Origin of the sequence: Haemophilus parainfluenzae (assembly GCF_014931395.1) — a bacterium.
Classification (GTDB): domain Bacteria; phylum Pseudomonadota; class Gammaproteobacteria; order Enterobacterales; family Pasteurellaceae; genus Haemophilus_D.
The window spans coordinates 475,172-532,842 of record NZ_CP063120.1 but is presented as its reverse complement, the minus strand read 5'-3'; the positions used below and the strand labels follow the sequence as shown (position 1 = coordinate 532,842).

Sequence of the window (57,671 nt, the reverse complement as noted above, 5' to 3'; positions counted from 1 at the left end):
CGTGGATTTAAACAAACTATTGTTCAAGAGCTTGCTGATTATGCTGGAGTGCCTGTTTTTAATGGGTTAACAGATGAATTCCACCCAACACAAATGCTAGCTGACGTGCTTACTATGATTGAAAATTGCGATAAACCATTAAGCGAAATTAGCTACGTATATATTGGTGATGCTCGCAACAATATGGGTAACTCTTTATTATTGATTGGTGCAAAATTAGGTATGGATGTCCGTATTTGTGGTCCTAAAGCATTATTACCAGATGCTGAATTAGTAGAATTATGTGAAGGCTTTGCTAAACAAAGTGGAGCAAGAATCACAGTTACTGACGATATTGATAAAGCAGTGAACGGTGTTGATTTTGTACATACCGACGTTTGGGTTTCAATGGGTGAACCACTAGAAACATGGGGTGATCGTATCCAATTATTATTGCCTTACCAAGTGACCCCAGAGTTAATGAAACGCACTGGTAACCCTAAAGTGAAATTTATGCACTGCTTACCAGCGTTCCATAACAGTGAAACCAAAGTGGGTCGTCAAATTGCTGAAAAATATCCTGCTTTAGCAAATGGTATTGAAGTGACTGAAGACGTATTTGAATCGCCAATGAATATTGCTTTTGAGCAAGCTGAAAACCGTATGCATACAATTAAAGCGGTAATGGTAGCAAGCTTAGCTTAGGAGGAGTTATGAGAATTGTTATTGCACTAGGTGGTAATGCCTTGTTACGTCGAGGTGAGCCATTAACCGCAGAGAATCAACGACAAAATGTACGCATTGCTTGTGAGCAAATTGCTAAAATTTATCCAAATAATGAATTAGTTATTGCTCATGGTAATGGTCCTCAAGTTGGTTTACTTGCTTTACAGGGTGCTGCTTACAAGGATGTGCCGACTTATCCATTAGATGTTTTAGGTGCAGAATCTGTAGGAATGATTGGCTATATGATTCAACAAGAATTAGGTAACCTAGTTCCTTTTGAAGTTCCATTTGCCACATTACTTTCCCAAGTTGAAGTCGATATCAATGACCCAGCTTTTAAAAACCCGACTAAACCAATTGGTCCTGTTTATTCTAAAGAAGAAGCTGAGCGTTTAGCAAAAGAGAAAAATTGGTCTATTGCACAAGATGGAGATAAATACCGTCGAGTTGTACCAAGTCCGTTACCTAAACGTATATTTGAAATTCGACCAGTAAAATGGTTGTTAGAAAAAGGCAGTATCGTGATTTGTGCTGGTGGTGGCGGTATTCCGACTTATTATGATGAACAGCATAATTTACAAGGGGTTGAGGCTGTAATTGATAAAGATCTATGTTCTGCATTACTTGCAGAAAATTTAGAAGCAGATCTCTTTGTTATTGCTACCGATGTTTCTGCAACCTTTATTGATTGGGGCAAACCAACGCAAAAAGCTATTGCGGTAGCTTCTCCGGAAGAAATGGAAAAACTTAACTTTGCTGCTGGTTCAATGGGACCAAAAGTTCAAGCTGCTGTTAATTTTGCACGTAACACCGGAAAAGATGCAGTTATTGGTTCTCTTTCTGATATTGTAGATATTGTAAAAGGAAAAGCAGGTACTCGCATTACTAAGAATGCAGACCACATTACCTATTATGATTAATAATATAAAAGAGACGTATCAGTACTAATGAAATTGGCATCGTATTATGTGATGCTATACGGTGCCAATTTATCACACTATGATTAACAAGGAGTTAATTATGGAAGCAGCGAATAAAAAGAAAAGTTTTAGTTTTCCATCAGCATTTACTATTCTTTTCTTCATTTTAATTATTGCTGTAGGGCTTACTTGGGTTATTCCTTCCGGCTCCTACTCTAAATTAACCTATAATATGCAGGATAAGGTTTTTGTTGTTAAGTCTTATGGTGAACAAGATAAAACATATCCCGCAACAGAAAAAACACTGGATGACTTTAACATTAAAATTAAACTCACTAATTTTACTGAAGGTGTAATCAAAAAACCTATCGCCATTCCTGGTTCTTACCAGCGTATCGAGCAACATCATAAAGGTATTCAAGATATTCCAGTCAGTATGGTTGAGGGAACAATTGAAGCTGTCGATGTAATGGTCTTTATCTTCGTCCTTGGAGGTATGATTGGTGTAATAAATCGTACAGGATCGTTTAATGCGGGATTAATGGCTTTAGCAAGAAAAACAAAGGGAAATGAGTTTTTAATAGTATTTAGTGTATCTATTTTGATGCTTCTTGGTGGCACAACTTGTGGTATTGAAGAAGAGGCTGTTGCTTTTTATCCGATTCTGGTACCAGTGTTCTTAGCGTTAGGATATGATGCTATTATTTGTGTAGGGGCTATATTCTTAGCATCATCTATGGGCACGGCTTTCTCAACAATTAACCCATTTTCAGTTGTTATTGCTTCTAATGCAGCAGGAATACAATTTACCGAAGGAATTGGTTTCCGTACTATTGGTTTAGTTCTCGGTGGTCTTTGTGTAATCGCATATCTATATTGGTATGGTAAAAAAGTGAAGGCAGATCCAAGTTTCTCTTATACTTATGAAGATAGAGATGAGTTTCGTCAACGTTATATGAAAAACTTTGATCCAAATGCTGTTATTGAATTCACTTTAAGAAGAAAACTTATACTCATCCTATTCTGTTTAGCATTCCCAATGATGATTTGGGGGGTTATGGCAGGTGGTTGGTGGTTCCCTCAAATGGCGGCATCATTTCTCTCTTTCACCATTGTTATCATGTTAATCAGTGGTCTAAAAGAGAAAGAAATCGTAGAGTCTTTCACAGAGGGTGCATCTGAACTTGTAGGTGTTTCATTAATCATTGGTCTTGCTCGTGGTGTAAACCTTGTACTAGAACAAGGCATGATCTCTGACACAATCCTAGATTATATGTCTAATCTCGTAAGTGGAATGCCTGGTAGCTTATTTATCCTTGGTCAATTAGTCGTCTTCATTTTCCTTGGACTTATTGTTCCGTCATCATCAGGACTTGCAGTGCTATCAATGCCAATTATGGCGCCGTTAGCGGATGCTGTAGGTATTCCTCGTGATATCGTGGTTTCAGCCTATAACTGGGGACAATATGCAATGCTATTCCTAGCACCAACAGGATTAGTACTTGTGACACTTCAAATGTTACACATTCCGTTTAACAAGTGGGTAAAATTTGTTCTACCAATGATTGGATGCTTACTCCTAATTGGTTCGATTTTACTTCTTGTCCAAGTTTCACTTTATGGTTCTTAATAATGAGAAAAAAACCGCAGGCAATGCCTGCGGTTTTGTTGTATTATTCCTATCAAAATTCCCATAAAAGGACCTTTATATGAAGAAATGCTTTGATAATATTGATACTCGCATTTTAAAAGCATTACAACGAAATGGACGTTTACAAAATAATGAGTTAGCAAAAGAGATTGGTTTATCCAATTCAGCATGTTTACGGCGAGTGAATCAGTTAGAGCATGATGGCGTAATCGATGGCTATGTTGCTCTGTTAAATCCTAAAAAAGTAAATTGCCACCTGATTTCCTACCTATTAGGTACATTCAATGAGGAAAATCCAGAGCTTAAAGAGCGGTTTATTTTTGAAGTGAAATTAATCCCACAAATTATTGAATGTCATTTTATGGCTGGCAGTTACGACTTCTTACTTAAGCTCTGTGTCTCAGATATTGAAGAACTTAATCATATAAAAAACACTTATCTTACAAATGCAATCGGCATTAAAACATTAAAATCAGAAATCATATTAAAAACAGTAAAATCGACAACGGAGTTGCCTTTATAAAAAAACTCGTATTATTTATACGAGTTTTTATAACAATTAACAAACTTCAGCCTGTTTTAATATAACTTTTTGTAAAACTTTAATTCCTGCCTCTATATCTTTCCAATCAGTAAATTCAAGAGGGTTATGACTAATTCCCAAATGAGATGGAACAAAAATCATACCTGTCGGACAAAGTGTTGCCATATGCATTGCATCATGTCCAGCACCACTTGGCATTATTTCGTAAGAATAACCAAGGGAATGTGCAGTTTCAGCTATTTGGTTTACCATATTTTCAGGTAATACTATTGGATTATCTTTTGAAATAAGTTGTAACTCAATTAATAATCCTCTTTTTTCTGAAACTTTACTAATTTCCTCTTGTAATAATTCAAATACAGAATCTCTAGCTTGTACATGTGTACCTCGAATATCTACTAATAATTCGCAATATCCTGGCACAACATTCATTACTCCTGGTTTAGCTGTAATATTACCTACTGTAGCTACTGTAGAATGTCCAGCTTGAATAGCAGCTTGCTCAATAGCAAGTGATAACTCAGCTCCTCCTAACAATGCATCATGACGATAATGCATTGCTGTTGCTCCTGAATGATCCGCTTGTCCTTTAATTTTAACAATTGCACGAATCGGGGCAGCAATACCTGTCACAACACCTATTGTTTTTCCCTCATTCTCTAAACGAGGGCCTTGTTCTATATGAAGTTCAAAAAAACATTTAAATTCCTTTGCATCACGTTTTGCTTGATTAACCAAATTAAAATTCATTCCTACTTCAGCCATAGCTTCTGATAAACTCTTTTCTTGTTTATCACGTAACGAACTTAATTTTTCTTGATTTACTATGCCGCACATAACTTTACTACCCAATGTAGCAAAATTAAATCTACTCGATTCTTCACAAGTAAAAATTATCAATTCTAAAGGATAACGAGTCTGAATATTCTGTTCACATAATTGCAAAAGAATTTCCAACCCAGCAACAGATCCCAAAGGACCATCAAATTTACCAGCATTTACAACAGTATCAATATGTGATCCGAATGCAACTGCAGGTAAAAAATCTTCTTTACCTGCCTTACGAATAAAAAGATTTCCAATTGAATCTCGACGAATAGATAAATCATATTCTTTACATAATTCAATAATCATATTATGGGCCTTTTCATCCTCCTCTGTAAAAGCTAAGCGAGTCAGCTCGTTTGGTGCTGATGAAATAAAAGCCAGTTTTTCAATTAAATTTTGAACACGATTAAGATTAATTGACATGGTTTTCTCCTGATACGGTTTATTTTTTGATATCCGTCAAACAATAATAATTTTTCTTTGAAAACTAACCTTTTCTAAGTGTAATATCGGTATTGCTAAATGCCTCTAAAAAGGAGTAGGAAATGAAAAACATGTTACTGCTCAGTAGCTCAAAATACAAGAATACAGGTTATCTTGAACACACCATACCTTGGTTACAAAATTTCCTGACTGATTATCGTGGTAAAACAATTGCTTTTGTGCCTTATGCTGGAGTACGCCGTACTTTTGATGAATATGAAAAAACTGTGCAAAATGCACTTTCTGATTTAAGGATGAATATTGTTTCCGTTCATCATGGTAAACAGCATCGAGATATTATTGAACAAGCAGATGTCATTGCTATTGGCGGCGGGAATACATTTTGTTTATTAAAACAGCTTTATGAACATAATTTGATTGATATCATTCGTGAAAAAGTAAATAGCGGTACGCCTTATTTGGGTTGGAGTGCTGGGGCCAATGTAGCGGGCGCATCTATTATGACAACTAATGATATGCCGATTACTTATCCTCCTTCATTTCAAGCATTACAGCTTTTTCCTCATCAAATTAATCCGCACTTTATTTCAGGTAAAATGCAAGGCCACAATGGTGAAAGCAGAGAAGAACGTTTGGCAGAATTTTTACTCGTTAATCCAACCGCACTTGTATATGCATTGCCTGAAGGTTCTGCGCTTCATATACAAAATGAAATGGCAACTGTGTTGGGTGAAAATCCTATTTTGTGCTTCAGTGAAAATATGGAATGTGGCACATTTGACATCAATACAACTTTTTCTTATTAACTTAAAAGGAACATATAATGGAATTATTTAAATCCATCGTTGCAGTGGTTGGCATTATTGCCACAATTTATTTTCTGATTAAAAAAGCCGAAACCCGAACCGTTTTGATTGGTGTGGGTTTAATAATGTCCATTCTGACGCTTAATCCAATGGGCGCATTAGATGCTTTTGCCAAAAGTATGACATCTGGCGGATTAATTATGGCTATCTGTTCTAGTATGGGTTTTGCTTATGTAATGAAATACACTCAATGTGATACTCATCTAGTACATTTACTTACCAAACCATTAAGCGGATTAAAATTCTTCTTAATTCCGATTGCAACAGTCATCACCTTTTTCATCAATATTGCTATTCCTTCTGCTGCTGGTTGTGCAGCTGCGGTTGGTGCAACATTAATTCCTGTTTTAAAAAGTGCGGGTGTTCGACCAGCTACTGCTGGTGCAGCTATTTTAGCAGGGACTTTTGGATCAATGATGAGCCCGGGTTCTTCTCACTCAGCAATGATTAGTGAAATGTCAGGCTTAACTATCACTCAAGTAAACCTTTCACATGCGCCATATAGTATGATTGCGGGAGCAATAGGTGCTGTTGTTTTGACAATTCTTGCGCTTGTTTTTAAAGATTATGGTGAACAACATAGTAAAGCTTATTTTGCAGAACAAAAAGAAAGTGAAATTAAAGTTGTTGAAGGCGTCAATGTACTTTATGCCCTTGCACCATTAATACCATTAGTTATTTTAGTAATTGGTGGAACGTCATTACAACAAGTGCCGGGTCTTGAATGGACTAAGATGGGCGTTCCTCAAGCGATGCTTATTGGCGCAATTTACGGCATTATAGTAACTCGCATTTCCCCAGTAAAAATCACTGAAGAATTTTTCAATGGTATGGGAAATTCTTATGCAAACGTACTTGGTATCATCATTGCAGCTAGTGTATTTGTAGCAGGATTAAAATCTACGGGCGCAGTTGATGCTGCAATTTCTTTCTTAAAAGAATCCAACGAATTTGTGCGTTGGGGTGCAACAATTGGACCATTCTTAATGGGCTTAATTACAGGCTCTGGCGATGCAGCAGCGATTGCCTTTAATACTGCCGTCACGCCACATGCTGTAGAACTCGGCTACACTCACGTAAATCTTGGTATGGCAGCAGCTATTGCTGGTGCAATTGGTCGTACAGCTTCACCAATTGCAGGTGTAACCATTGTTTGTGCAGGCCTTGCGATGGTAAGCCCAGTAGAAATGGTAAAACGTACCGCACCAGGCATGATACTTGCTGTTTTATTCTTAGCATTATTTATGTTGTAGAAATAGTAAAAAATTGGTCGCACTTTATTTAAGTGCGGTCTGTTTTTATAGACTTTTAAAGGAGAAAAAATGAACTTAGATTTAAATCAACTTGTTAAATGGCGGCGTGAATTTCATCGTTTTCCAGAAATTGGTTGGAGTGAATTTTGGACAACTTCTCGCATTGCGGATTACTTGGAAGGCTTAGGTTGTTTTGAAATTTTTCTTGGCAAACAAATTATAAATCCAGACTTTGTTCGTGGACGAAAAAAAGCCTTAGTAGATAAAGGTTTAGCTAATGCAAAAGCCTATGGAGCCAATGAAAAATGGCTCGAAAAAATGGAAGGGTACACTGGTTGTGTGGCATTATTTGATTCAGGTAAACCAGGAAAAACCATCGCGTTGCGTTTTGATATCGACTGTGTAAATGTAACGGAAACTCGCTCATCCGAGCATATTCCAAATAAAGAAGGTTTTGCCTCAATTAACGATGGTTTTATGCATGCTTGTGGACATGATTCACATATTACAATAGGTTTAGGTGTTGCATTATGGATCGCTCAGAACAAAGATAAACTCACTGGAAAAGTAAAAATTGTATTCCAACCAGCAGAAGAAGGTGTTCGAGGTGCAGCAGCTATTGCACAAAGTGGCATAATTGATGATGCAGATTATTTTGCTTCTTCACACATTAGTTTTTGTGCGAATACAGGCACAGTTATTGCTAATCCAAGAAATTTTCTTTCCACTACAAAAATTGATATTCGCTATAAAGGTAAACCTGCACATGCAGGTGCTGCCCCTCATTTAGGTCGTAATGCTTTATTAGCTGCAGCGCATACAGTCACTCAACTTCATGGTATTGCACGCCATGGTGAAGGCATGACAAGAATTAATGTAGGGGTGCTAAAAGCGGGTGAAGGACGAAATGTCATTCCATCCTCTGCTGAATTACAATTAGAAGTGCGGGGAGAAAATAAAGCAATTAATGAATACATGACTGAACAAGTCATGCAAATAGCCAAAGGTATCTCCATAAGTTTTGATGTAGCGTATGAAACTGAAATTGTAGGTGAAGCAGTGGATATGAATAACGATGTTGAACTTATAAAACTCATCGAAGAAATATCCCTTGAACAACCACAAATAAATAACGTAAATTCAGATTATGCTTTCAATGCAAGTGAAGATGCGACAATTTTAGGTAGACGTGTACAAGAACATGGGGGCAAAGCTATTTACTTCATTCTTGGTGCAGATCGCACAGCAGGTCATCATGAAGCTGAATTCGATTTTGATGAAAATCAATTACTTACTGGGGTTAATATTTATACTTCTTTAGTACAAAGATTATTATCTTAATAGAAAAGCCTACATCTTTATGTAGGCCTTTCGAGTAGTAATAAGCTTAAAGTACAAAAGAGCGGTTGAAAATTTAATTGTTTTTAACCGTTCTTTTTATTTAGGACAATACTCTCAACAATACAGGTTGAAATTCCGTTTGTTGGCCAAGTTTTCGGGTGTAACGTTTAACCATGACAAAGGAAAGTGCGGTCAACATAAAGATTAAAATCGCACGGATAAGTTCATTTTCACTGATATAGTTGGAAAGTAATGTTGCAATCAATAGAGTGAAAAGTGGCACAATATACATTAATAGTGCGGAGAAAAGCATAGATTTCTCTTCTAGACCGATCTCCACCATTTGACCCGTGCGCAGTGGCGTGATGGTTTCTAGCGTGAAGATATGCTCGCCCCGTTTTCCATTGAGTTCAGAAAGGGAGGCTGTTCCACAGGCTTCTCTAGCCGAGCAAGCCCCACAAGCACTTTGTGACTGACATTTCACTTTAGCAAGACCAGTTTCCGCATCATAGCTCATCACAATGGCACTTTCTTTTAACATTGTGCTTCCCCCATATAGATATCAAAGCGGTGGTTTTTGGTTTCACGACTGACATGGGGGGCTTTTTGCGCTAAAAACTCCGCATAATCAGGACGTTTTACCACCACACGTTTAAGGGCTAATTGTAGCGCAGGTGTCAAGAGCTCATCAGCATCCAAGTCGGCACCAACCAAATGTTGGAATACACGCATTTCTTTTTTGACTAGAGCGGATTTTTGCTTGTGTGGATACATTGGGTCTAAATACACCACATCGGCACTCTCGGTTTGTGGATCAAGTTCGGCAATATGATGAACATCTAGTAAACGCATATTTTGTTGCATCATTTCGCCTATTTCTGCATCCTGATAGGCTCGATTGAGGCCATCCTGCAATAGTAAATATACTACCGGATGACGCTCCACTAAACGCACTTGGCAACCGATAGAAGCTAAAACAAACGCATCTCGACCAAGTCCTGCTGTGGCATCAATCACGCTCGGCAATTCTGCACCCTTAATGCCTACAGCTTTGGCAATAGCTTCGCCACGTCCACCGCCAAATTTACGACGATGCGCCATGGCTCCAGCTACGAAATCCACAAACACATCGCCCAATTTGGGCTCGTCTAGCTTACGCAAGGCGAGATGAGTTTCAGTTTGCACCAATGCGAGCGGACTTTCAGTGCAATGCTCGATACCAAGAGGGGCGCAAAGTGCGGTCAATTCTGATAATTTTCCCTCTTCGGCAAGCAGTTGAATTTTTATTTTCTCACCAGCCATACACCGCTTTCCATATGATCTGTGTAAGGGAATTGATCAAACAGCGCCGCTTTTTCAATGCGGTGGGTTTGGCTTAGGGTTTGCAAATTCTCACAAAGGGTATGTGGATTGCAGGAGATGTATAAAATACGATCGTAATTCTGTACCAGTTTCACTGTATCTGGATCAAGTCCCGCGCGTGGTGGATCAACAAAAATCGTATTGCATTGATAGGCTTTTAAATCAATGCCTTTTAAGCGATTAAACTCACGTAGGCCATTCATTGCTTGGGTAAATTCTTCTGCGGACATACGAATAATTTGCAGATTATCGATCGCATTTTCCGCAATATTAAATTGTGCGGCAGCCACGGATGGCTTGGCGATTTCAGTAGCAAGTACTTTGCGGAAGTTTTGTGCAAGGGCAATAGAGAAATTGCCGTTACCACAATACAGCTCTAATAAATCACCTTGAGAACCTTGAGTGCAATCAATCGCCCATTCCAACATCTTGCAATTCACCGCTGCATTAGGTTGAGTGAAACTATTTTCTACTTGGCGATAAACATAATTACGCCCTTTTACCGGTAATACTTCATCAACAAAATCTTGCTCTAAACAGATTTTTTGTTTATTCGCACGACCAATCAGCTGCACATCAAAACCAAGTTGTTGTAATTCACTTTTTAGGTTTGCTGCAGCGCTTTGCCATTCTTCCGTGAGTTGCTTGTGGTAAAGCAGGCTCACAATGATCTTATTGCTGAGTGTGCTCAAATAATCAATTTGAAACAGTTTTTTATAAAGCACTTCCTGCGTTTTTAACAACGGTAATAAGGCTTTCATCATGCGATTGATCAGTTTGCTGGCAATTGGAAACTCATCAACTCGATAGCGCTGCAAGGTGCTTTGATCAAACATGATGTGATAAAAATCGCCTTTATCATGCCAAATACGAAATTCTGCACGCATCCGATAATGGCTGGTTGGCGAATCAAACACGGCTATTTCTGGGGCGTTAAAAGGCTGCAAAAGTGCGGTCAGTTTTTCAGTCTTTTTTTGCAGGAGTTCGGTATATTGGGAAATGGGTAGTTGCATTGATGTTTACGTTTGAATGATAAATATCCCCAGCCCTTGGCAAACATGGGGATTGAGTAAAAAAGCAAAAGGCAAGCTTCTGCCTGCCTTTTAAAATGTATTATTCGCCAGAATAATCTTCGCCGCCAGAAGCCGCTTCGCTCACATCACCTGATAAGGTGTAAACACGTTTTGTTGTGTTAATGCGAGTACGATATTTATTCCAGGTTTTTTCGAAGAAAGTTTCCGGTGCACGTTCACCACGGCAAAATGCAACAAATTCTTTTTCTTCTTTTGTCGCTGGCTTGCGCTCGCCTGAATCTAATGCTTTAAACGCTTGACCATATTGCTCTAATACTTGGGATTCTTTGATTGTATAATCACCGTGACGGGAAAATCCGCGTGGGTAGTTTTTGTCGTCAAAAAAACGACGAGTAACACTGAAACTAGCAGCCATAATCATCTCTCTTCTTTATATTTAAAAACGGCAGGCATTAAACCAATTTTTTTTTATTTTTGCAATAAACCTTTCACGGTTTCTACATAATCTTTGACGAAATCATCGTAATTTAAGCCTTCAGGGTTCACACGATATTTGCCATTTACATAGAAATCAGGTACGCCATGTACTTTAAACTGCTCAGCCGCATTCACTTGTTTATTCACTAAACCGTTTACAGCAAAGCTGTTGATGTTGTTATCAAATTGTTCAGCAGTCACACCGTTATCAATGAAGATTTTACGAATATCGTCCATTGAGCTTAATTTATCTTGCTGTGCCGCTTCGAATAAAGGCGCTTTCACTTTGCTTTCTGCACCAAGTGCCATCGCTAATGCCCATGCACGAGTGAGGTTTTCAGATTGACGACCTAAGAAGTTAACATGATATTGTTTAAATTCAGTGCCTTTTGGTAAGCTTTCTGCAACTTGTTTTGGAATGTGGTATTCCATTTCAAAGGCATAGCAATGCGGGCAGTAGAAAGAGAAAAATTCAATCACTTCAGGCTGTGCAGAAGCGGTTTGACCCACTTGAACGTATTGTTTACCTTCTTCTAAATTAGCTGCGAATGCGTTAAATGAAAATAAAGCACCGAGTAAAAATAAAAATTTTTTCATTTGTTTTCCTTATTTAATAATTCCGCGCGCTTTTAACAATGCGGTTTTAAAATCTTCTTCATAATCTTTTTTGATGCCAGGAATTGGCTCAAACTTATCTGTGCCATGCATTTTTAAATGATAAATAATCACTTCATCAGATAATTCTGCCACGGGCTTATCGAAACCTGCTTCATCAGCAATTTTTTGCAAAATTTGTAGCAAGCTAAGATCTGGGTCTTTAGACCAGTAAGGTTGTAAAAGTTCCAAAACTTCATTTAAACGCTTACATTTCATTGCTATTTCCTTTTAAATGGAGAAAAATAAGGCTAGATCATACTTCAAATAAGGCAATAAGAAAATATGGAATACACAATAAGTGCGGTTATTTTGGCTGGCGGAAAAGCACGGAGAATGAATGGGGCGGATAAAGGCTTACAGCTTTTACAAAATAAACCGTTAATTAGTCATGTGATTGAGCGCTTACAACCCCAAGTAGTTGATATATCGATTAATGCTAATCGTCACCATACGGAGTATGCTCAATGGGGGGTTCCCGTATTTTCAGATGAATTGCCTGATTTTCAGGGACCGTTGAGCGGTATGCTGACAGCGCTCGAACAAGCTAAAACAGATTTTGTACTTTTTGTGCCCTGCGATAGCCCGTATTTTCCACAAAACTTATTAGAAAAACTAAAAAGTGCGGTTAAAAATGACCGCACTTTAATAGCTTATGCAAAAGATAAAGAGCGTGAACACCCGACATTTTGTTTGATGTCCGTTCAGCTTAAAGAGAAGTTACGTGCTTATTTAAACGAGGGCGAACGTCGCTTATTACAATTTATGAACAAAAATGGCGCGGTTGCTGTCCAATTTGACGAACAAGAAGGACGATTTGTAAATTTTAATACCTTAGAAGATTTACAATAAATTATTTGTTTAACCTTGAATTTTGTAAAAAATTCTCCATTATTGCAGTGTTTACTTTCTATTTTATTGAGGAACTTTATTATGATGCGAATCCTTTTATTTTTAGCCACTAACTTTGCTGTAATGCTTGTGTTAGGGATTATTTTAAATGTGACCGGTATTGCGGGTAATAGTACAGGTGGCATTTTAATTATGGCGATGCTTTTTGGTTTTGCCGGATCATTGATTTCGTTATTTTTATCAAAAACCATGGCATTGCGCTCTGTGGGCGCGGAAGTGATTACCGAACCTCGTAATCAAGCTGAACGTTGGTTGGTAGAAACGGTACGCCGTCAAGCGCAACAAGCAGGCATCCCAATGCCAGATGTGGCGATCTACCATTCTAATGATGCGAATGCTTTTGCTACAGGGGCAACAAAAAACAATTCTTTAGTAGCGATTAGTACAGGCTTATTAAACTCCATGACGGAAGAAGAAGCTGAAGCGGTATTAGCTCACGAAGTCTCCCACATTGCGAATGGCGATATGGTGACCATGACTTTATTACAAGGCGTATTGAATACCTTTGTGATTTTCTTATCTCGTGTAATTGCTAATGTGGTGGCAAGTTCTCGTAATGGCGATGAAGAAAGCCGCAGCTCAGGCATTTACTTCTTGGTTTCAATGGTGTTAGAAATTGTATTTGGTATTTTAGCAAGCATTATCGCGATGTGGTTCTCACGTTATCGTGAATATCGTGCAGATGCTGGCTCCGCACAGCTTGTAGGTAAAGAAAAAATGATTGCGGCACTGCAACGTCTACAACAAATTCATGAGCCTCAAGAGATGGAAGGTTCACTTAATGCCTTTATGATTAACGGCAAACGTAGCGAACTCTTTATGAGCCATCCTCCACTTGAAAAACGTATCGAAGCATTACGTAGTTTATAAAAGATAAAAAATAAAGGGCTAAATGTAATATTTAGCCCTTTTTATTTGTAGATTATTTAATATCCGCTAAGACTTTAGTGAGTAATTCCCAGTAAGTTTGTACTGTTGAAATTTGGACTTTTTCATCAGGCGAATGCGCATTGCGAATAGTTGGCCCTACAGAAATCATATCAATATTTGGATAATGTTCTTTCAATAAGCCACATTCAAGCCCTGCATGAATCACTTTAATAACAGGCTCTTTGCCAAGCACTTCTGTATAATGGTTTTTCATTAATGTCAAAATTGCGGTGTCATTTACTGGTTTCCAACCTGGGTAAGAACCTGAAAATTCAACTGTTGCCCCCGTGAGTTTAGCGAGTGAGGTTAAGGTGTCTTCTACATATTCTTTACCGCTTTCAATCAATGAGCGAATAAGAATCGTGCCTTCGATTTTATCTTCAAGGGTTTTTAACACACCAATACTTAATGAGCTTTCCACGACATTTTTAATCACATCGCTATTGCGGATGACACCGTTTGGTAATACGTTCAGCAAATTAATCACTTTTTGAGTGCATTCAAGCGTGAAAGTTTGTTGTGGATTTTCAACTTGCTCAACGGTTAAAGTTAAGTTTGGTTCAGCAATAGCAAGCTCTTCTTTCAATAAAATTTCAAAATTTTTGACCGCACTTTTTACGCTTTCTACATCATGATTGAAACAGATTGTCGCAGCCGCCTCACGTGGAATCGCATTACGAATTGAGCCACCACGAATTTCTGCAAGAGCAAAGTGCGGTTGATTTTGTGAGAGTTTTGCTAATAAGCGCGATAAAACTTTAATTGCATTTGCGCGTGTGGTGTGAATATCGCAGCCTGAATGACCACCACGTAAACCTTTTAAATTAATTTGCAAACTATGGGTAAATGGATTGTTTTCACGGTGAACAGGTAACTCAACATTAGCATTTACCCCACCAGCACAACCAATATAGATTTCACCGATTTCTTCGGTGTCGGTATTAATTAAGATTTCCGATTTTAACCAGTTACGACGAAGGTGTACGGCACCATCCATGCCGGTTTCTTCAGTCATGGTGAGTAACACTTCAAGTGGTGGGTGTGCAATATCGGTACTTTCTAATACCGCTAAGGTCGAGGCTAAACCAATACCGTTATCCGCGCCAAGTGTCGTACCTTGCGCTTTTACCCAATCACCGTCGATATAAGGGCGAATAGGGTCTTGGGTAAAATTATGCGGATTGCCTTCATTGGCTTGTGGCACCATATCTAAATGTGCCTGTAAGACAACAGGTTGGCTGTTTTCCATTCCTGCTGTGGCAGGTTTACGAATTAATACATTACCGGCTTCATCACGCTCAGCAAAAAATTGTTTTTCTTTCGCCCAGTTAACAATAAAGGTCGCGAGTGCATCTTCGTGATGAGAAGGATGTGGAATCGCACAAATTTGATCAAACCATTTCCAAAGTAATTGCGGTTGTAATGTGGTAATTTCTGACATAATGAACTCCTTTTTTCATTAAAATTTTTGCGGAAATCATAGCATAAAACGCCAATTCAGGTTAAAATTCCGCAATTTTTTTATTTAGCGACAAAGTTTAAGGTATTTGTTATGAGCGAAAAATATGTTGTGACTTGGGATATGTTCCAAATGCATGCCCGCAAATTAGCGGAACGTTTACTTCCTGCTACTCAGTGGAAAGGTATCATCGCAGTAAGCCGTGGTGGTTTGTTCCCAGCAGCGGTACTTGCTCGCGAATTAAATATTCGTTTAGTAGAAACCGTGTGTATTGCGAGTTATGATCACGATGAACAAGGTGCATTAAAAGTATTACACCGTGCAAGTGGTGATGGTGAAGGAATGATCGTGGTAGACGATTTGGTAGATACCGGCAACACTGCTCGTGCAATTCGTGAAATGTATCCAAAAGCAAAATTCGTCACAGTATTCGCAAAACCTGCAGGTGCTGAGTTAGTGGATGATTATGTGATTGATATTCCACAAAATACTTGGATTGAACAACCTTGGGATTTAGGTTTAACGTTTGTGCCACCATTGGCAAGAAAATAATAAAACCTAAATATAAAATTTCGTTACGCCGGTGCTTTTATAGTTCCGGCGTAATAATTATGACCAATTTATTTTGATTATGAATAATATGGACGCACAAAAAGCGCTAGAGCGATCTTACGTTTCCTCACTTGAAAATAAAGAATATGATGAAGCAGTCAAGCTGGCTGAAACGCTTTGCTTACTTGATCCTAATAATCCCGAATACTCTCATAAAATTGCTTATGTTTATTTGCAACAATTAAAATGGGAAGAGGCAATTGAGGCAGAATTAAAAACATTAAAAGTGGATGCGCAATATATTCCGGCTTTAGATTTATTGGCACATGCTTATGGTGCAGTAGATGATTGGGAGCGCTCAGGTTTTTATGGCAATTTAGCGCTTGAGCTTAAGGATAAAAAAATTCCAGCTCCAACACAGGAAATGGTTCCTGTGCCTGCGCCTAAAAATGGTAAACGAATTATCGCATTTTCTTTATTTGGAAATAATTCTAAATATGTTGAGCCGGCGATATTAAATACACAAGTATCTCCCATGTTATTCCCTGACTGGATATGCCGTTTTTATGTAGATGATTCAGTTTCATCTGAAGCGATTCAACGATTAAAAAATAATGGTGCTGAAGTGGTGTATGTCACTTCACCTGTGGATAAATGGCCTGGTACAATGTGGCGTTTTCTTGCAATTAATGATCCAGAAGCTGAGTATGTTATCTTCCGTGATGCTGACTCCGTGGTCTCTCACCGAGAAGCAGAAGCCGTATCAGAATGGATTGAAAGTGGTCGTTCATTCCATACGATGCGTGATTCAGGTTCTCATACAGCACTTATTTTGGCTGGAATGTGGGGAGCAAAAGCCGGCGCTGTTCCTGATATGGAAGCGAGAATTCAACGTTTTGTTGATAGGGGCTACGATTCTCGTCATTTTGCTGATCAGGATTTTCTTGCAGAAGAGTTGTGGGGCTATATTCGCCAAGATGTGTTTGCGCACGATAGAGTGTTTAATTTCTGTGATGCCAAGCCTTTCCCAGGGGCGTTTTATTCTGATTACCAAATTGCGCATTGCGAGGGGGCGAGCAGTTTTGATGCAAAAACCTCTTTTGAAGAAGGGAGCAAAGTAAGATGGACGTTATATTCAAAAATATCCCCTATGGTCAATGTTGATTATTCCTTTATTCGTGTGCCTGAATTTAAAGTTTGCAGCTATGAAACTACAGTAGAGAATGGTAGATTTGAAGCGTCAATACCAAGACGTTATGGATTAGCTTTTAAAGAAGGCTTAGCTAAAATAGATATTAAAAAAGCTTAATTTATTCGTTTTAACTATCAACATAGGGATTGTTAATGTCAACTCAACCGCGTTTTGTACATCTTCGTACGCACACTGATTTTTCAATGATTGATGGAATCGCGAAAGTGAAACCATTGGTCAAAGCGTGTGCAGCAAATAATATGGTCGCGTTGGCATTAACGGATTTCACCAATTTTTGTGGTGTGGTACGTTTTTATGGTGAAACCCTTTCTTCGGGGATTAAACCAATCATTGGCGCAGATGTTCATGTTAAAAGCGAGTTATGCGGTGAGGAATTATTTACGCTCACTTTACTTGCTAAGAACAATGAAGGCTATAAAAACATCACATTACTGCTTTCAAAAGCCTATCAACGCGGCTATGTGGACTTGCCTTATATTGACCAGGAATGGTTAATTGAACACCGTGAAGGTGTAATTGTTTTATCGGGTGGTACACAAGGTGATATCGCGAAAAAACTCCTTAAAGAAAATAGCGCTGAAGCTGAAAGTGCGGTCAGTTTTTATCAAGAATTTTTTCCTGACCATTTTTACCTTTCTCTTTCCCGAACGGATCGTCCTGATGAAGAACGTTATATTCAAGCTGCATTAAAATTGGCTGAGGAACATGATTTACCGCTTGTTGCAACCAACGATGTTGTCTTTCTCGCACCTGATGATTTTGAGGCACACGAAATTCGAGTTGCTATTCATGATGGCTATACCCTTGACGATCCGAAACGTCCAAAACGTTATACCGAGCAACAATATTTCCGCTCAGAAGAAGAGATGTGCGACTTATTTGCGGACATTCCTTCTGCACTTGAAAATACGGTATTAATAGCGCAACGCTGTAATGTGACTTTGCGTTTGGGGCAATATTTCCTCCCTCAATTTCCAACTGGTGAATTGAGTACGGAAGATTATTTGGTGATGAAAGCCAAAGAAGGCTTGGAAGAGCGTTTGGCGTTTTTATTCCCTGATGAAAAAGTGCGGGCAGAAAGACGACCAGAATATGATGAGCGCCTTCAAGTCGAACTCGATGTGATTAACCAAATGGGTTTTCCGGGTTACTTCTTAATCGTTATGGAGTTTATCCAATGGTCAAAAGACAATGATATTCCTGTAGGGCCAGGACGTGGCTCTGGTGCGGGTTCATTGGTGGCTTATGCACTAAAAATTACCGATTTAGATCCCCTTGAATTCGATCTTCTTTTTGAACGTTTCTTAAACCCAGAACGTGTTTCCATGCCCGATTTCGACGTCGACTTCTGTATGGATGGACGCGATCGTGTTATCGATCATGTCGCAGAAACCTATGGTCGTGGTGCGGTATCACAAATTATTACCTTTGGTACCATGGCGGCCAAAGCGGTAATTCGAGATGTAGGTCGAGTATTAGGCCATCCTTATGGCTTCGTGGATCGTATTTCGAAAATGATTCCCCCTGATCCCGGCATGACTTTAGCCAAGGCTTTTGAGGCTGAACCACAGTTACAAGTGGCATATGATTCAGATGAAGAAGTCAAAGCTCTAATTGATATGGCGCGTAAGCTAGAAGGTGTCACTCGAAATGCAGGTAAACACGCGGGTGGCGTGGTAATTTCGCCTTCTTTGATTACAGACTTTGCGCCACTTTATTGTGATAATGAGGGGCTTCATCCGGTTACTCACTTCGATAAAAATGACGTGGAATATGCGGGTTTAGTGAAGTTTGACTTCTTAGGTTTACGTACACTCACCATTATCAAATGGGCATTAGATATGATTAATGCCCGCCTTGCTCGTGATGGCAAACCACTAGTCGATATTGCTGCTATTCCATTAGATGATCCCGAATCTTTTGAGTTGCTGAAGCGATCTGAAACGACCGCCGTATTCCAGTTGGAATCGCGCGGGATGAAAGATTTAATTAAACGTCTTCAGCCAGATTGTTTTGAAGATATTATTGCGTTGGTGGCATTATTCCGCCCTGGTCCATTACAATCGGGCATGGTGGATAACTTTATTGACCGTAAACATGGCCGTGAGGAAGTGTCTTATCCTGACGCAAACTATCAACATGAAAGCCTTAAACCGATTTTAGAGCCAACTTACGGTATTATTTTGTACCAAGAGCAAGTCATGCAGATTGCTCAGGTGCTAGCGGGTTATACTCTTGGTGGTGCGGACTTATTACGCCGTGCGATGGGTAAGAAAAAACCAGAAGAAATGGCGAAACAGCGTTCTGTGTTTAAAGAAGGTGCGGAAAAAAATGGGGTTGATGGCGAGCTTTCCATGAAGATTTTCGACTTAGTGGAAAAATTTGCGGGCTATGGTTTTAATAAATCGCACTCCGCTGCTTATGCGTTAGTATCTTATCAAACCCTTTGGCTGAAAACCCATTTCCCTGCTGAGTTTATGGCAGCGGTAATGACCTCGGAAATGGATAATACGGATAAAATTGTTGGCTTGTACGATGAATGTTTACGTATGGGCTTAAAAGTCACCCCACCGGATATCAATGTAGGGAAACATCATTTCAGCGTAAATGAAAATGGTGAAATTGTTTACGGTATTGGCGCCATTAAAGGTGTGGGTGAAGGTCCGATTGATGCACTGATTACCGCTCGTAATGAAGGTGGGATTTTTAGAGACTTATTTGATTTATGTGCTCGCGTTGATTTGAAAAAAATTAACCGTCGTACCTTTGAAAGTCTGATTATGTCGGGCGCGTTTGACAAGCTAGGGCCACATCGTGCGGCGTTATCTAAGAATCTCGAAGATGCACTCAAAGCCTCAGATCAGCATGCAAAAGATGAGGCCATGGGACAAGCTGATATGTTCGGTGTGCTAACAGAAACACATGAAGAAGTGGAAAATGCTTACGCTCACACGCCACCTTACACGGAAAAACAAATTTTAGATGGTGAGAGAGAAACTCTAGGTTTGTATTTAAGCAGCCATCCAGTGAGTCGTTATTTAAAAGAGCTTTCTCATTACAGCTCTACGCGATTAAAAGATCTCACGCCAAACCGCCGTGGGCAAATTAGCACGGCAGCCGGTTTGTTAGTCTCAACTCGCTTTGCCACGACGAAAAAAGGTAATCGGATTGGTATTGCAACCATAGATGATCGTTCTGGACGTTTGGATTTAACCCTATTCGGTGAAAGCTTAGACCAATTTGGCGAAAAACTGCAAAAAGATACGGTTGTGGTGGTATCTGGCCAAGTGAGTTTTGACGATTTTTCAGGCGGGTTAAAAATGTCGGTACGGGATTTGATGACTTTGGATGAGGCGCGCTCCCGTTATGCAAAATCTTTGGCCATCAGTTTGTCAGAGGAACAGATTAGCCCAAGTTTTATTAAGAAACTGAAAGAAATGTTAGAACCTGTTAGTGGCGGCACTTTACCAATTAACATATATTATCAAAGTGCAAAAGGTCGTGCGTTATTACGTTTGGGGATTCAATGGTCGATTACGCCAACGGATGAGATTCTAACAGAATTGGTGAATTTGCTCGGCGAAAATGCAGTAGAGCTAGAGTTTGGTTAATATTCCAGTAAAAGTGCGGTCAAAAAATCAGTGTTTTTTAAACCGCACTTAGGCTATGTAAATAAGTGAGAGATAAAATGGAAAAAATCATTATTGATGCAGACAGATTTTTACGCACCATTTCACGTATTTCCCATGAAATTATTGAAAAGCACCAAGATTTCGATAATGTGATTTTAGTTGGGGTAAAACGTCGTGGAGCAGAAATTGCTGAATTGATTCAACGTCGCATTGAAGAGTTGAATGGTGTGAGTCTTCCAATGATGGAATTGGATATCACGTTTTACCGCGATGACTTAGAATATGTTGAACCTGAAAATCCAACCCCTGTGTATAGCGGTGCCTCAAGTTATATGAATATTCAGGGTAAAGAAGTTATTTTGATCGATGACGTGCTCTTTACCGGTAGAACTATTCGTGCCGCGATGGATGCGTTAACAGATTTTGGTCGAGCTGCTAAAATTGAATTGGTGATTTTAGTGGATCGTGGACACCGTGAATTACCAATTCGGGCAGACTATGTAGGTAAAAATGTGCCGACTTCCCGTGATGAACAAGTTCAAGTGCGTACATTAAAATACGATGGTTGTTATGAAGTGGCATTATTGCCTAAATAACGATCAGCCTATTGTGAACCTTTGATAAAATTGATAATCTAACGAGCATTATCCTATTATTTTTTAAGACAACTAAAATGAAAAAATCAATGTTAAAATCTCTTTTATTTGCCATGATCGGTCTGTTTACTTTTTCTCAAGTTCAAGCAGAAGAACGCGTTGTGGCGACTGTGAATGGTACACCAATTTTACAAAGCCAAGTGAATGCTGTGATGGGTAAGAAAGGTAGCCAACGTGCAGCATTAGATAAGATTATTGATGATATGCTGACTGATAAGGCTATCAAAGAATCAGGCGTAAAAGTAAACCAAGCGGAAGTAAACCGTATCGTAGAAGATATTGCGGCAAAAAATGGTTTAACTTATGGTCAATTTTTAGATGCGTTGGATTATCAAGGCATTTCCTTAAATGCATTTAAACAACAAATCTCTCGTCAAATGTTAATGGCGGGTGTGCGTAACCATGCCATTCAAAACAGCGTAGATGTGACTCGTGAGCAAGTGGATGCATTGGGTAAACAAATGCTCGATGAAGCGAAAGCAAAAGGTACCGCACAAAAAGTGATGGGTAAAGAGTATGAAGTTCGTCATATTTTATTAAAATTAAACCCATTACTGAACGATGCACAAGCAAAAGCAGAATTAGAACGTATTCGTGCTGATATCGTTTCAGGCAAAATGACATTTGCCGATGCGGCATTAAAATACTCTAAAGATTATTTATCAGGCGCGAATGGCGGCAGCTTAGGCTACGCCTTCCCGGAAGCTTATGTGGAACCATTTGCAAAAGCAGTTGAAACCACACCACAGGGTACCATTTCGGCACCGTTTAAATCTGAATTTGGTTGGCATATTCTCGAAGTAACCGGTAGTCGTGATGGCGATAAAACGGAAGATGCTTATCGTCAAAAAGCTTACGAGCAAATCGTGAATAGCCAATTACAAGAAGCAACCAAAGACTGGGTGAAAGCATTACGTAAAAATGCTGATATTCAATATTTCGATAAATAACAGAAAACGTTAGAATAAGGGGGCATTTTGCCCCTTTTGTCGTTTTTATAAAATGAGTGACGCATGAAAAAATTTTTTGTCTTTTTACTGATTCTTTTGCTAATTCTTGGCGGTGTTGGTTTTTGGGGTTATCAAAAATTAACTGAGTTTGTTCATACGCCGGTGAATGTCAAGCAAGATCAATTGCTTACAATTGAGCGAGGCACTACTGGCAGTAAACTCGCCGCTTTATTAGAGCAAGAAAAAATTCTTGAACATGCCGATTTATTGCCTTGGTTATTGAAATTACAACCTCAGCTCAACAAAGTGAAAGCGGGGACTTATTCTTTAACGGGCGTGAAAACGTTGCAAGATTTATTGGATATGCTCAATTCCGGCAAGGAAGCGCAATTTAGCGTGAAGTTTATTGAAGGTAAAACGTTCAAGGAGTGGCGTAAAAACCTTGAAAGCGCACCGCACTTAAAACAAACCTTGCAAGGTAAAACGGATAAAGAGATCATGGCGTTATTGGATATTCCAGCCGTTGCAAAAGCCGTTTACGAATGGAATAACATGGAGGGCTGGTTGTATCCAGATACCTATAATTACACCCCAAACTCCACAGATCTTGAATTATTAAAACGTTCAACTACCCGTCTACAAAAAGCCTTAGATAAAGCGTGGAATGAACGTGATGAAAATCTCCCTTTAGCGGATCCGTATCAGATGCTGATTTTGGCTTCTATTGTGGAGAAAGAAACGGGTATTGCGGCGGAGCGTCCACAAGTGGCTTCCGTATTTATTAATCGTTTAAAAGCCAATATGAAACTACAAACTGACCCAACCGTGATTTATGGAATGGGTGAGAGTTATACCGGCAATATTCGTAAAAAAGATTTGGAAACGATGACCCCGTACAATACCTATATGATTGAGGGGCTACCGCCGACACCAATTGCGATGGTGAGTGAAAGTGCTTTACAGGCTGTGGCCCATCCAGCAAAAACAGATTTTTATTATTTTGTTGCTGATGGAAGTGGCGGTCATAAATTTACTCGTAATCTGAACGAGCATAATAAAGCAGTGCAAGAATATTTACGTTGGTATCGTAACCAACAAAAAGGAGCCAACTAATGCAAGGCAAATTTATCGTCATTGAAGGGCTGGAAGGTGCAGGTAAAAGTACCGCCATGCAAACGGTGGTGGATACATTAAAATCCCTTGGTGTAAATGATATCGTATTTACTCGTGAGCCGGGTGGTACACCATTAGCGGAGAAATTGCGCCATTTAATTAAACATGAAACAGAAGAACCTGTTACGGATAAAGCGGAATTATTGATGCTTTATGCGGCACGAATTCAATTGGTAGAAAATGTGATTAAGCCAGCATTGGCAGAAGGTAAAATTGTGCTGGGTGATCGTCATGATATGTCTTCACAGGCTTATCAAGGCGGTGGGCGTCAGTTTGACCAAACGCTGATGGCGAATTTAAAAAATATGGTATTAGGCGACTTTGAGCCTGATTTTGTACTGTATTTAGACATTGATCCTGCAGAAGGGCTTGCTCGTGCTAGAGGTCGTGGTGAATTAGACCGCATTGAACAACAAGGACTCGATTTCTTCCATCGTACCCGCCAACGTTATTTGGAATTGGTGCAAAATAATCCGAAAGCTGCGATTATTAATGCAGGTCAGGCTTTGGCACAAGTACAAGCAGATATACAAAGTGCGGTCAAAAGTTGGTGGGTTTCACAAGCAAAATGAGCGAACTTTGTCCTTGGTTAGTGCCTACTTATCACAAAATTAGCCAAACTTTTAGCGAAGGTTTGGGGCATCATGCATTATTGATTAAAGCTGATCAAGGTCTCGGTGCTGAAGGTTTGTTTGAGGCTTTGACAAAACGCATTATGTGTCAAACGCCAGATAATGCACCTTGTGGCCATTGTCATGCTTGTCACTTAATGGCAGCGCAAAGTCACCCCGATTTTCATGTTTTAGCCTCTCAAGAAGGCAAAGACATTGGCGTTGATCAGGTACGGGCGATTAATGAAGTTGTCAGCCAACACGCGCAACAAAACGGCAATAAATTAGTGTATATCCAAGATGCAGAACGTCTTACGGAAGCAGCAGCGAATGCGTTGCTTAAAACTTTGGAAGAGCCGCGTCCGAACACGTATTTCTTATTGCAAACAGAGCCATCCTCTTCGTTGTTAGCGACTATTTACAGCCGTTGCCAAGTGTGGAATGTCCCTTTGCCAACAGAAGCGGAAGCCTTAACTTGGCTTTCTTCTTACTTTCAGGCAGAAACATCCGAATTATTGACCGCACTTGCGATGAATTTGGGGCGTCCATTGTTAGCATTGGAAACACTTCAGCAAGGATTAATTGAACAACGGAAGAATTTCCTACGCCAATTCTGGCTGTTTTATCGTCGTCGTTCGCCTTTGGAAATTTTGCCTTTCTTTGAAAAAGAACGCACTGTACAGCAAGTGGATTGGATTTTAGCGTTTTTAAGCGATGCTATTAAATACAAACTCGAAATACAAAGTGGCTGGCAAACACTTGATCTTAAAACCGGTGTAACTCAATTTGCAGACGAACAAACAGCGCTTGGGTTATTAACCGCAAATAAAATTATGCAAAAAGTAAGGTCGGATTTACTTACCATTAACGGTGTTAATACAGAATTAATGTTACTAGATGGTTTGACGAAGTTAATTACCGACGTATTTAAGGACTAAATAAATTATGTTTATCGTAGATTCCCATTGCCATTTAGATGCATTGGATTATGAAAATTTACACAAAGATATTGCTGATGTAGTGGCTAAAGCCAATGCACGGGATGTGAAGCATTTACTCGCCATTGGTGTAACATTAAGCCGTTTTGAAAAAGCTTACCCTGAGTTAGCAAAATTTCCGAATGTGTCTTTGGCTTGCGGTGTGCATCCCTTAGATCTTGAAGAAGAACCTTACGATGCCGAGCGTTTACTGCGTTTGGCACAAGATAAAAAAGTGATCGCAATTGGCGAAATCGGTTTGGATTATTATTACAGCGCAGATAATAAAGCGTTGCAGCAAACGGTTTTTGCTGATCAAATCAGCGTTGCTAATGAAGTGGATAAGCCAGTAATTATTCATACGCGTTCAGCGCCAGAAGATACCATCGCCATGTTGCGTGAGCATCATGCTGAAAAGTGCGGTGGATTAATTCATTGTTTTACAGAAACTTTAGACTTTGCGAAAAAGGCGCTTGATTTAGGTTTTTACATCTCTTGTTCGGGCATTATTACCTTTAAAAATGCGGAAAGTATTCGTGAAGCCATTCGTTATGTACCCGCAGATCGTTTGTTGGTTGAAACGGATTCGCCTTATTTAGCGCCCGTGCCTTATCGTGGTAAAGAGAACCAACCTGCTTATACACGTGAAGTTTGCGAGTATGTGGCAGCATTAAAAGGGCTATCAGTAGAAGAATTTGCGCAAATTAGTACACAAAACTTCGAGCGTTTATTTAAAATTAATGTACAATAAATCATCGATTTAAATGAGAGAGTGTTATGCGTAAGTTTTTTAAGTACTTTTTATTTTTAGTGGTCTTTGTTTTCCACGGATTTATGTTCGCCGTGGTAGACTACGTTTTCCCACACTATGATGTAACGCGAGTAACGGGTGTGGAAGTGAAACGTGTTGATAAAGATGGTCCGATTACAAAATCGAATCCGGCTGATGGTCCAACGCGCGATGTGTATTTTATCAATACACAAAATGATGATGGCAAAATCATGGTGTATCGTAATGAAGATACCCGTTGGGGTTTTCCATTCTACTTTAAATTTGGTTCAGCGAACTTACAGGCTCAAGTTCAAGCCTTGGGTAATGAAAACAAATTAGTGCAAATCAAGTATTACGGTTGGCGGATGACGATGTTCGATGAATATCGCAATGCCGTTGCAGTGAAAGAAATCAGTGGCGATGTGACACCAAGCCATCCGATTTTATCTTGGGTATTCTATGCTTTCTTATTAGTTACTCTTTTCCTTTCTATCCAATTTGTACGTGGCTGGTTCGACAGCGAAAATTAGCGTTTCTCAAATATGGGGCGTCATAGAACGCCCTCACAATTTAATAATAACATTTCTAACCTAAAAACCAGCGGTAAATTGACCGCACTTTAAAACCAATAAAGAGAACATTATGAGTTTATCTGCAGCGATTTTTATTTTAATCGTATTAATTATTGTCAGTGCAATCTTGTCATCAGCTGAGATTTCTCTCGCGGGTGCAAGACGCATTAAACTACAAGCGTTGGCCAATGAAGGCAATATCAAAGCGGAGAAAGTTTTAAAATTACAGGAACAGCCAGGGCGTTTCATCACTGTAGTACAAATTGGACTTAATATGGTTGCCGTACTCGGTGGTGTGATTGGTGAAGCAACCATTAGTCTTCACTTACAGAGTTTTTTACATGAGTACACCAAGGCAGAATGGGTTGAGCCAGCCTCCTCTTGGATTGCCTTTTTCATGGTAACCACAACATTTATTTTATTAGCTGATTTAATTCCGAAACGCCTTGCACTGATTGATCCTGAAGGTATTGCGCTACGGACTATTGGCATTATGCAAGCCTTTATTTTCCTCTTAAAACCTATTGTATGGTTTTTTGATGGTCTTTCTAATATCTTCTTCCATTTAATGGGTGTACCTACTAAACGTGAAGATAACATGACTCCAGAAGACATTGTGGCGATCGTAGAAGCGGGAGCCGAAGCGGGGGTGTTAAAAACACAAGAGCATTATTTGATTGAAAACATCTTTGAAATGCAAGAGCGTACCGTGTCTTCAACCATGACGACTCGTGAGAACATCGTATTTTTAGACCGCACTTTCACCCGTCAGGAAGTGTTGAATACCTTATCGGCAGACTCTCATTCTAAATTAGTGATCTGTGATAATGGTTTGGATAAGATTTTAGGTTATGTGGAATCACATACCTTATTAACACTCTATCTTCAACAAGAAGTGGTAGATTTAACGGATAGCCGTTTATTGCGTAAAGCGTTATTTATTCCAGATACACTGTCGTTATATGAAGTATTGGAGTTATTTAAATCTACGGGGGAAGATTTTGCGATTATCGTCAATGAATATGCGCTTGTAATGGGCTTAATTACCTTGAACGATGTGATGAGTATTGTGATGGGAGAATTGGTTTCTAACGAAGAAGAGCAAATCGTTAGCCGCGATGAAAACTCTTGGTTGATTGATGGGGCAACGCCGCTTGAAGATGTGATGCGCGTTTTGGATATTGAATCTTTCCCTGATTCAGAAAATTACGAGACTATTAGTGGCTTTATGATGTATATGTTACGCAAAATCCCGAAAAAAACCGATTTTGTCGTATACGATAAATATAAATTTGAAGTCATTGATACCGAAAACTTCAAAATTGATCAAATTTTAGTTTCGATTGTCAAAGACAGCGGAGTGAGCAAAGAATCAGCGTAGTACTAGGTGCTGCCTTGCTTAACCCCCCATTCTAAGTATAATTAACAGCGGTTTTAACCGCCTATAAATAAGGAAAATTTAATGTTAAAAAAAATCTCGGTATTCTTTGTAGCAGTCATGCTTGCGGGTTGTTCTTCGATTTCAGATATGACCTCTTACATTCCATTTATGGGCAAAGACAAAAAGGTCATTGATTTAGATAAAGATAAAATCGACCAAAAATCTTACGCGGCAGCTTACGAAGCCACTGTGGCAACCTATAAAGATCGTGTAACAAAAAATTTCTTTGTGGATAATTTTGCAAGTGGTGCAAATGACTGGTATCTCGGTCGTATTGTTGTACCAATCAAACAAATTCAAGATAAACTCTACACAGGTGGTCATGATTCTGATGTGTATGCTTATTACAGTGGTGTATTACATGCAGAGGCATTACAAACTAACTTCAGCCGTTTAAGTACAAATTGTTGGCAAAAAGTGGATTCTCCAAGTGTGACGCAAGGGATCTACGATGCTATGCGTGATTTGCAAAAAGGTAAAGAACGCGGTGAAAATGACGCCTACATTTCCCAAGGTAGTGAAATGCTACTCAAAGCCTGTACCGGCCAATAATCAATTTGAGCTGTTGATGAGTGATCTCATCAGCAGCTTTTCTTTTTTTAAATCATCAATGTGAAGGAGCTAGAATGTTAGAACTTTCGGAAAGCAACATTCATTTAAATGCTACGGCAACAAATAAGCTGCAAGCTATTGAAATGGCTGCAAGTGCGTTAGAGCAAGCTGGCAATGTTGAACAAGGCTATTTGCAAGGCATGCTTGGACGTGAACAACAAACCTCCACTTTTTTAGGCAATGGGATTGCGATTCCACACGGTACATTAGAAACCCGTTCGATGGTGAAAAAAACCGGTGTGCAAGTTTTCCAATTTCCACAAGGTATTGAGTGGGGAGAAGGCAATATTGCTTATGTTGTGATTGGTATTGCGGCCCGTTCTGATGAGCATCTTGCTTTACTTCGTCAATTAACGCATGTTTTAGGTGATGAAGAGACTGCAGCACAGTTAGCGACATTAACAGATGTTGAAAAATTCCGTGCTATTTTGTTAGGTGAAAGTGATGCTTTTAGCATGACTGAAGAAACATTAAGCTTAGATATTGAAACGCAAAGTTTGCTCACACTTACTGCTATCAATGCAGGCAAATTACAACAGCAAAGTGCGGTTGAAAATAGCTTTGTTTCTGAAGTGGTCTCCAATTCTGCTCTGCCACTTGGCAAAGGGTTATGGGTAACCGATGCCGTATCAGGTAACGTGAAAAATGCGTTGGCATTCAGTCGTGCGAAAACCATTTTTAATCATAATGGCAAAGCGGTGAAAGGTGTATTGACGATTTCGGCTGTCAGTGACCAAATCAATGAGACGTTAGCACGTTTATTGGATGATGAAGTACAAAATATTTTATTAAGTGGTAATACGCAGCAAATTTTGACCGCACTTAATGGCGGTAAAGTGCCGGCTTCGCCAGCTGCTCAATCTGAAGACCAAATCGCGAAAGGTGCAGTGATTGGTACCTTTACGATTCGTAATGAACATGGCTTACATGCTCGCCCAAGTGCAGTGCTTGTTAATGAGATGAAAAAATTCGCCTCTAAAATTACCGTACAAAATCTTACTCGAGAAACCGCACCAGTTAGTGCAAAAAGCTTGATGAAAATTGTGGCATTAGGTGTTACTCAAGGTCATCGCTTACGTTTTGTGGCAGAAGGGGATGATGCGAAACAAGCCATTGAAGCCTTAGGTAAGATTATTGCGAGTGGGCTTGGTGAAGCTGTCTCTGCTGTGCCACCGGCTGAACCAGATACCATTGAAGTGAGCAGTGAGCATGCACCACAAATTCACGAAGAAAAAACAGGTTTACCAGCCGATGCCATTGAAGCCGTATTTATGATTCGTAATGAACACGGTTTACATGCTCGTCCAAGTGCGGTGCTTGTTAATGAAGTGAAAAAATACAATGCATCTGTTGCGGTACAAAACTTAGATCGTGACACCCAATTAGTCAGTGCGAAAAGTCTGATGAAAATTGTGGCGCTTGGTGTCGTGAAAGGTCATCGCTTACGTTTTGTAGCGAGCGGCGAAGAAGCCCAACAAGCGATTGATGGTATCGGTGCAGTCATTGAAAGCGGTTTAGGTGAAGGTAAGGAGTAAGTGATGGCAAAAGTAGCAACAATTACCTTAAATGCCGCTTACGATTTAGTCGGGCGTTTGCCGCGTATTGAAATTGGCGAAGTGAACACCGTTGAAACACTTGGTATTTTCCCTGCTGGCAAAGGCATCAATGTTGCCAAGGTGCTGAAAGACTTGGGCGTAGAGGTGGCAGTTGGTGGTTTCTTAGGTGAAGACAACGTGGGTGATTTCGAAACCCTATTTAAAAAACAAGGCTTAGAAGACAAATTTCATCGCGTAGCAGGTAAAACTCGTATTAACGTAAAAATTACGGAAACCGAAACCGATGTGACAGACCTAAATTTCTTAGGTTATCAAATTACTCCAGAAGCTTGGCAGCAATTTACAGCAGATTCATTAGCGTATTGTCAAAACTTTGACATTGTTGCGGTTTGCGGCAGTTTACCGCGTGGTGTCAGTCCTGAATTATTTGCGGATTGGCTTAATCAGTTGCATCAAGCTGGTGTGAAAGTTGTATTAGATAGCAGTAATGCGGCACTTACAGCAGGTTTGAAAGCCCATCCTTGGTTGGTAAAACCAAATCATCGCGAATTAGAAGCGTGGATTGGCCACCCACTAAATTCTCTTGATGAAATTATTGTGGCGGCTAAAAAACTTAAAGCAGAAGGTATTGCTAACGTCATTATTTCGATGGGCGCGAATGGTTCTTTATGGCTGAGTGATCAAGCTGTTATTCAAGCTCAACCACCTAAATGTGAAAACGTGGTGAGCACCGTAGGGGCTGGTGATTCTATGGTGGCAGGCTTAATTTACGGTATCGAAAAAGGCTTATCTCAAGCGGAAACCTTAGCATTTGCGAGTGCGGTTTCTGCCTTTGCCGTTTCGCAAAGTAATGTGGGCGTGAGCGATATCGCCTTGCTTGAGCCAATTCTGGCGAATATCAAAATTTCTGTGATTGAAGGATAATGTAATGAATTTGTTTTTAACTCAATCTCCGCAAATTGGTGCGGCAAAAGCCTATTTACTTCGCCAAGCATTGAGCGTGGTAGCGAAAAAAGCCAATCATACTGTGGTTAAGCAAGCCAAAGAGGCGGATTTAGTGATTGTTTTCGGATCTACTTTGCCAAACTCTGCTGAACTTGTGGGCAAAAAAGTCTTTTTAGCCAATGAAGATGCGGCTATTGCATCACCTGAAGTCACGCTGACGAATGCGCTTAATCAAGCAGTGGATTATGTTCAACCAGTTCAAAGTGCGGTTGAATTTGGCTGCGCTTCTGGCGTCAAAAATATTGTCGCAGTGACAGCTTGTCCGACGGGGGTTGCGCATACCTTTATGTCTGCTGAAGCTATTGAAACCTATGCAAAAAAACAAGGTTGGCAGGTAAAAGTCGAAACGCGTGGCCAAGTGGGCGCAGGTAATGAAATTACCCCTGAAGAAGTCGCTGCGGCAGATTTAGTTTTTATTGCAGCCGATATTGATGTCCCGTTAGATAAATTCCAAGGTAAACCGATGTATCGTACTTCGACCGGTTTAGCGTTAAAGAAAACCGCACAGGAATTCGATAAGGCATTTAAAGAAGCAAAAATTTATGAAGGCGGTGCGGCAAAAGCTTCTGCGAAATCAGAAGAAAGCGGTGAGAAAAAAGGTGTTTATAAACATTTGATGACCGGTGTGTCGCACATGCTGCCGTTGGTGGTTGCTGGTGGTTTATTAATCGCGATTTCCTTTATGTTTGGTATCGAAGCCTTCAAAGATGAAACAATTTTTCATGGTATTCCAAAAGCTTTAATGGATATCGGCGGCGGTGCAGCATTCCATCTGATGATTGCAGTATTTGCCGGCTATGTGGCCTTTTCTATTGCAGACCGTCCAGGGCTTGCGGTAGGTCTTATTGGCGGTATGTTAGCCACCACAGCGGGCGCTGGGATTTTAGGTGGGATCATTGCGGGTTTCTTAGCGGGTTATGTGGTGAAAGGATTAAATGCCACTATTAAATTGCCGGCAAGTTTAACCTCCTTAAAACCGATTTTAATTCTCCCACTCTTTGGTACCTTGATTGTCGGCCTCGCCATGATTTATGTGATTAACCCACCGGTTTCACAAATTATGACCACCTTAAGTGATTGGTTAAAATCCATGGGTGAAGTCAATGCGATGGTATTGGGTGCAATTATCGGTGCCATGATGTGTATTGATATGGGAGGTCCAGTAAACAAAGCAGCTTATACGTTCTCTGTGGGAATGTTGGCCTCTCAAGTTCACACCCCAATGGCCGCCGCTATGGCAGCCGGTATGGTACCGCCAATTGGGATGGCGATTGCAACTTGGATTGCACGCAGTAAATTTACCAGCAATCAACGTGATGCAGGTAAAGCTTCTTTTGTCTTAGGCTTGTGCTTTATCTCTGAAGGGGCATTGCCGTTTGTAGCTGCTGATCCATTGCGTGTGATTATTAGTTCAGTTATTGGTGGTGCAACTGCCGGTGCGATTTCAATGGCATTAAATATTTCTCTGCAAGCACCACATGGTGGTTTATTTGTTATTCCGTTTGTTTCAGAACCATTACTCTACTTAGGTGCAATCGCAACGGGAGCATTATTAACCGGTGTGGTTTACGCGGTGATTAAACCAAAGGCGACAGAATAGCCAATTCTTTGATTAAAAAAGTGCGGTAATTTTTAACCGCACTTTTCATTTATCAGGTATAATTACAATGATTTAGGGAGAAATTATGGATAAATACAATAAACTCCGCATTGAATGGGATTGTCGTCGAGGTATGCTTGAGCTGGATAAAATCATCATGCCTTTTTATAAAGCGCATTTTGACCAACTGACTGACGACAAAAAAGATATTTTTATTCGTTTACTTGCTGCCACGGATTTACAACTTTTTTCGTGGTTTTTTAATGGCAGTCAATCAGACGATGCTGAAGTGCAAGCGATGGTTGAATATATCCAAGATGTGCAGAAAACGAATGTCCGTTAATTTTTTTGAAATTTTTTATACATAAGGAACTTTTCAATTTTAACTCTGTCTGATAAAGCAACAATAGCTTGCTGTCTTGAATATATGAAGGCGTGTTAGACGTAGCATAGGAGATATATGGCTGAACAGCTAACAGATCAGGCTTTGGTAGAAAGAGTGCAGCAAGGCGATAAAAAAGCCTTTAATTTATTGGTTTCTCGTTATCAAAATAAAGTAGCCGGACTTTTAACCCGCTACATTTCTCATAACGACATTCCAGATGTTGTACAAGAATCCTTTATTAAGGCCTATCGTTCCATTGAATCCTTTCGGGGCGATAGCGCATTCTACACTTGGCTATATCGAATTGCCGTGAATACGGCAAAGAATTACTTAACGGCACAGGGGCGCCGTCCACCGAGCGAAGATATTTTGGCTGAAGATGCCGAAAGCTACGATGTGGGAACCCATCTACGTGATGTAGATACCCCTGAAAACGAAATGTTATCTAGCGAATTGGAAAAAGTGGTGTTTGATACCATTCACAGTTTGCCAGAAGATTTAAGAACCGCGATTACCTTGCGTGAGCTTGAAGGGTTAAGTTACGAAGAGATCGCAGAAATAATGGATTGCCCAGTAGGCACTGTACGTTCTCGCATTTTCCGTGCTCGGGAAGTGATTGAGAACAAAATACAACCGCTTATGCAACGTTAAAATAAAGTCGGAGTTTATAAAATGCAAAAAGAGTTACTTTCAGCCTATATGGATGGAGAAGAAGTCAGTGCCGAGTTGACGAAACAACTCTGTCAGGATAAAGATTCACAAGAATCTTGGGCGGCATATCACACAGTAAGATCGGTTATGCGTAAAGAGTCACCAGTGTTATTAGGTGCTGACTTTACGGCGAAAATGGCGGACTTAATTGAATTAGAAGAAGTAAAACACGTAGAGATTACTGTTTCTCAACCAACACCAGAAGAAGCTGATAGCTTACCATTCGTGCAAAAATTAAAAGCATTCTTTGCACCAATGACACAAATTGCGGTGGCTGCAGGTGTGTGTTTGGTGGCAGTAGTGGGTGTACAATCGTTCAATGCAAAAAGCACCTCGATTACACCTGAAAACCCCGTTTTACAAACCTTACCATTTAACAATTCTGTTCAAGAAGTAAGTTACAACGCTCCGACCAAAGATGTAGCGACTTCGGAACAGGTTGAGCAAAAAAATCGCCGTATTGGCACGATGTTGCAAAACTATGAATTACAGCGTCGTATGCATGCAGATAGCTTAAATGTGGGTAGCAACCAAGCGAAATAATTACTACAATTAATCGATAATTCACCACCTTAGGCGTGGTGAATTTTTTTCTGGATAAACCAATTTATTTATGAAAAAAACGTCTCTCAAATTAACCGCACTTTTAGGCTTATTCTTATTGCCTTTTACGGCATTTGCAGAAGAGCCAATCCAGTCATTAAATAAAATGTCGCAAGCCATGCGAGATTTAAATTATGAGCTTGCTTTTGTGCAAACTACGCCAACAAATATGGACTCATTCCGTTATCGTCATATTAAGCAAGGGCAAAAAGTGTATGCACAATTGGTGACATTAGATGGTGAACAGCAAGAAATCATCCAGCGCGGTAATTTAGTCAGCTATTTCCAGCCGGATTCACGTGCTTTCACGATTAACAGTGGTGAGATTGTGGATGCGCTTCCGGCAGTGATTCGCACTGATTTTAGCAAGCTGAGTCAGAATTATGATTTTATTAAGCTTGGAAAAGACCGAATTGCAGGCCGATTTGTCGATACCATTCGTATTGTGCCCAAAGACGATTTTCGCTATCAATATCTCGTTTTCTTAGATGAAGAAAATGGTTTGTTATTGCGTGGCGATATGCTTGATCGCGAAGGCAAGTTACTTGATCAGTTCCGTGTGGTGACGTTATATATCGATGATCGTCTACGTGGTTTGACAGATTACCTTAATAAGGTGTCAGTACCTCCACTTTTAAATGAAGGGAAACAAGAGTCTTCACTTTCAATCAATTGGAAAACTGATTGGTTACCGCAAGGTTTTGATTTAATTCGTCAAAATCATGATGTGATAGATGGTGAAGTAATTGAAAATGCGTTATTTAGTGACGGTCTTTTCACTTTTACACTCTATGTCAACAAAGCAGATAGCGCTGCCGCAACAGAAAACACATGGAAACAAGGGGCATACACGATTTATAGTGAAGTCATGGGCGATAAAGAAATTACCTTTATCGGACAGCTTCCAATTGCCGCAGCTAAACGAATTGTACAAGGTGTAACATTCCTAAAATAATTCAGTAGAAGCGAGAAAGTTGCTATTTTGTTTCCCCTTGCTATACTTTCTTCACCTAATGGATTTTAATAGCTAAACCCCGTCCTGCGGGGTTTTGTTTTATCAAGTGCGGTCATTTTTCTTAAGGTTTTTACAATGAACAATTCCCTTCCTCTTCTTGGCATCACGGGTTACAGCGGTAGTGGCAAAACCACATTACTGGAAAAATTACTTCCTCAATTAATTAAAAAAGGTTTACGTGTTTCAGTCATTAAACATAGCCATCACAACGCCCATGTGGATAAAGAGGGAAAAGACAGCTGGCGAATGAAAGAGGCGGGTTCTGCGCAAGTTATTATGGCTTGCGATAGTCGTTGGGCATTAATGACAGAAACGCCTCAAGCGCCGGTTTCGTTAGCTTATTTAAGCCAACAATTTGATCGTCATTTAACGGATTTAGTGTTAGTGGAAGGGTTTAAACAAGAACCCATTCCAAAGATTCTGTTGCATCGGCGAGAGATGACAAAACCTTTGCCAGAATTAGATGAAAACGTGTTGGCTTTAGCAACAGATTATTCGCTTGAAACTGACTGCACTTTATTAGATATTAATCACATTGAACAGATCGCTGAGTTTATTTATCAATGGTGGAAAAAGACGCAGTAATAGAAAGTCAGCATTATAAAGGGCTGGCTTGGGTGGCTTCCATGGCTTTGTTTATGCAAAGCCTGGATGCGACTATTTTAAATACTGCCTTACCCACTATTGCAACAGATCTGCAAACCCCTGTCTTTGAAATGCAAATGGCGATTATCGCCTATTCTCTTGCTGTTGCCTTATTTATTCCTTTAACTGCTTGGGCGGCAGCTAAATTCGGTACACTCACTGTTTTCCGCTCTGCTGTTTTTACCTTTGTATTCGGTTCGGTGGCTTGTGCGATGTCAACCTCTCTTGAGACCCTTGTGCTCGCACGAATTATCCAAGGTATTGGCGGGGCATTTATGATGCCTGTCGCTCGCCTTGCGATTATTCAAACCGTACCGAAAAATCAATTAATTAATGCCTGGAATTTAATGGCGACAGCAGGACTCATCGGCCCGATTCTTGGCCCGATTTTAGGTGGTTGGCTTGTGGTGCATACTTCATGGCATTGGATTTTCTTAATCAATATTCCTATTGGTATGTTAGGCTTCTGGGCTGCCGCTAAAGTGATGGGAAATCATAAGGGCAATGCAAATAAGTTAGACTGGACAGGCTTTTTACTCTTTGCATTTGGTTTAGTCGGTTTAACGCTCGGACTTGATTTACTGGGCGAAAGTCACCGTGACAATATGACTACATATAGTGCATTGTCGATTGGTATTGCATTATTGGTGGCCTATTATTTTTATGCAAAAGGTAATGAACGTGCCATTTTACCGTTATCTCTTTTCAATACGAGAACATTCCGATTAGGTATTGCAGCCAATATCTTTATTCGCCTTTCCGGTTCGGCTGTGCCGTTCTTATTACCATTAATGTTCCAACTTTCTTTTGGCTATTCAGCTGAAGAGTCAGGCTGGTTGCTTGCACCCATTGCGCTAATGTCTGTCGTATTTAAACGTTTTATTGGGCATATTTTAAATATCTTAGGTTATAAAACCACGTTAATTTTATCGTCACTTTTAATGGCAGGCTCAACAGTTTCCATGTCATGGCTTGATACCTCATCATCAACGACGTGGATTATATGTAATTTGATGTGGTATGGTGCCTGCATGTCGATGATTTTTACCTCAATTAACACACTTACCGTTGGCGATCTATCACAGGCTCAAAGCGGAGTAGGATCAACGGTATTGAGCATTGTGCAACAAGTGGGGATTGGATTTGGTATCGCAGTGGCATCTATTATTTTGACGTTATATCGTCAATTCATGGGTAACGACGGCGACGCATTACAACATGCTTTCAGTTATACGTTTTTGACGACTTCCATTTTTGCGATCGCATTAGTTTGGATATTGAGTTATTTACGTAAAACAGACGGGGATCATTTGCGGAAAAAACGCTAATATTGAATGTCTTAGTCTAATTTGTTATAAGAAAGATCTTTTTCTTATTTCGTAAAAGTTTGATTTGCTTATATCTTAGGTAAAATTTTATATTCATGTTTGGGTATTTTGCCCGATTAAAGAAGGAAAACTTATGAAATTAAAAGCGACCTTAACGCTTATTGCTGCTAGTTTGTTTTTAGCGGCTTGTGATCAATCTGGTTCTGCTGCAAAAGAAACCTCAAAAGCAGAAACAGCGAAACCTTCAGGCAATAACACATTTGTGTACTGTACAGCGAAAGCACCACTTAGCTTTAGCCCTGCATTGGTAATGGAAGGCACATCTTACAATGCAAGTTCACAACAAGTGTATAACCGCTTGGTTGAATTTAAAAAAGGTTCAACTGACCTTGAGCCAGCCTTGGCTGAAAGCTGGGAGATCAGTGACGATGGTTTAACTTACACGTTCCATTTGCGTAAAGGGGTGAAATTCCATACGACAAAAGAATTTACGCCAACACGTGATTTTAATGCGGATGATGTGATCTTTTCTTTCCAACGTCAGTTAGATCCTAACCACCCTTATCACAACGTATCGAAAGGGACTTATCCGTATTTCAAAGCGATGAAATTCCCAGATTTATTAAAATCAGTTGAGAAAGTAGATGATAACACCGTTCGTATTACTTTAAATAAAAAAGATGCGACTTTCTTAGCAAGCTTGGGTATGGATTTTATCTCTATTTACTCAGCTGAATATGCAGATGCGATGTTGAAAGCGGGTAAACCAGAAACTATCGATAACAAACCGGTAGGTACAGGTCCGTTTATTTTTGTGGATTACAAAACTGACCAAGCGGCACAATACGTAGCAAATGAAACCTATTGGAAAGGTCGTACACCGCTTGATCGTTTGGTGATCAGTATCGTACCCGATGCGACTACGCGTTATGCGAAGTTACAAGCGGGTTCTTGTGATTTAATTTTATTCCCGAATGTGGCGGATTTAGCCAAAATGAAAACCGATCCAAAAGTACAGCTTTTGGAACAAAAAGGTTTGAACGTGGCATATATCGCATTCAATACGGAAAAAGCACCGTTTGATAACGTGAAAGTGCGCCAAGCATTGAACTATGCGGTGGATAAAAAAGCGATTATTGAAGCGGTTTATCAAGGTGCAGGCACTGCAGCGAAAAATCCATTGCCACCAACAATTTGGAGTTATAACGACGAAATCCAAGATTATCCGTATGATCCAGAGAAAGCGAAACAGCTTTTAGCGGAAGCGGGTTATCCAAACGGTTTTGAAACGGATTTCTGGATTCAACCGGTGGTACGTGCGTCTAACCCAAATCCAAAACGTATGGCTGAACTTGTGATGGCAGACTGGGCGAAAGTTGGCGTAAAAGCAAATCCAGTCACATTTGAATGGGCTGACTATCAAAAACGTGCTAAAGCAGGCGAGTTAACGGCAGGTATCTTCGGTTGGTCAGGTGATAACGGTGATCCGGATAACTTCCTTTCTCCATTACTTGCAAGTGCGAATGCGGGAAACTCAAACTTTGCTCGTTTCAAAAATGCTGAATTTGATGCCTTATTAGATAAAGCGATTGGCTTAACCAATAAAGATGAGCGTGCTGCACTTTATAAACAAGCACAAGTGATTTTCCATGAGCAAGCACCATGGATTCCAGTTGCACACTCAGTTGGTTTCGCACCACTTAGCCCTCGCGTAAAAGGCTACGTACAAAGCCCATTTGGCTACGATGCGTTTTATGGCGTGAGTGTTGATGGTAAATAATTAACGGACTATACTAGCCCTTGCAACTGCAAGGGCTTTTTGTTTTCAAGCAAAAGGAGAAAGAAAATGGACTTACATGATATTCGAGAGGATTATTGCAAACAGGCGCTTTCTCAGCATGATTGCGATCCCAATCCAATAAAACAATTTGAAAAATGGCTCAACGAAGCCATTACGGCTAAAGTAAACGAGCCGACAGGTGTTAATGTTGCGACAGTCAATGAAGAGGGACGACCAACAAGTCGAATGGTGCTGTTAAAAGAAGTGAACGAGCAAGGCTTTGTCTTTTTTACAAACTATAACAGCCGAAAAGGTCGTGCTATAGAACATAATCCTTTCGTCGCCCTGACATTCTTTTGGCCTGAATTAGAACGTTCTGTGCGTATTGAGGGCAAAGCCGAAAAAATCTCGCCTGAACAATCAGATGAATATTTTGCAACTCGCCCTTACACTAGCCGAATTGGCGCTTGGGCCAGTGAGCAAAGTGCGGTCATTTCTAGCCACAAATCTTTATTAGCGAAAGCGGCACTGATTGCAGCAAAACACCCATTAAACGTACCTCGTCCACCACATTGGGGTGGCTATCTTGTGATCCCTGATCGCATCGAATTCTGGCAAGGTCGCCCAAGTCGATTGCATGACAGAATTTGTTATTTATACAATGATAGAAAATGGGAAATAGAGCGGTTATCGCCATAAGTGCCTTGAAATAATCTAGTTTTTGTCATCTTTAATGGAAATCTCATTGTTCTTGATTGAATTGGGCAATAGTGGAAGGGGTGAGGATTTGTTTCATTTATTGTTGTAAGCTTGCTATTGCTAGTGGTTAGCTATTTTGCACTGATACCCCAAAGAATAAAATTGCAGCAACATAAAACCAGGGATAGATAAAGTAAAGAGCGGTCATTTTTTTAGATAGAAATGATATAACTAAAAATTAGACCGCTTAGATATCCAAAGACTCAAGCTAGAACTTAGTTGTTGGTTAAAAACATAATTTGTATCGGTAAAGTCACAACATCTAAGAGTAAAGCTAAAGGTGTGAGACCCACAGCTTTTACTACGCCTTCTGCTTGAGAAGAGGTTTTATATCTTATATTTGATGTTTGTTGTTTTAATTTAAACGGTAATGATTTAGCTAGTTGTTTACTTGGGCGATGAATTTGTGCTTTGTCTGTTAATGAATAAATATCACCTGTAAGTTCTAAATTTTTAGCACAGGAAGCCTCATTACACATGAAGCCGAGTTTCTTTATTTTTCCTTTTTCTAATTCATTCATTACTTTGTATTTTAATGAAAAATCAGCTTTCACGTACTTGAGTTCTGTAAGATCGTCCGAGATAACTTCGATGGCATTATCTATATAAAAAGGATTACTGAATTTAGCATTAGTCAGTTCTTGAATTTCTTCTGAGCTTGTTTCATGTAAATGAATGAGATATTTTTTTCCAAAAATGAGCACTCTGCCAGAGTTTTTATCTTGTCCTAACGCAATAATTTCATCGCTATCAATAGTTTTCTCTTTCGTCACTGTTTCGATTTTATCGCCAGTTGCAAGATCGTTTGTGTTTGTCCAAAGTGTGGAGGTTGCGCAGCCAGAAAGCATAGCACCTAACCCAATAATAAAAATTAGTTTAGTTAAAATGTTTTTCATAGAAAATTCCTGTTGCTAATCTATATAGATTATTGAAATTACAGTTTTTTGTATAAGAATTCAATCTATTTTTTACAAGGTCATAAAAAACAACCGCACTTTGATTTGGTACCCAAAGTGCGGTTAATTTTTACGTTATTTTTATTTACCGATAATTTCTGCTAAATCAACTTTGCGGTTTTCGTAACGAGAACGAGTACATGCATCGGCAGTAGCGATAGCCGCACGAGCAGCTTCACCGGTGAGTAATTTTACAAATTCCTCTGTTGGTTCCATACCATGAAGAATATCGTTTAAATAACGCATTTCTTTTTTCATGATAGAACTCAACCAGAGCGGTGTGCGTTTGCCCGGTTTACCATATTGAATCGCACCGTCCATTTCTGTGCTGTTGTAAATACGGGTGCGGTCATCATCTTCTTCTTGGGTTTCGTGAATGAGGAAATAGGTGTCTTTTCCATCCACGCGAAGGGTGCCTTTGGTATTGTACATATCAAGTTTGATCGCACCTTTTTCCCCTTGAATTAATACATAATGCTCACCCCAACGGAAAGCGGAACCCCATTCTAGAACTGCGAAGCGATTATCATCATATTCCATGGTGACAAAAATCATATCGTCTTCATCACCGAATTTTTCGCCTTTGTGTGCAACATTGGCGGCTGCCATGGTAACGGTTTTTGGCATGCCACCCATAATGAATTGTACGCAGTCTAATTCGTGAATATGGTGGTATAAGTGGCCGCCAGATTTTTCACGGATTTTTTTCCATGAAATGGTTGGTTGTTGTTCTTCCCAACCGTTACGTGCGGTGTGGCAATAAAGCACTTTACCGATCACGCCTTGATTGATTAATTCTTTGGCATGGTGAACACCGTTAAAGAAGTTCATCACGTGGCCAGCCATGAAGGTAACGCCATTTTCTTCGCAAGCGCGGACCATGTCGTCACAGTCTTGATAACTTAAGGCGATTGGTTTTTCACAGAAAACGTGTTTTTTGTTTTTCGCTGCTAGGATTACCGGTTCTTTGTGTAAGTAGTTTGGGGTGGCGACAATTACGCAATCCACATCAGGTGATGTGACCAATTCTTCAAGAGATTTTGCCGCTACGCATTGTAATTCTTGAGCAATGGTTTCACTATTTTCAGGGTCGTATACCATGGTAATCTGTGCATCATCAAATTCATTCATGAAACGGGCTAAATCCGCACCAAAATAGCCAACGCCAACAACACCATATCGCATCATAATAAACTCCTTATTTTTTTACTGAGATTTGTTTTTCCGTTACCATGGATTGCTTCGCTGCTTCTGCAACTTCGATGGCTTCAGTTAAACATAGACTTAATGGGCTGGTTTTTCCTTGCGTTAAGTGCTCCACCACGCTTTGTACTTCGATTTCAGCGGCTCGGCTTAACCAAAGTTGGCAAGGTGCGTGGGTGACATTATATTGCTGTGTGCCTTTGGCACTTTCGCGTAAAGATAAATCAGCCTCAAATTCATCAAATAAATCAACGTGTTCTATTTTTCCATCTAGATAATTAAATGTGACACTTGAGGTAAAGAAATTGACTTCAATCACACCGTTTTCACCATGAATTTGAATGCCCCATTGGTGTAATCGATAAGCCGTGCCCATTTCGAGCGAGCCTAACACGCCATTTTTAAAACGTAATAGCAACTGCAACACATCGCGACTATCTGGCGTATCGTGATGCGCTTGATTAGCGGCTTGAGCAAAGACCGCCTCAATATCGCCTAGTAACCAACAGAGTAAATCCAGTTCGTGAATAAGGTGGAAAAGCTCACCGCCCGTAAGATTGGCATCTAATTTCCACCATTCTTTGTTTGGTAGATTTTCAATCCAACGCTGACGCATAGCACGTGCAACCGTAATGCGGCCTAATTTTCCTTGTTCTAAAGCCGCTTTGACTTTCAACATGCCAGGTAAAGTACGTTCTAAATGGCCTACAAAAATGAATTTGCCTTTTTCTTCGGCAAGACGGCGTAAATGTTGGCCCTGAGAAGAGCTTAAGGTAAAAGGCGTTTCAATAAAGACATGACAGCCAGCGTTTAACGCTAAGATCGCTGGGGAATAATGGGCGTAGTTTGGTGTGGCGATAACCACTAAATCAGGTTTGGTTTCAGCCAACATTTCTTCCACACTAAAAAAGGCTTGGCTACCGTATTGCTCTGCAAGTTTTTGTGCAAGAGAAGGGTTGATATCGGTCACCGCAATTAAGTTTGCTTGGGCTTTATCAAATGCTGAAGCCAACTGAACGCCAAAAAAGCCGCAGCCGATTAAGGCAATGTTTAATCCATTAGTTTGCATCATGCCCTCCTTGTTGTAAGCGTTGGCGAATACTTTGGAAATATTGCAAGATCGCGCGTTGCATCCGTACCAAATCATGTGCTTCTACGGCATCAATTAATTCGCGATGTTGCATGGCTGATTTTTCAGGCGAAAGTGTTGGTGGCGGTAAGCCTTTTTCCACTTGTTGATAAATTTGCCAAAACGCATCTAAATATTGAATCAGTAATGGGTTATTTAATGGTTCATAAAGTCTTAAATGAATGTGGTATTCATCTTTTGGGGAAAATTTTTGCTCTCGAGCATTTTTCTCCATATTGGCCACTGATTTTTGCAAAAGTGCGGTCTGTTCTTGGCTAATTTTTCCCAACACCATCGGAGCAAAACCGTATTCCAAAATTTCCCGAATATCCAAAATATTAATCAGCTGATTATGATCATTATGCAAATTCAATTGAGTGTGAAAACTTAATCCACGAATCATGGGTACAAGAGATGATTCACTCACAAAAGTGCCAACACCATGGCGAATGTCTAAAATGTGTAGTGCCTCTAAAGATTTAATGGCTTCACGCAAACTGGAACGGCTCACACCAAGCTGTTCAATCAGTTCATTTTCTGTTGGCATCAAATCGCCAGATTTAAGATTTTGTTTAATGATGAGCGATTTGATTTTATCCTGCAAAACGAGACTTGCTTCTTTTTTACTTGTTTTTTTCATTTCTGTTCTCATTTTCTAACCTATTTTCTGAATTTGTGATCCAGCTCTCATTCTCTTGCATTGACATAAGACATCATACGTCTTATCTTTATTTATGCAAGCAGAAATTAGCAGTGATTTTAAATTCTGTGATCTATACCACAAAATTCTCAAATACAAGGAAGGAGGTTGTTATGGCAACATCATTACCATGGTATAAAGAAGTCAGTCCTACGCAAAAAAAAGCGTTATTTGCGGCTTGGTTAGGTTATGTTTTTGATGGCTTCGATTATATGCTTATCACTTACGTGCTTTTGGATATTCAAAAAGAATTCGCCATGAGCACAACGGAAACATCCACATTATTACTTGCAGCTTTCGTCGCACGTCCATTAGGTGGCGCGATTTTTGGTAGCTTTGCCGATAAATATGGTCGTCGTTTAGCAATGATTGTTTCCATTGTGACGTATTCCGTCGGCACATTCTTGTGCGGTTTATCCACCAGTTATATTTGGCTTTTCATCTTCCGTATGATTATCGGTATGGGGATGGCTGGTGAATATGCGTGTTCTTCCTCTTATGCCATTGAAAGCTGGCCACAACATTTACGTACAAAAGCCAGTGCATTTTTAGTGAGTGGCTTCTCCATTGGTAATATTCTTGCTTCTCAAGTGATTCCTTGGGTGTCTCAAACTTATGGTTGGCGTATGGCTTTCTTCATTGGTTTAGCACCAGTCGCTTTAGTGCTCTACGTTCGTCGTCATGCACCTGAAAGTGAGGAATGGGCACAAGCGAAAGCAGCGGGTAAAGTGAATAAAGTTCCACTTACTGACCTATTCACTGAAAAACAATTACCAATCACCTTAATTATTTTCTTAGTTTGCTATTCAATTTTCTCTGTAAACTGGCCAGTAGTGGGCTTGCTTCCACTTTACCTCAAAGAAAACGGCTATGCTGAAAATGTGAAATCACTGATGTTTTGGGCAGGCTTTGGTATACTCATCGGTACCTTAATTGCAGGATTTATCGGTGATAAATTGGGTGAGAAGAAAACCTTTGTATATAGCTTATTGTTATCACTTTTCTTCCTATTCCCAGTATTCTATTTGCCAGAAAATAATGTATTAGCACTTGGTGCGTTGCTCTTCTTCTTACTTGCAACTAACCTAGGGATTGCTGGTTTAGTGCCAAAATATATGGCGACTTTCTTCCCAGCTGAAATGCGAAGCACAGGTATTGGTTTCATCTATAACTTCGCTGCGATTGGCGGTGGGGTGTCTCCTGTGATTGCCGCTGCACTTAGCGAAAGAGTCGGACTTAGTTCAGCCCTTGTGTATGTCACCTTATTCTGGACAATTGTCCTTGTTGCTCTCGTTGGATTAAGATTGCCAGAACGCATTCAAGCTCGTATGCAACAATAAAAAATGAAAGTAAAACAGACCGCACTTTTAGGTGCGGTTTGTTGTTTATACAAAAATAGTTTGAAGTATGTCACAAATTTGTTAAAAATATGTTTCAATTCTTTCCGTTAAATGCTAATTAATAATCTCCCCTATCGTTTTATAGGAGATTGTATATGCAAACTCAACAAACCTTTCTCTCTAAATATAAAAGTCTCATTATTCTTGCCTTAGACTTTGTCTTCATGTTGGTGTTAATCAAAATACTGCCGTTTTCTGCTCAAGAGAATCGCGGGCTAGCCTTGCTGATTTTTATTGGTATTTTATGGTTAACGGAAGCCTTTAATATTACCGTGACATCCCTCATGGTGCCTGTTGTAGCTATTGGATTAGGCTTGATTAATACACAAAAAGCGCTTGCGCCATTCTCCACGCCAATTATTTATATGTTCTTTGGGGGATTTGTGGTGGCGGCGGTGTTACAAATTCAGAATCTAGATAAGATTATTGCGAATTACATTATCCGTTTGGCCAAAGGAAACTTAAAACTTTCTATCACCTATCTGTTTACTGCAACCACATTCCTTTCCATGTGGATTAACAACACCGCTGTGGCAGCCATGATGTTACCGCTCACTATGGGGATGTTAAAAGGTATCAATGCAGAGAAAAACCATCGGTTGTATGCCTTCGTATTATTAGGCATGGCATTTAGTGCAAGTATTGGTGGTATTGGTACCTTAGTGGGAAGTGCGCCGAATGCGATTTTGGCATCTCAAATTCCAGTGACTTTCACGGAATGGCTAGGTTATGGTTTCCCAGTGATGGTATTGCTTGTACCTTCAATGATTTTTTCTTTATGGGTAATTTTACGTCCAGACTTTTCTGTGGAATTTAATCCATCACTTGAGAAAGTCAGTTTTAACCGAAAAAATATCATTACCTTACTGATCTTTATCGGCATGGCGATTATGCTGCTTTTCAGTTCTCTTCTAAATCCATGGATTAGCTCTCTTCTTGAATTGCCGAAAAAAATCGAAAACTTTGATACGGTGATTGCACTATGTGTGGTGATCTTTATTTGTATCTCAGGTGTGGCAAGCTGGAAAGAAATCCAAGAACGTGTAGAATGGGGCGTGCTCGTTTTATTCGGTGGTGGTTTAACACTCAGTATTGTGATGAAAGATTCGGGTGCCAGTAAGATTATGGCGGATAGTATCGTTCAGTTTGTACAAACCAAACCACTTTGGGTACTTTGCTTTGTGATAACTGCATTTATTATTTTCTTAACAGAATTCACATCGAATACCGCCAGTGCTGCATTGATTATGCCAATTGTGATTTCAGTGGCACAATCCATGAATTTACCGCCTATCGCTTTAGCCGCAATTATCGCTTGTGGGGCAAGTTGTGCATTTATGCTACCAATCGCCACACCGCCAAATGCTATTGTATTTGCAACAGGCAATGTGAAACAACTTGATATGGCGAAAGTCGGTTTGATTCTAAACCTATTCTGTATTGCCATTATCGGCAGCATGACTTATTTTGTTTGGTTGTAAATGTGGTTAAAACTGACCGCACTTTATTAGCTTATAAAAGTAAACCGCACATTAAAGTGCGGTTTATTGTTTATCTCGAAATAACCTCTTTCGTGAAGGCTTCCATTTCGGCTTTACGCCATGGTGTTGAGAAGAAAATAGTATCTTTCAAACCAGATTCACTATTTAGTGGACGAACACCGAATTCTTGGCTTAATTTCTGTTGTACTTCAGGTGAAGTAATCCAATGCACGAAAACAAGTGATGCGGCTGGGTTCGGCGCATTTTTTGCTACGGTTACAACATTACCACCGCCAGGCATCCCAAATTTTGGCACATAGAATTTTAAACGATCAGTAATTGCGCCTTGTTTTTGCAAGCTGAACAAATGATCTTGCCATGCGGAGACAATCACTAACTCACCATCGTTTAAACGGGTTAGACTATCAGCATTCGAAGCAGTACGGATTAGTGCATCTTTTTTACTGCTGAACCAATCCCAGGTTTTCTTCCAATTAGCAATCTGTGCTTCATCGATTTTATCGGTACGATAATCATAATCACCATTGATGTACACTAAAGCTCGTTGAATGAAAGCATTACCCGAGCTACCACCATTTGGATCTGAATAGCCGAATTTTTTTGGATTTTTATCAATATAGCTTTCCATGTCTGCCCAAGATTGTGGCAATTCCTCTTCTTTAATTCGCATAGGATCATAAGCTAGACCAGTTTGATTACCCCAGTAACCTACAGCCATATCGCCTAATTCAACACCTTGTAAGTGGTGATTTAATTTATCGAAATTTGGTAAGTTATTGAGTTTTACAAGAATGTCATTTTTCGCTACGTTGCCTAAACGGTCAGCATTTAACACAACCACGTCCATTTTGCCGGTTTCTAGATTTTTTTCAGCAATCAGTTTATTGATATTACCGTCCAAGGTGCCTTCAGGTACTTTGACTTTAATACCGTATTGATTTTCAAATTCTTTGACAAAATTACGGAATTGCGGCTGCAAATACCAAACGCTAACTGTCAATTTCCCTTCTTTTTTAGCGAGTTCTTCGATTTCACTCCAAGATTTACCACTTAAGTCTGTGGAAGCCGAGGCGAAAGTGCTGACAGCCAAGGCGGCAGCGGTAAGACCAATGGATAGAAGTTTACGGATATTTTTTTGCATAAGATGCTCCTTGTGAAAATTATGCTTTTCCTGTGGATTGAGAGAGATAATTCCCTTTCAACAATTTTTCGATAATCATCATCAAAATAATGTTTGGTACCAACAAAATAATCGATACAACGGCCGCATTCGGACGAATAAAAGAATAACCGAGGAAAGAATATAAAATGGTTGGCACGGTAATAAAGTCTGGTGAGCCGATAACGAAAGCGATAGCAAACTCTTCAATACTTTTCACTAAACAGAAAATAATTGATGCTAAAAAACTGGGTTTTAACATCGGCATATACACGTCTTTGAAAACGGTAAATTTAGATGCACCTAAGTCACGGCTAGCATCAATGAGGTCTTGCGGCACAGAAGAAAATCCCGCGGATAAAATCCGAATAGCATAAGGTAACGTGAGTACAACATGCCCAATAACAATGCCGATGAATGGATTATTAATATTTAAATCCAATAACATACGGCTAAAGAATAGGGCAATAATCATGCCTGGAATAACCAATGGAATCAGTGTTAATAATTCTGCTAATTTTTTACCTCTAAACTCCATACGTCCAAATGCATAAGCTGTTGGGAGAGAGAGTAAAATAGTGATCAGTGAAACCGTAGGCGCAATGGTATAGCTATTAAACATTGCTTCAGGTAAAGAGGTGGTTTCCCAGACGATTTTCCAACGCTCAAAAGATAATGATTGAGGGAAAATATCTGGATAACTCCACGGTTTAGCGGGATCTACCAATGACCATAAACCTGCCATTAAAAAGGGTAGGAACAACCAAATAGAATTAGCAAGAATAAAGAACGTTAAGGAAATACGTGCGATTAATCGACTATTTTTCGTTGTGATTTGTACGGAACTACTCATTTGACTTCTCCACGTTTGACAGCTAATGGTTTAATCAATAATGACACGAGGATGGTGAAGAAGGCAGAGGTTAACATAATCGTTAATGCCATGACCGCACTTTGATTCCATTCTTCAAATTCATAGGCAGACATTTGCATTAAACGCGCTAAAGAATAGGTACTACGAGGACCTGCAATACTATAAAAGGCGAAATCACCGAGTGCGCCGATAAATATTAAAATAAAGGAAACTTGTACCGCACCTAAGGTTAGTGGGAAGATCACATAACGAAAACGTTGCCAAGGACTCGAACCTAAATTAGCTGCCGCATCTAATAAATCAGTTTTCAGTGAATTGACCGCGCCACCAATAAGAATTAAAGCAAAGGGAATGTTTTTCCACATTTGTAAAATCACTACCCCCCAACCAAATTCATCATTTTGTAAGGTTTTCGGTTCGTCCCAAATGCCTAAATAAACAAATACCTCATTAAGAATGCCGTGGTAAGAAATCATATTGACGAACAAAAAGGCGGCAACCAATCCAGGTACCAACATAGGTGCCCGCAAGATGGTGATGATCGTTACCTTGGCAGGCAATTTTTTACGCAACCACATAGCAATGGGATAAGCCACGATGATGGATAAAATCGCACCTAATAAAGACACTTTTACGGAATAAATATACGAATTTTGGAATACAGGACTATTTAATACGGCTTGCCAATATTCCAAACTAAATTGACTTTCTTCCCCGCCCATACTGTATAAACCAAGGCTTTGAGAGACGACAATGTAGAATGTGGACCCCATTAAAAATAGGATCGTACCTAAACCGCTGCATAGTAATAACCATGCTTTTACATCATTTTTGAGACTTTTCATTTTACGGACTCCAAGAATTTAATCGCATGGCGGGGAACCGTAAAGGTGAGTTTATCGCTCAAATTCGGGCATTTTGTTAGTTGCAGACGTAATTTTTTCTCTTCATCATTACGTTTAATGATGCCTTGCACTTCCGTGATATTGCCCATAAAAGCGGTGTTGATGATATCTACTGTAATTTGGTTTTCCGCTTCCGTTTGTGCGTTTGGTAACAATTCAATGTCTTCTGGTCGAAAGCAAATATAAATTCGTTCAGATTCCGGTTTTTTCTCAGAAAATACGGTGAAATCGCCAAAAATAGAACTCACTGCATAAAGATTGTCACCGATGTTTTTCACATTGGCTTCCGTGATATTGGCAATGCCAATAAAATCTGCCACAAAGCGGTTTTTAGGATGATGATAAATATCTTGAGGAGAGCCAATTTGCTCAATAGAGCCCTTATTTAACACGATGATTTTATCTGACATAGTTAGGGCTTCAGCCTGATCGTGAGTCACATAAATACTAGTTAAATTATATTGTTTTGAGAGTTGCTTAATTTCAAAACGTACACTTTCGCGTAATTTGGCATCTAAGTTAGAAAGTGGTTCATCAAATAAAATCACATCTGGACGAGTAACCATGGCTCTGGCTAATGCGACACGCTGTTGTTGACCTCCAGAAAGCTCATTAGGTAATTTCAATTTATGAAATTCTAAATCCATTTGCTTCAATGCGAGATCTAAACGCTGTTTTTGTTCTTCAATATCAATTTTACGTTGCTTTAAACCATAGCAAATATTGTGAGAAACGTTGAGGTGAGGGAAAAGGGCATAAGATTGGAAACACATGGCTGTATTGCGTTTTTCTGGAGGAACATTGTTAACATTTTTTCCTCCGATAAGGATTTCACCTTCGTCAGCCACATGAAATCCAGCGATTAATTTTAATAAGGAGGTTTTACCACAGCCACTTGGTCCTAATAAGGTGACAAACTCGCCTTCTTCAGCGGTAAAAGTAATATTATTTGCTGCGTAAAAGTCACCAAATTTTTTTGTAATATTTTTTATTTCTAACTTTGCCATTTTTACATCCTCTATTTGGCTATACAACTATAGAGGTAACCATAAAACACTTGGTTATTTTTTCAATAAAATAAAAATATTTTTTATGAATTTGTGATGAAGATCACGCATTTAGATAAAATATGGTTTTATTACATTTTAATAATGCGGAGGCGGCGTTTCTTCTGCTTGGCTGGCAATATTAGAAGGTTGAATATCTTTTAATTTGCCGGCGAGATAGCGGAGTTGAAGTTGAATTTTATCCATATCAAACTGTTGTTGAACTAATGCTTGGTTTAGCTCGTCTAAAAGTTGTTCTTGAAACGCAATTTTCATTTCAAGTTCAGCAATGCGATCTTCTAAAATTTGTTGATTTTGCATAAAATTTCTCTAATTTTTAAAAAAATGTTGTGAATTTGGTCAATACGATTTAACCTATTCGCTATTCCATTTCTATTATAAAGGATCAAGCAAAATGTTGAAAATTCAAAAGCTTTCTCTTGCTGCACTTATGGTAAGTGCGGTTGTTTCAGGTTCTGTTTTTGCAGAAGATAAAGCAGCGCCAAGCGCAAGTGATGCGTCTTATGCTGTAGGTGCATTAATGGGTAACCAAGTAAAAGATTTAGTGGATGCTCAAAAAGAAGTCATTCAATACGACAATGCGCGTATTTTAGATGGCTTAAAAGATGCATTAGAAGGTAAAGTTGATGTTCGTAAAGACGAGAAAATTCAAAAAACCTTAGATGGCATTCAAGAACAATTAGTATCTGCAGCGAAAGCAAAAGTAGAACAACAAGCGAAAGCTGCAAAAGAAGAAGGCGATAAATACCGCGCTGAATTTGCGAAAAAAGATGGCGTGAAAAGCACCAAAGATGGCTTACTTTACAAAATCACTGAAGCAGGTAAAGGTGACGCGATTAAAGCAACAGATATCGTAAAAGTACATTACACTGGTAAATTACCGGATGGTAAAGTATTTGATAGCTCTGTTGAACGTGGTCAACCGGTTGAATTTAAATTAAACCAAGTGATCAAAGGTTGGACTGAAGGCCTTCAGTTAGTGAAAAAAGGCGGTAAAATCGAATTAGTGATTCCACCTGAATTAGCTTACGGTAAACAAGGTGCTGGCGATGCCATTCCACCTGATGCAACACTTTACTTCGATGTTGAAGTATTAGACGTTAATCCTAAAAAATAATCCTTAATTCGACCGCACTTTGTCCAAAGTGCGGTCATTTTCCCTACCAGATTTGAAAAATGATACTAACCGATAGACAACCTTTCACTGATGAAGATCGTGCTATTCTGATTTCCTATAAAGCGGTGGTTGATGGCGTAAGCGCGTTGATCGGCAAGCATTGTGAAATCGTCTTACACTCTTTGGAAGACATTGAGCATTCCGCCATTTGTATCGCCAATGGGCATAATACCAATCGCCAAGTGGGTTCTCCGATTACGGATTTAGCCTTGAAATCTTTGCGTAATATGCAAAGTGAGAGTGTGTCTAAGCCTTATTTCACGCGTGCGAAAGGCAATGTGCTGATGAAGTCAGTGACCATCGCCATTCGAAATAGCAAGCAACGCATTATTGGTTTACTTTGTATCAATATTAATTTGGATGTGCCGGTTTCTCAATTTATGCAGGCCTTTATGCCAACGCAGGAACAAAATGAAACCTCTTCCGTCAATTTTGCAAGTTCAGTGGAAGAATTGGTGGCACAAACGGTAGAAAAAACCATTGAAGAAGTGAATGCGGATCGCTCGGTTTCGAATAATAATAAGAACCGTCAGATTGTGATTTCACTTTACGAAAAAGGCATTTTTGATATTAAAGATGCCATCAATTTAGTGGCTGATCGCCTCGTGATTTCTCGCCACACCGTGTATTTGTATATTCGTCAAATCAAACAAGAGCAAGAGTAATGAACTATGTTCTCGCCGTGAAAAGTCCTGTTTATGGCAAACAAGGGGCTTTTCTTGCCTATCAATTTGCCCAGGCTTTACTTGAAAAAGGGCATGTCATTAACCAAATTTTCTTTTTCCAAGAGGGTGTGAGTAATGGCAATGGCTTGGTTTATCCTGCCAATGATGAATTTAATCTCACGCAAGCTTGGCAAGCCTTTTCAGCGCAGCATCATGTTCCTTTGCATTTATGTGTGGCAGCTTCACAACGTCGTGGCGTAGTGGATGGGCTTACGGCAAAAGAGACTGATAAAACCAATCTGGTAGAAGGTTTTGAGATTACAGGCTTAGGCGAGTTTATGGCGATGGCATTAAAAGCAGATCGGGTGGTAACATTATGAAGCTGGCATTCTTATTTCGTACCGCACCACATGGAAACGCGATTTCCCGTGAAGGTTTAGATGCTTTGCTTGCTGCGACAGCATTTTGTGATGAAGAGGAAATCGGTGTGTTTTTTATTGATGATGGCGTGTTGAATTTACTCAATGGGCAAAATCCTGAGTTATTATTACAAAAAGATTTTATCCGCACCTTTAAATTATTAGATTTATACGATATTGAACAGCGCTTCGTCTGTGCCGATTCACTAGACCAATACAATTTGAATACTGAACAGCTTATTATTTCTGCTGAAAAAATTGACCGCACTTCGCTGATCAATAAACTTAGCCAAGCAGAAAAAGTGTTTACGTTTTAAGGAATATTATGCTTTATACCTTTTCTCAAGCTCATTATTCTGAGACAGACCTTCAACGTTATTTGACTGAAATCACGGAAAATGATGCGGTGGTGTTATGGCAAGACGGCGTGCTGCTAGCGGTAAAGTACGGAGAAATGTTTACTCAATGCAAAGGACAATGTTTTGTGCTGGAACAAGATGTTTTAGCCCGAAATTTAACCGCACTTTTGCCAGAAAACAATCAAGTGCGGTCAATTTCATTAACAGATTTGGTGGATTTAACTGCTCAATATTCGCCTCAAATCGCCTTATAGCGGGCGTTCTTTCGGTAACAAGAGCGGTAATACCATAACAGAATAAAGCGCCAAACCTGCTGCCATTAAGCAGGTAATTTCTAATCCTCCAGCACGTAACCATTCGCCAAATCCCATGTCATTCACTAGGGTCACATAAAAGATCCCCGCTACGACGGTATAACAAAACCCAATTAGTACCGAAATTAATGCGATAGCTTTTACGTGATAACTCGCATAACGGTGAAATGCTGCCCAAAGTGTAATAAGAAAAGTCGGTACCGCAGCCACGATAAAGACGGTAACCGCTGAAGACTGAAATCCATCGGCATCATTGTTGGCGAACATTAGACCAATAGTGCCTATAATTTGAATAATCAACGGTAAAAGAATAAATGCTTTAAGATATTTTTTCATGAGATGTCCAGTTAATAGAAAAACGGAAGCATTGTATCAATCAAATGAAAGACAACCAATCTTTTCTCGTTAATAGCGAAAATAATAAGAAAAACAACCGCACTTTAAAATAAAAGGAGGCATTATTGCCTCCTTTATCAATTATTTCTTCGCTTTTTGCTCTTTAATAAAGTGTTTGCCATCAAAACGATAATAAATGCGTTCAGAGGTCATTTTTCCGTTACCACATGTATCTTCAAATTGATGTATTAACGGGAAGCTAAAGCGGTTATTTTTCAAGTCGTAATCAAAATAGGCATTTGATTTTGGTAAATCATTATCCGTATATGAGATATACGATACACCAATATTAGAAGTTGGTTCTTTTCCTTGAATTAGCTTCGCTTCTTCTAAACCGTTTTCCGTAATTTGATAAAATTTCGCTGCAATTGCATGATGACATTGACTGTAGATGTCAGCGCTTTCTATAAAATAGTAAGGTTTTCCATTCAGTTTAGGGGCTGTTAGGCTGGTTATATCAGAGCCTAACTCATTAAATTCCGTTTTCCAAGTGCCATTAGGTAACTGATAACGCCAAATGCTGCCATATTCGTGCATTGTCCCGCCAGATTGCCAATCCCAAGTCAGAATCTGAAGCTTATTGTCTTTTGACGTGCCTACACCAACCCCCGCTTTAGGTGCTTTTTCCCAAGCGCAGAATTTGCCTTCTAAATTTTCAATTTTGGCTAACGCCTCTTTAAAACGTTTTTCTGAAGACTGGTATTTTTCTTCATTGTTTTCGTTATAGCTGCCGTAGGTTTTCATCTCTGAATAACTTGCTGCTAATTCGGTATCAATGATTTCACATTGGTTAGCATAAGCGGTAGAAGAAAAGAGACATACGCAAAGTAAGATTTTTTTCATAGAGCGTTCCTTTTTTAAGATTATTTTTCACAAGTAGAAAAGGTGATTGTGCAATTCGCTGAATTCGTTTTACAGGCTGCCAAGGCTTCTTGTTCAACTTCTTCTAACTTTATTCTGAAATTGCTAACTGCAGCATATTTTTCAGGAGAATCTCCCGTTGCCAATGTAACACAAGCATGATTGGCTTCTATTACGATTTGACAATGTTGTTTATTTGTATCCGTTGAAGCAAGTGCACAATCCTTTAGTGCTTTATTTTGAGCAGGCTTTATCATATTTCCCTCGCCATAACCAAAAGCACCATTTTGTGGATTATAAGCAATTACACTCCACCAATTAGGAAATTCTAGAATTGGCGGTCGTGGTGGATACGACATTTGATCTTCGATTGAAGGTGTTGTTGCAAAAGCCGAAACGGATAAAGCACATAAAGCCAATGTAAGTAATTTTTTCATTTTTATTTCTTGTGAAAAATCCTGTGAGGTTTGTCTTCTCTTTATTGTAAAAGCATATTACTAAGCAGGCTTTTAGTTAAAAAACTTTGCATCTATACCATATAGCACATCTAAATCATGTTGTGGTAAGAAGTCTTTTTCTTTTACTTGATATTGCACAACCTTGTCATTTTGCAGCACTTTTTTCACCTCGCCTTTACCTTTCCAACAGAAAGAAACAATCTGATCTTTTGGTCTTTCAATGGTAAGCGTAAAATCCGCAATAGGTTTTGCCCAGTTTGCTCCAGTTTTGAGAATATAACCTAGCTCACGGTAGTATATCCCTTGATTAGATTTTGCTTTTACTGATTTTTTAAATGATGGATCAATACAAAAAGTATCGGCAAACTTTTTATAATTCACGAGATCATGAAGCCCCATGCCAGATCCTAAAAGAGGGACATATTCGTGCTGAATTTGAGTAGTTGAATTGCCTTTAAAGGTTTGCTGCCAGCTATAAATAATTTGTCCGCCCCAAGTGATATCTTCGCTATCCTCAGAGTCTTTGTATGAATATTTAGCAAGACGTGGGTCCTGACATTTTAAGATTTTTTCATTTGCCGAAGCAGATTTACGTAACCAAGGCTCCATTAACTCTTCTTCAGTTAAACCACAAGCACGAAGAATCTCCGTGACATCGTGAGAAACAAATTCTCTTTTCTCTGCATCATCTGCATTTTTGGTTTCGTAAAAGAACGCACGTACATGAGTCGTCGGTTTGATTTCTTTGCCATTCGCATAAATCTTAAACGAATTGATTAAACTTTGCGTGTCAGCAAAATCAGCGTAATCGTGCAGCATCACTTCCGGTAATGGGAATAGCACCGTCTCAGTAATGTCTTTATCGGTTAGATTGCGATATTCATATTCCACCTTAATTTTATCTTGGCTGATAAATAGGTTTTCTTTTTGCATCGCAATGTGTTCATTCTTAATATATTCCACACCACCAGTAGAGACTGTTCCCGTACTGTCGTTAGCTTGAGCCATAAATGGAAGACAAAGAATCGTTAAGAGAAGAGACTTTTTCATGATTGGTGTTCCTTGTAAAAAGTGAGAAAAATTTGACCGCTCTTGTGGTAAGGCAATTAACGTATTGTGTATTTTTCAAATACGCTACAAGCTAAAACAATTTTTGTTTTGCTTGGCTAATTTTAAAACCGTGTTTTTCTTTATTTGAACAAGTTAATGAATCGCCCGAAGCAGTGCATTGCCAGCCTTTGCCTTTAATTGTTTCACCCTCTTTTAAGATTGGTGAGTCTGGTACAGCGGGGGTATCACTTGCACAAACAAGTGAAGCCTTTCCTGTCGCGCCAACAGAAAATAGCTCGCCCCATTCGAATTCACAATCTTTCGGACGCGGTAAAATCGGTTTTCCTTTAATTTTAGTAACACATTCAACTTTGGGGTTTAGACCAGGAAGGTCGCCAGAGCAATAAATAGCATCATTAGCCGTGCGAAAACTGATAAAAGAGTCTGAGTTTGATGCTGTTTCTATTCGCGGGGTTAAGGCAAAGCTAGAAACAGAGAAAGTACATAACGCGAATACAAATAATTTTTTCATGTTGAATTCCTTGTTGAATGGCGGAATTGGTAAAATTCCTACAAAATTTAACCGCTTGCAAACCCTTTTGAATTGCTAGGTTATTAGTTTACTTGTTTTATTTCTTACAATAAAGGTAGGATAACAAACTTAACAATAATGGGCATAAAAAATAAATATAAACCGATGAGGTTTGGAATATGCCATCATAATTGGTGCCTTGTAGCCCATTCAAATTAAATAAATATTTCCCGAATACTCCAGCTTCCGCCATCCATAGTAACATCGCAAAGCGACGATAAAAACGTTGAAAAATAGCAAAAAAGAGATAGCTAAAAGTGGTAATGGCAATAAGTTTAAAATAGATATTAATAGAATGATGTAGACTATTAGCCACAGGCTCGTTGAATGCTAAATTATAACCAATGACTTGCACCCAACGCACGCCAAAGTTGAACAAGAAATAAGCACTAAATAACAAGACGATGAAATGAGTTAAAAAAAGTAAAAATTTCATATTGGAATATCTCAAAAGTAGGGAAATATTGCTTTTGTGGACCATAATAAATCGTTAATATGAAGACGATCATACTGTTTATTTAGAATAGATCAATACTTTATTAAAATGCTCAGATAAA

At 39.4% G+C, this 57,671-nt stretch carries 62 protein-coding genes (1 of these 62 cut by a window edge); 39 read left to right on the top strand and 23 right to left on the bottom strand.

Annotated features, from left to right (window positions below):
- The 4 genes from INP94_RS02600 to INP94_RS02585 form a co-directional block, all read left to right on the top strand.
- Positions 1-684, top strand: the 3' portion of a protein-coding gene (locus INP94_RS02600) for an ornithine carbamoyltransferase (RefSeq protein WP_197543946.1). Its footprint begins 321 nt before the window's first position; the window shows 684 of its 1,005 coding nt (coding positions 322-1,005); its start codon lies off the left edge, out of view; it ends in the stop codon at positions 682-684.
- Positions 685-692: 8 nt separating this feature from the next.
- Positions 693-1,625: a carbamate kinase gene (gene arcC / locus INP94_RS02595; protein WP_049373767.1), complete on the top strand. Its 933-nt coding sequence runs from the start codon at positions 693-695 to the stop codon at positions 1,623-1,625.
- 100 nt (positions 1,626-1,725) lie between these two features.
- Positions 1,726-3,255, top strand: a complete 1,530-nt coding sequence (locus INP94_RS02590; protein ID WP_049373766.1) for a YfcC family protein — start codon at positions 1,726-1,728, stop codon at positions 3,253-3,255.
- 79 nt (positions 3,256-3,334) lie between these two features.
- Complete coding sequence (locus INP94_RS02585; RefSeq protein WP_197543945.1) at positions 3,335-3,799, top strand: Lrp/AsnC family transcriptional regulator; 465 nt, start codon at positions 3,335-3,337, stop codon at positions 3,797-3,799.
- A gap of 36 nt (positions 3,800-3,835) precedes the next feature.
- Here INP94_RS02585 and INP94_RS02580 read toward each other — a convergent pair whose 3' ends face one another.
- Complete coding sequence (locus tag INP94_RS02580; protein ID WP_197543944.1) at positions 3,836-5,071, bottom strand: Zn-dependent hydrolase; 1,236 nt, start codon at positions 5,069-5,071, stop codon at positions 3,836-3,838.
- A gap of 122 nt (positions 5,072-5,193) precedes the next feature.
- Here INP94_RS02580 and pepE point away from each other — a divergent pair, with 122 nt between their 5' ends.
- The 3 genes from pepE (at position 5,194) to INP94_RS02565 (ending at position 8,552) form a co-directional block, all read left to right on the top strand.
- Positions 5,194-5,898: a dipeptidase PepE gene (gene pepE / locus INP94_RS02575; protein ID WP_197543943.1), complete on the top strand. Its 705-nt coding sequence runs from the start codon at positions 5,194-5,196 to the stop codon at positions 5,896-5,898.
- 17 nt (positions 5,899-5,915) lie between these two features.
- Entirely contained in the window at positions 5,916-7,211 is a 1,296-nt protein-coding gene (gene dcuC / locus INP94_RS02570) for a C4-dicarboxylate transporter DcuC (RefSeq protein ID WP_197543942.1), read from the top strand.
- Between the two features lie 69 nt (positions 7,212-7,280).
- A complete protein-coding gene (locus tag INP94_RS02565; protein ID WP_197543941.1) occupies positions 7,281-8,552 on the top strand; it encodes a M20 family metallo-hydrolase in 1,272 nt (423 codons plus the stop codon).
- Positions 8,553-8,652: 100 nt separating this feature from the next.
- Here INP94_RS02565 and INP94_RS02560 read toward each other — a convergent pair whose 3' ends face one another.
- The 6 genes from INP94_RS02560 to INP94_RS02535 form a co-directional block, all read right to left on the bottom strand.
- Positions 8,653-9,093 (bottom strand): SoxR reducing system RseC family protein, encoded by a 441-nt coding sequence (locus INP94_RS02560; RefSeq protein WP_197543940.1) that lies wholly within the window; start codon positions 9,091-9,093, stop codon positions 8,653-8,655.
- Positions 9,087-9,854, bottom strand: a complete 768-nt coding sequence (locus INP94_RS02555) for a class I SAM-dependent methyltransferase (RefSeq protein ID WP_197543939.1) — start codon at positions 9,852-9,854, stop codon at positions 9,087-9,089. The genes INP94_RS02560 and INP94_RS02555 overlap by 7 nt, the downstream gene beginning before the upstream one ends.
- A complete protein-coding gene (gene trmA / locus INP94_RS02550; RefSeq protein ID WP_193451723.1) occupies positions 9,836-10,927 on the bottom strand; it encodes a tRNA (uridine(54)-C5)-methyltransferase TrmA in 1,092 nt (363 codons plus the stop codon). Before trmA ends, INP94_RS02555 begins: the two co-directional genes overlap by 19 nt.
- Before the next feature lie 100 nt (positions 10,928-11,027).
- On the bottom strand, positions 11,028-11,363 hold the full coding sequence (locus INP94_RS02545; protein WP_032804166.1) for a MaoP family protein: 336 nt from the start codon (positions 11,361-11,363) through the stop codon (positions 11,028-11,030).
- 53 nt (positions 11,364-11,416) lie between these two features.
- On the bottom strand, positions 11,417-12,022 hold the full coding sequence (gene dsbA, locus INP94_RS02540) for a thiol:disulfide interchange protein DsbA (RefSeq protein WP_070868200.1): 606 nt from the start codon (positions 12,020-12,022) through the stop codon (positions 11,417-11,419).
- Between the two features lie 9 nt (positions 12,023-12,031).
- Positions 12,032-12,298 carry a YihD family protein gene (locus INP94_RS02535; RefSeq protein ID WP_005699179.1) on the bottom strand — a complete coding sequence of 89 codons (267 nt, stop codon included), beginning with the start codon at positions 12,296-12,298 and terminating at the stop codon, positions 12,032-12,034.
- A 66-nt stretch (positions 12,299-12,364) separates the two neighbouring features.
- Between INP94_RS02535 and mobA the strand changes: the two genes are divergently transcribed.
- Both mobA and htpX read left to right on the top strand, forming a co-directional pair.
- Complete coding sequence (gene mobA, locus INP94_RS02530) at positions 12,365-12,931, top strand: molybdenum cofactor guanylyltransferase MobA (RefSeq protein ID WP_197543938.1); 567 nt, start codon at positions 12,365-12,367, stop codon at positions 12,929-12,931.
- Between the two features lie 78 nt (positions 12,932-13,009).
- Complete coding sequence (gene htpX / locus INP94_RS02525) at positions 13,010-13,861, top strand: protease HtpX (protein WP_192829122.1); 852 nt, start codon at positions 13,010-13,012, stop codon at positions 13,859-13,861.
- A 52-nt stretch (positions 13,862-13,913) separates the two neighbouring features.
- Here htpX and INP94_RS02520 read toward each other — a convergent pair whose 3' ends face one another.
- On the bottom strand, positions 13,914-15,362 hold the full coding sequence (locus INP94_RS02520; RefSeq protein ID WP_197543937.1) for an aminoacyl-histidine dipeptidase: 1,449 nt from the start codon (positions 15,360-15,362) through the stop codon (positions 13,914-13,916).
- Positions 15,363-15,473: 111 nt separating this feature from the next.
- On the opposite strand from INP94_RS02520, the gene gpt reads away from it, so the two are divergent.
- The 23 genes from gpt (at position 15,474) to pdxH (ending at position 39,868) form a co-directional block, all read left to right on the top strand.
- Complete coding sequence (gene gpt / locus INP94_RS02515; RefSeq protein ID WP_197543936.1) at positions 15,474-15,932, top strand: xanthine phosphoribosyltransferase; 459 nt, start codon at positions 15,474-15,476, stop codon at positions 15,930-15,932.
- Positions 15,933-16,020: 88 nt separating this feature from the next.
- Positions 16,021-17,241, top strand: a complete 1,221-nt coding sequence (locus INP94_RS02510; protein ID WP_232087413.1) for a phosphoribosyltransferase — start codon at positions 16,021-16,023, stop codon at positions 17,239-17,241.
- 35 nt (positions 17,242-17,276) lie between these two features.
- Positions 17,277-20,756, top strand: a complete 3,480-nt coding sequence (gene dnaE, locus INP94_RS02505; protein ID WP_197543934.1) for a DNA polymerase III subunit alpha — start codon at positions 17,277-17,279, stop codon at positions 20,754-20,756.
- A 77-nt stretch (positions 20,757-20,833) separates the two neighbouring features.
- Positions 20,834-21,373 carry a bifunctional pyr operon transcriptional regulator/uracil phosphoribosyltransferase PyrR gene (gene pyrR, locus INP94_RS02500; protein WP_049365120.1) on the top strand — a complete coding sequence of 180 codons (540 nt, stop codon included), beginning with the start codon at positions 20,834-20,836 and terminating at the stop codon, positions 21,371-21,373.
- A gap of 77 nt (positions 21,374-21,450) precedes the next feature.
- Complete coding sequence (locus tag INP94_RS02495) at positions 21,451-22,383, top strand: peptidylprolyl isomerase (RefSeq protein WP_197543933.1); 933 nt, start codon at positions 21,451-21,453, stop codon at positions 22,381-22,383.
- 63 nt (positions 22,384-22,446) lie between these two features.
- Positions 22,447-23,496, top strand: coding sequence for an endolytic transglycosylase MltG (gene mltG / locus INP94_RS02490; RefSeq protein WP_197543932.1), 1,050 nt, complete (start codon positions 22,447-22,449; stop codon positions 23,494-23,496).
- Positions 23,496-24,128, top strand: a complete 633-nt coding sequence (gene tmk, locus INP94_RS02485; protein ID WP_197543931.1) for a dTMP kinase — start codon at positions 23,496-23,498, stop codon at positions 24,126-24,128. Before mltG ends, tmk begins: the two co-directional genes overlap by 1 nt.
- Complete coding sequence (locus INP94_RS02480) at positions 24,125-25,105, top strand: DNA polymerase III subunit delta' (RefSeq protein WP_197543930.1); 981 nt, start codon at positions 24,125-24,127, stop codon at positions 25,103-25,105. Before tmk ends, INP94_RS02480 begins: the two co-directional genes overlap by 4 nt.
- 7 nt (positions 25,106-25,112) lie before the next feature.
- Entirely contained in the window at positions 25,113-25,895 is a 783-nt protein-coding gene (locus tag INP94_RS02475) for a YchF/TatD family DNA exonuclease (RefSeq protein ID WP_197543929.1), read from the top strand.
- A gap of 26 nt (positions 25,896-25,921) precedes the next feature.
- Positions 25,922-26,446, top strand: coding sequence for a DUF1523 family protein (locus INP94_RS02470; protein ID WP_049371396.1), 525 nt, complete (start codon positions 25,922-25,924; stop codon positions 26,444-26,446).
- A 112-nt stretch (positions 26,447-26,558) separates the two neighbouring features.
- Complete coding sequence (gene paeA, locus INP94_RS02465; protein ID WP_197543928.1) at positions 26,559-27,869, top strand: polyamine export protein PaeA; 1,311 nt, start codon at positions 26,559-26,561, stop codon at positions 27,867-27,869.
- A gap of 81 nt (positions 27,870-27,950) precedes the next feature.
- Positions 27,951-28,481, top strand: a complete 531-nt coding sequence (locus tag INP94_RS02460) for an HI_0449 family lipoprotein (protein WP_197543927.1) — start codon at positions 27,951-27,953, stop codon at positions 28,479-28,481.
- A gap of 74 nt (positions 28,482-28,555) precedes the next feature.
- On the top strand, positions 28,556-30,076 hold the full coding sequence (gene fruB / locus INP94_RS02455) for a fused PTS fructose transporter subunit IIA/HPr protein (RefSeq protein ID WP_197543926.1): 1,521 nt from the start codon (positions 28,556-28,558) through the stop codon (positions 30,074-30,076).
- A 3-nt stretch (positions 30,077-30,079) separates the two neighbouring features.
- Positions 30,080-31,021: a 1-phosphofructokinase gene (gene fruK, locus INP94_RS02450; RefSeq protein ID WP_197543925.1), complete on the top strand. Its 942-nt coding sequence runs from the start codon at positions 30,080-30,082 to the stop codon at positions 31,019-31,021.
- A 4-nt stretch (positions 31,022-31,025) separates the two neighbouring features.
- A complete protein-coding gene (locus tag INP94_RS02445; RefSeq protein ID WP_197543924.1) occupies positions 31,026-32,702 on the top strand; it encodes a fructose-specific PTS transporter subunit EIIC in 1,677 nt (558 codons plus the stop codon).
- Between the two features lie 85 nt (positions 32,703-32,787).
- Positions 32,788-33,045, top strand: coding sequence for an FAD assembly factor SdhE (locus INP94_RS02440; protein ID WP_014064432.1), 258 nt, complete (start codon positions 32,788-32,790; stop codon positions 33,043-33,045).
- Between the two features lie 117 nt (positions 33,046-33,162).
- A complete protein-coding gene (gene rpoE / locus INP94_RS02435; protein ID WP_014064431.1) occupies positions 33,163-33,738 on the top strand; it encodes an RNA polymerase sigma factor RpoE in 576 nt (191 codons plus the stop codon).
- A 21-nt stretch (positions 33,739-33,759) separates the two neighbouring features.
- Positions 33,760-34,341, top strand: coding sequence for a sigma-E factor negative regulatory protein (locus tag INP94_RS02430; protein WP_197543923.1), 582 nt, complete (start codon positions 33,760-33,762; stop codon positions 34,339-34,341).
- Positions 34,342-34,411: 70 nt separating this feature from the next.
- Positions 34,412-35,356, top strand: coding sequence for a sigma-E factor regulatory protein RseB (rseB, locus tag INP94_RS02425; protein ID WP_115911709.1), 945 nt, complete (start codon positions 34,412-34,414; stop codon positions 35,354-35,356).
- A 135-nt stretch (positions 35,357-35,491) separates the two neighbouring features.
- Complete coding sequence (gene mobB, locus INP94_RS02420; RefSeq protein WP_177989622.1) at positions 35,492-36,001, top strand: molybdopterin-guanine dinucleotide biosynthesis protein MobB; 510 nt, start codon at positions 35,492-35,494, stop codon at positions 35,999-36,001.
- Positions 35,980-37,389: an MDR family MFS transporter gene (locus INP94_RS02415; RefSeq protein ID WP_197543922.1), complete on the top strand. Its 1,410-nt coding sequence runs from the start codon at positions 35,980-35,982 to the stop codon at positions 37,387-37,389. The genes mobB and INP94_RS02415 overlap by 22 nt, the downstream gene beginning before the upstream one ends.
- A gap of 133 nt (positions 37,390-37,522) precedes the next feature.
- The gene (locus INP94_RS02410; RefSeq protein WP_197543921.1) at positions 37,523-39,169 is read left to right on the top strand and encodes an ABC transporter substrate-binding protein; all 1,647 of its coding nucleotides are present in this window, start codon (positions 37,523-37,525) and stop codon (positions 39,167-39,169) included.
- 66 nt (positions 39,170-39,235) lie between these two features.
- A complete protein-coding gene (gene pdxH, locus INP94_RS02405; RefSeq protein WP_197543920.1) occupies positions 39,236-39,868 on the top strand; it encodes a pyridoxamine 5'-phosphate oxidase in 633 nt (210 codons plus the stop codon).
- A 275-nt stretch (positions 39,869-40,143) separates the two neighbouring features.
- On the opposite strand, the gene INP94_RS02400 is transcribed toward pdxH, so the two are convergent.
- The 4 genes from INP94_RS02400 to INP94_RS02385 all read right to left on the bottom strand — a co-directional run bounded on the left by INP94_RS02400 (position 40,144) and on the right by INP94_RS02385 (position 43,856).
- Positions 40,144-40,824: a YidX family protein gene (locus INP94_RS02400; protein WP_197543919.1), complete on the bottom strand. Its 681-nt coding sequence runs from the start codon at positions 40,822-40,824 to the stop codon at positions 40,144-40,146.
- Between the two features lie 141 nt (positions 40,825-40,965).
- The gene (locus INP94_RS02395; protein WP_197543918.1) at positions 40,966-42,072 is read right to left on the bottom strand and encodes a Gfo/Idh/MocA family protein; all 1,107 of its coding nucleotides are present in this window, start codon (positions 42,070-42,072) and stop codon (positions 40,966-40,968) included.
- Between the two features lie 10 nt (positions 42,073-42,082).
- A complete protein-coding gene (locus INP94_RS02390) occupies positions 42,083-43,156 on the bottom strand; it encodes a Gfo/Idh/MocA family protein (protein WP_111304751.1) in 1,074 nt (357 codons plus the stop codon).
- Positions 43,146-43,856: a FadR/GntR family transcriptional regulator gene (locus tag INP94_RS02385; RefSeq protein WP_111327459.1), complete on the bottom strand. Its 711-nt coding sequence runs from the start codon at positions 43,854-43,856 to the stop codon at positions 43,146-43,148. The genes INP94_RS02390 and INP94_RS02385 overlap by 11 nt, the downstream gene beginning before the upstream one ends.
- 173 nt (positions 43,857-44,029) lie before the next feature.
- Between INP94_RS02385 and INP94_RS02380 the strand changes: the two genes are divergently transcribed.
- Entirely contained in the window at positions 44,030-45,256 is a 1,227-nt protein-coding gene (locus tag INP94_RS02380; RefSeq protein WP_197543917.1) for an MFS transporter, read from the top strand.
- A gap of 155 nt (positions 45,257-45,411) precedes the next feature.
- Complete coding sequence (locus tag INP94_RS02375) at positions 45,412-46,797, top strand: SLC13 family permease (RefSeq protein WP_005699102.1); 1,386 nt, start codon at positions 45,412-45,414, stop codon at positions 46,795-46,797.
- Between the two features lie 70 nt (positions 46,798-46,867).
- On the opposite strand, the gene INP94_RS02370 is transcribed toward INP94_RS02375, so the two are convergent.
- From INP94_RS02370 to INP94_RS02350, 5 genes are all read right to left on the bottom strand, one after another.
- Complete coding sequence (locus INP94_RS02370) at positions 46,868-47,959, bottom strand: extracellular solute-binding protein (RefSeq protein WP_197543916.1); 1,092 nt, start codon at positions 47,957-47,959, stop codon at positions 46,868-46,870.
- A gap of 19 nt (positions 47,960-47,978) precedes the next feature.
- Entirely contained in the window at positions 47,979-48,830 is an 852-nt protein-coding gene (locus INP94_RS02365) for an ABC transporter permease (RefSeq protein WP_197543915.1), read from the bottom strand.
- Positions 48,827-49,696 carry an ABC transporter permease gene (locus INP94_RS02360; RefSeq protein ID WP_014064417.1) on the bottom strand — a complete coding sequence of 290 codons (870 nt, stop codon included), beginning with the start codon at positions 49,694-49,696 and terminating at the stop codon, positions 48,827-48,829. Before INP94_RS02360 ends, INP94_RS02365 begins: the two co-directional genes overlap by 4 nt.
- Positions 49,693-50,763, bottom strand: a complete 1,071-nt coding sequence (locus INP94_RS02355) for an ABC transporter ATP-binding protein (protein WP_049366660.1) — start codon at positions 50,761-50,763, stop codon at positions 49,693-49,695. Before INP94_RS02355 ends, INP94_RS02360 begins: the two co-directional genes overlap by 4 nt.
- A gap of 138 nt (positions 50,764-50,901) precedes the next feature.
- Positions 50,902-51,123, bottom strand: a complete 222-nt coding sequence (locus INP94_RS02350; RefSeq protein ID WP_005694877.1) for a SlyX family protein — start codon at positions 51,121-51,123, stop codon at positions 50,902-50,904.
- Positions 51,124-51,217: 94 nt separating this feature from the next.
- Here INP94_RS02350 and fkpA point away from each other — a divergent pair, with 94 nt between their 5' ends.
- The 5 genes from fkpA to tusB are packed head-to-tail and all read left to right on the top strand — an operon-like array spanning position 51,218 to position 53,697.
- Positions 51,218-51,940, top strand: coding sequence for an FKBP-type peptidyl-prolyl cis-trans isomerase (gene fkpA, locus INP94_RS02345; RefSeq protein WP_197543914.1), 723 nt, complete (start codon positions 51,218-51,220; stop codon positions 51,938-51,940).
- 59 nt (positions 51,941-51,999) lie between these two features.
- Positions 52,000-52,665 carry a helix-turn-helix transcriptional regulator gene (locus INP94_RS02340; RefSeq protein WP_081281248.1) on the top strand — a complete coding sequence of 222 codons (666 nt, stop codon included), beginning with the start codon at positions 52,000-52,002 and terminating at the stop codon, positions 52,663-52,665.
- Complete coding sequence (gene tusD / locus INP94_RS02335; protein WP_197543913.1) at positions 52,665-53,045, top strand: sulfurtransferase complex subunit TusD; 381 nt, start codon at positions 52,665-52,667, stop codon at positions 53,043-53,045. The genes INP94_RS02340 and tusD overlap by 1 nt, the downstream gene beginning before the upstream one ends.
- Positions 53,042-53,401, top strand: a complete 360-nt coding sequence (tusC, locus tag INP94_RS02330; protein ID WP_197543912.1) for a sulfurtransferase complex subunit TusC — start codon at positions 53,042-53,044, stop codon at positions 53,399-53,401. Before tusD ends, tusC begins: the two co-directional genes overlap by 4 nt.
- 8 nt (positions 53,402-53,409) lie before the next feature.
- Complete coding sequence (gene tusB, locus INP94_RS02325) at positions 53,410-53,697, top strand: sulfurtransferase complex subunit TusB (RefSeq protein WP_197543911.1); 288 nt, start codon at positions 53,410-53,412, stop codon at positions 53,695-53,697.
- Here the strand turns inward: tusB and INP94_RS02320 are convergent.
- The 6 genes from INP94_RS02320 to INP94_RS02295 all read right to left on the bottom strand — a co-directional run bounded on the left by INP94_RS02320 (position 53,692) and on the right by INP94_RS02295 (position 57,550).
- Positions 53,692-54,093 (bottom strand): HI_0559 family membrane protein, encoded by a 402-nt coding sequence (locus INP94_RS02320; protein WP_197543910.1) that lies wholly within the window; start codon positions 54,091-54,093, stop codon positions 53,692-53,694. The two genes, tusB and INP94_RS02320, sit on opposite strands and share 6 nt — an antisense overlap.
- Before the next feature lie 141 nt (positions 54,094-54,234).
- Positions 54,235-54,996, bottom strand: a complete 762-nt coding sequence (locus tag INP94_RS02315) for a hypothetical protein (protein WP_197543909.1) — start codon at positions 54,994-54,996, stop codon at positions 54,235-54,237.
- A gap of 20 nt (positions 54,997-55,016) precedes the next feature.
- Entirely contained in the window at positions 55,017-55,451 is a 435-nt protein-coding gene (locus INP94_RS02310; protein WP_197543908.1) for a DUF4189 domain-containing protein, read from the bottom strand.
- A gap of 72 nt (positions 55,452-55,523) precedes the next feature.
- The gene (locus INP94_RS02305) at positions 55,524-56,522 is read right to left on the bottom strand and encodes a DUF4424 family protein (RefSeq protein WP_197543907.1); all 999 of its coding nucleotides are present in this window, start codon (positions 56,520-56,522) and stop codon (positions 55,524-55,526) included.
- Between the two features lie 91 nt (positions 56,523-56,613).
- Complete coding sequence (locus INP94_RS02300; RefSeq protein ID WP_197543906.1) at positions 56,614-57,054, bottom strand: DUF6636 domain-containing protein; 441 nt, start codon at positions 57,052-57,054, stop codon at positions 56,614-56,616.
- A gap of 97 nt (positions 57,055-57,151) precedes the next feature.
- Positions 57,152-57,550 (bottom strand): hypothetical protein, encoded by a 399-nt coding sequence (locus INP94_RS02295; RefSeq protein WP_197543905.1) that lies wholly within the window; start codon positions 57,548-57,550, stop codon positions 57,152-57,154.
- Positions 57,551-57,671 lie beyond the last annotated feature (121 nt).

Coding starts and splice junctions, on each gene's coding strand:
- tusC (WP_197543912.1), top strand. CDS start 53,042: ATGAAGCTGGCATTCTTATTTCGTACCGCACCACATGGAAACGCGATT.
- INP94_RS02545 (WP_032804166.1), bottom strand. CDS start 11,363: ATGGCTGCTAGTTTCAGTGTTACTCGTCGTTTTTTTGACGACAAAAAC.
- INP94_RS02415 (WP_197543922.1), top strand. CDS start 35,980: ATGGTGGAAAAAGACGCAGTAATAGAAAGTCAGCATTATAAAGGGCTG.
- INP94_RS02355 (WP_049366660.1), bottom strand. CDS start 50,763: ATGGCAAAGTTAGAAATAAAAAATATTACAAAAAAATTTGGTGACTTT.
- tmk (WP_197543931.1), top strand. CDS start 23,496: ATGCAAGGCAAATTTATCGTCATTGAAGGGCTGGAAGGTGCAGGTAAA.
- pyrR (WP_049365120.1), top strand. CDS start 20,834: ATGGAAAAAATCATTATTGATGCAGACAGATTTTTACGCACCATTTCA.
- trmA (WP_193451723.1), bottom strand. CDS start 10,927: ATGCAACTACCCATTTCCCAATATACCGAACTCCTGCAAAAAAAGACT.
- fruK (WP_197543925.1), top strand. CDS start 30,080: ATGGCAAAAGTAGCAACAATTACCTTAAATGCCGCTTACGATTTAGTC.
- fkpA (WP_197543914.1), top strand. CDS start 51,218: ATGTTGAAAATTCAAAAGCTTTCTCTTGCTGCACTTATGGTAAGTGCG.
- INP94_RS02520 (WP_197543937.1), bottom strand. CDS start 15,362: ATGTCAGAAATTACCACATTACAACCGCAATTACTTTGGAAATGGTTT.
- INP94_RS02310 (WP_197543908.1), bottom strand. CDS start 55,451: ATGAAAAAATTACTTACATTGGCTTTATGTGCTTTATCCGTTTCGGCT.
- rpoE (WP_014064431.1), top strand. CDS start 33,163: ATGGCTGAACAGCTAACAGATCAGGCTTTGGTAGAAAGAGTGCAGCAA.
- dsbA (WP_070868200.1), bottom strand. CDS start 12,022: ATGAAAAAATTTTTATTTTTACTCGGTGCTTTATTTTCATTTAACGCA.
- INP94_RS02350 (WP_005694877.1), bottom strand. CDS start 51,123: ATGCAAAATCAACAAATTTTAGAAGATCGCATTGCTGAACTTGAAATG.
- INP94_RS02315 (WP_197543909.1), bottom strand. CDS start 54,996: ATGAAAAAAATCTTACTTTGCGTATGTCTCTTTTCTTCTACCGCTTAT.
- mobA (WP_197543938.1), top strand. CDS start 12,365: ATGGAATACACAATAAGTGCGGTTATTTTGGCTGGCGGAAAAGCACGG.
- INP94_RS02585 (WP_197543945.1), top strand. CDS start 3,335: ATGAAGAAATGCTTTGATAATATTGATACTCGCATTTTAAAAGCATTA.
- INP94_RS02510 (WP_232087413.1), top strand. CDS start 16,021: ATGGACGCACAAAAAGCGCTAGAGCGATCTTACGTTTCCTCACTTGAA.
- INP94_RS02305 (WP_197543907.1), bottom strand. CDS start 56,522: ATGAAAAAGTCTCTTCTCTTAACGATTCTTTGTCTTCCATTTATGGCT.
- INP94_RS02370 (WP_197543916.1), bottom strand. CDS start 47,959: ATGCAAAAAAATATCCGTAAACTTCTATCCATTGGTCTTACCGCTGCC.
- gpt (WP_197543936.1), top strand. CDS start 15,474: ATGAGCGAAAAATATGTTGTGACTTGGGATATGTTCCAAATGCATGCC.
- INP94_RS02460 (WP_197543927.1), top strand. CDS start 27,951: ATGTTAAAAAAAATCTCGGTATTCTTTGTAGCAGTCATGCTTGCGGGT.
- INP94_RS02475 (WP_197543929.1), top strand. CDS start 25,113: ATGTTTATCGTAGATTCCCATTGCCATTTAGATGCATTGGATTATGAA.
- INP94_RS02410 (WP_197543921.1), top strand. CDS start 37,523: ATGAAATTAAAAGCGACCTTAACGCTTATTGCTGCTAGTTTGTTTTTA.
- INP94_RS02395 (WP_197543918.1), bottom strand. CDS start 42,072: ATGATGCGATATGGTGTTGTTGGCGTTGGCTATTTTGGTGCGGATTTA.
- dcuC (WP_197543942.1), top strand. CDS start 5,916: ATGGAATTATTTAAATCCATCGTTGCAGTGGTTGGCATTATTGCCACA.
- INP94_RS02365 (WP_197543915.1), bottom strand. CDS start 48,830: ATGAGTAGTTCCGTACAAATCACAACGAAAAATAGTCGATTAATCGCA.
- tusD (WP_197543913.1), top strand. CDS start 52,665: ATGAACTATGTTCTCGCCGTGAAAAGTCCTGTTTATGGCAAACAAGGG.
- INP94_RS02480 (WP_197543930.1), top strand. CDS start 24,125: ATGAGCGAACTTTGTCCTTGGTTAGTGCCTACTTATCACAAAATTAGC.
- INP94_RS02380 (WP_197543917.1), top strand. CDS start 44,030: ATGGCAACATCATTACCATGGTATAAAGAAGTCAGTCCTACGCAAAAA.
- pdxH (WP_197543920.1), top strand. CDS start 39,236: ATGGACTTACATGATATTCGAGAGGATTATTGCAAACAGGCGCTTTCT.
- rseB (WP_115911709.1), top strand. CDS start 34,412: ATGAAAAAAACGTCTCTCAAATTAACCGCACTTTTAGGCTTATTCTTA.
- INP94_RS02360 (WP_014064417.1), bottom strand. CDS start 49,696: ATGAAAAGTCTCAAAAATGATGTAAAAGCATGGTTATTACTATGCAGC.
- paeA (WP_197543928.1), top strand. CDS start 26,559: ATGAGTTTATCTGCAGCGATTTTTATTTTAATCGTATTAATTATTGTC.
- INP94_RS02400 (WP_197543919.1), bottom strand. CDS start 40,824: ATGAAAAACATTTTAACTAAACTAATTTTTATTATTGGGTTAGGTGCT.
- mltG (WP_197543932.1), top strand. CDS start 22,447: ATGAAAAAATTTTTTGTCTTTTTACTGATTCTTTTGCTAATTCTTGGC.
- INP94_RS02555 (WP_197543939.1), bottom strand. CDS start 9,854: ATGGCTGGTGAGAAAATAAAAATTCAACTGCTTGCCGAAGAGGGAAAA.
- dnaE (WP_197543934.1), top strand. CDS start 17,277: ATGTCAACTCAACCGCGTTTTGTACATCTTCGTACGCACACTGATTTT.
- INP94_RS02375 (WP_005699102.1), top strand. CDS start 45,412: ATGCAAACTCAACAAACCTTTCTCTCTAAATATAAAAGTCTCATTATT.
- INP94_RS02560 (WP_197543940.1), bottom strand. CDS start 9,093: ATGTTAAAAGAAAGTGCCATTGTGATGAGCTATGATGCGGAAACTGGT.
- fruB (WP_197543926.1), top strand. CDS start 28,556: ATGTTAGAACTTTCGGAAAGCAACATTCATTTAAATGCTACGGCAACA.
- INP94_RS02320 (WP_197543910.1), bottom strand. CDS start 54,093: ATGAAAAAATATCTTAAAGCATTTATTCTTTTACCGTTGATTATTCAA.
- mobB (WP_177989622.1), top strand. CDS start 35,492: ATGAACAATTCCCTTCCTCTTCTTGGCATCACGGGTTACAGCGGTAGT.
- INP94_RS02440 (WP_014064432.1), top strand. CDS start 32,788: ATGGATAAATACAATAAACTCCGCATTGAATGGGATTGTCGTCGAGGT.
- INP94_RS02565 (WP_197543941.1), top strand. CDS start 7,281: ATGAACTTAGATTTAAATCAACTTGTTAAATGGCGGCGTGAATTTCAT.
- INP94_RS02580 (WP_197543944.1), bottom strand. CDS start 5,071: ATGTCAATTAATCTTAATCGTGTTCAAAATTTAATTGAAAAACTGGCT.
- INP94_RS02445 (WP_197543924.1), top strand. CDS start 31,026: ATGAATTTGTTTTTAACTCAATCTCCGCAAATTGGTGCGGCAAAAGCC.
- INP94_RS02295 (WP_197543905.1), bottom strand. CDS start 57,550: ATGAAATTTTTACTTTTTTTAACTCATTTCATCGTCTTGTTATTTAGT.
- INP94_RS02385 (WP_111327459.1), bottom strand. CDS start 43,856: ATGAAAAAAACAAGTAAAAAAGAAGCAAGTCTCGTTTTGCAGGATAAA.
- INP94_RS02340 (WP_081281248.1), top strand. CDS start 52,000: ATGATACTAACCGATAGACAACCTTTCACTGATGAAGATCGTGCTATT.
- INP94_RS02300 (WP_197543906.1), bottom strand. CDS start 57,054: ATGAAAAAATTATTTGTATTCGCGTTATGTACTTTCTCTGTTTCTAGC.
- INP94_RS02495 (WP_197543933.1), top strand. CDS start 21,451: ATGAAAAAATCAATGTTAAAATCTCTTTTATTTGCCATGATCGGTCTG.
- pepE (WP_197543943.1), top strand. CDS start 5,194: ATGAAAAACATGTTACTGCTCAGTAGCTCAAAATACAAGAATACAGGT.
- INP94_RS02430 (WP_197543923.1), top strand. CDS start 33,760: ATGCAAAAAGAGTTACTTTCAGCCTATATGGATGGAGAAGAAGTCAGT.
- INP94_RS02535 (WP_005699179.1), bottom strand. CDS start 12,298: ATGAAATGTAAGCGTTTAAATGAAGTTTTGGAACTTTTACAACCTTAC.
- INP94_RS02590 (WP_049373766.1), top strand. CDS start 1,726: ATGGAAGCAGCGAATAAAAAGAAAAGTTTTAGTTTTCCATCAGCATTT.
- INP94_RS02470 (WP_049371396.1), top strand. CDS start 25,922: ATGCGTAAGTTTTTTAAGTACTTTTTATTTTTAGTGGTCTTTGTTTTC.
- tusB (WP_197543911.1), top strand. CDS start 53,410: ATGCTTTATACCTTTTCTCAAGCTCATTATTCTGAGACAGACCTTCAA.
- arcC (WP_049373767.1), top strand. CDS start 693: ATGAGAATTGTTATTGCACTAGGTGGTAATGCCTTGTTACGTCGAGGT.
- INP94_RS02390 (WP_111304751.1), bottom strand. CDS start 43,156: ATGCAAACTAATGGATTAAACATTGCCTTAATCGGCTGCGGCTTTTTT.